The organism is Methylobacterium sp. Leaf361 (assembly GCF_001424445.1).
Classification (GTDB): Bacteria; Pseudomonadota; Alphaproteobacteria; order Rhizobiales; family Beijerinckiaceae; genus Methylobacterium.
The window spans coordinates 337,382-392,904 of the sequence record NZ_LMPY01000001.1 but is presented as its reverse complement, the minus strand read 5'-3'; the positions used below and the strand labels follow the sequence as shown (position 1 = coordinate 392,904).

The 55,523-nt window shown below is 71.8% G+C and carries 57 protein-coding genes (1 of these 57 cut by a window edge); 28 read left to right on the top strand and 29 right to left on the bottom strand.

Going from position 1 to position 55,523, the window contains the following annotated elements; all coding sequences use genetic code 11:
- The 3 genes from ASG32_RS01835 to pyk all read left to right on the top strand — a co-directional run.
- A protein-coding gene (locus ASG32_RS01835; protein WP_056521861.1) for a glycerate kinase crosses the window boundary here: on the top strand, positions 1–1,133 show its 3' portion. The gene continues 187 nt to the left of window position 1, outside the view; only the last 1,133 of its 1,320 coding nucleotides appear in the window; the start codon falls outside the window, past its left edge; it ends in the stop codon at positions 1,131–1,133.
- Positions 1,099–1,581, top strand: a complete 483-nt coding sequence (locus ASG32_RS01830; RefSeq protein ID WP_170868104.1) for a DUF1036 domain-containing protein — start codon at positions 1,099–1,101, stop codon at positions 1,579–1,581. The genes ASG32_RS01835 and ASG32_RS01830 overlap by 35 nt, the downstream gene beginning before the upstream one ends.
- Before the next feature lie 139 nt (positions 1,582–1,720).
- Positions 1,721–3,157, top strand: a complete 1,437-nt coding sequence (pyk, locus tag ASG32_RS01825; protein ID WP_056521857.1) for a pyruvate kinase — start codon at positions 1,721–1,723, stop codon at positions 3,155–3,157.
- Positions 3,158–3,193: 36 nt separating this feature from the next.
- On the opposite strand, the gene ASG32_RS01820 is transcribed toward pyk, so the two are convergent.
- The 6 genes from ASG32_RS01820 to ubiG all read right to left on the bottom strand — a co-directional run bounded on the left by ASG32_RS01820 (position 3,194) and on the right by ubiG (position 7,393).
- Entirely contained in the window at positions 3,194–4,210 is a 1,017-nt protein-coding gene (locus tag ASG32_RS01820; RefSeq protein ID WP_056521854.1) for an alpha/beta hydrolase, read from the bottom strand.
- Complete coding sequence (locus ASG32_RS01815) at positions 4,207–4,818, bottom strand: tetratricopeptide repeat protein (protein ID WP_056521851.1); 612 nt, start codon at positions 4,816–4,818, stop codon at positions 4,207–4,209. The genes ASG32_RS01820 and ASG32_RS01815 overlap by 4 nt, the downstream gene beginning before the upstream one ends.
- A gap of 138 nt (positions 4,819–4,956) precedes the next feature.
- Positions 4,957–5,082: a type B 50S ribosomal protein L36 gene (gene ykgO, locus ASG32_RS01810; protein WP_003601867.1), complete on the bottom strand. Its 126-nt coding sequence runs from the start codon at positions 5,080–5,082 to the stop codon at positions 4,957–4,959.
- A 176-nt stretch (positions 5,083–5,258) separates the two neighbouring features.
- Positions 5,259–5,879 (bottom strand): PAS domain-containing protein, encoded by a 621-nt coding sequence (locus ASG32_RS01805; protein ID WP_042675223.1) that lies wholly within the window; start codon positions 5,877–5,879, stop codon positions 5,259–5,261.
- 133 nt (positions 5,880–6,012) lie between these two features.
- Positions 6,013–6,585 carry a YbhB/YbcL family Raf kinase inhibitor-like protein gene (locus ASG32_RS01800; protein WP_056521848.1) on the bottom strand — a complete coding sequence of 191 codons (573 nt, stop codon included), beginning with the start codon at positions 6,583–6,585 and terminating at the stop codon, positions 6,013–6,015.
- Between the two features lie 46 nt (positions 6,586–6,631).
- Complete coding sequence (gene ubiG / locus ASG32_RS01795; RefSeq protein WP_056521843.1) at positions 6,632–7,393, bottom strand: bifunctional 2-polyprenyl-6-hydroxyphenol methylase/3-demethylubiquinol 3-O-methyltransferase UbiG; 762 nt, start codon at positions 7,391–7,393, stop codon at positions 6,632–6,634.
- Between the two features lie 226 nt (positions 7,394–7,619).
- Here ubiG and ASG32_RS01790 point away from each other — a divergent pair, with 226 nt between their 5' ends.
- The 5 genes from ASG32_RS01790 (at position 7,620) to ASG32_RS01770 (ending at position 14,991) form a co-directional block, all read left to right on the top strand.
- Positions 7,620–8,855 carry an aspartate kinase gene (locus ASG32_RS01790; RefSeq protein ID WP_056521840.1) on the top strand — a complete coding sequence of 412 codons (1,236 nt, stop codon included), beginning with the start codon at positions 7,620–7,622 and terminating at the stop codon, positions 8,853–8,855.
- A gap of 186 nt (positions 8,856–9,041) precedes the next feature.
- Positions 9,042–11,303, top strand: coding sequence for a phosphoenolpyruvate--protein phosphotransferase (gene ptsP, locus ASG32_RS01785; protein WP_020091506.1), 2,262 nt, complete (start codon positions 9,042–9,044; stop codon positions 11,301–11,303).
- A 221-nt stretch (positions 11,304–11,524) separates the two neighbouring features.
- Positions 11,525–12,610, top strand: a complete 1,086-nt coding sequence (gene prfA, locus ASG32_RS01780) for a peptide chain release factor 1 (RefSeq protein ID WP_056521837.1) — start codon at positions 11,525–11,527, stop codon at positions 12,608–12,610.
- Positions 12,611–12,618: 8 nt separating this feature from the next.
- Positions 12,619–13,518 (top strand): peptide chain release factor N(5)-glutamine methyltransferase, encoded by a 900-nt coding sequence (prmC, locus tag ASG32_RS01775; RefSeq protein WP_056521834.1) that lies wholly within the window; start codon positions 12,619–12,621, stop codon positions 13,516–13,518.
- A gap of 420 nt (positions 13,519–13,938) precedes the next feature.
- Positions 13,939–14,991: a DUF4167 domain-containing protein gene (locus tag ASG32_RS01770; RefSeq protein WP_056521831.1), complete on the top strand. Its 1,053-nt coding sequence runs from the start codon at positions 13,939–13,941 to the stop codon at positions 14,989–14,991.
- Positions 14,992–15,060: 69 nt separating this feature from the next.
- Here the strand turns inward: ASG32_RS01770 and ASG32_RS01765 are convergent, their stop codons facing one another.
- The 4 genes from ASG32_RS01765 to ASG32_RS01750 all read right to left on the bottom strand — a co-directional run bounded on the left by ASG32_RS01765 (position 15,061) and on the right by ASG32_RS01750 (position 18,236).
- Entirely contained in the window at positions 15,061–15,822 is a 762-nt protein-coding gene (locus ASG32_RS01765) for a hypothetical protein (protein WP_056521828.1), read from the bottom strand.
- A gap of 11 nt (positions 15,823–15,833) precedes the next feature.
- On the bottom strand, positions 15,834–16,559 hold the full coding sequence (locus ASG32_RS01760; protein ID WP_056521825.1) for an RlmE family RNA methyltransferase: 726 nt from the start codon (positions 16,557–16,559) through the stop codon (positions 15,834–15,836).
- 10 nt (positions 16,560–16,569) lie between these two features.
- Entirely contained in the window at positions 16,570–17,652 is a 1,083-nt protein-coding gene (locus tag ASG32_RS01755; RefSeq protein WP_020091512.1) for a Ppx/GppA phosphatase family protein, read from the bottom strand.
- A gap of 110 nt (positions 17,653–17,762) precedes the next feature.
- On the bottom strand, positions 17,763–18,236 hold the full coding sequence (locus ASG32_RS01750) for a response regulator (RefSeq protein ID WP_012317168.1): 474 nt from the start codon (positions 18,234–18,236) through the stop codon (positions 17,763–17,765).
- 314 nt (positions 18,237–18,550) lie between these two features.
- On the opposite strand from ASG32_RS01750, the gene ASG32_RS35560 reads away from it, so the two are divergent.
- From ASG32_RS35560 to ASG32_RS01705, 9 genes are all read left to right on the top strand, one after another.
- On the top strand, positions 18,551–19,342 hold the full coding sequence (locus ASG32_RS35560) for a cold shock domain-containing protein (protein ID WP_056521823.1): 792 nt from the start codon (positions 18,551–18,553) through the stop codon (positions 19,340–19,342).
- A gap of 96 nt (positions 19,343–19,438) precedes the next feature.
- Positions 19,439–19,705: a hypothetical protein gene (locus ASG32_RS01740; RefSeq protein WP_056521820.1), complete on the top strand. Its 267-nt coding sequence runs from the start codon at positions 19,439–19,441 to the stop codon at positions 19,703–19,705.
- A 161-nt stretch (positions 19,706–19,866) separates the two neighbouring features.
- Positions 19,867–20,178: a hypothetical protein gene (locus tag ASG32_RS01735; RefSeq protein WP_056521817.1), complete on the top strand. Its 312-nt coding sequence runs from the start codon at positions 19,867–19,869 to the stop codon at positions 20,176–20,178.
- Positions 20,179–20,204: 26 nt separating this feature from the next.
- Positions 20,205–21,698: a PepSY-associated TM helix domain-containing protein gene (locus ASG32_RS01730; protein ID WP_056521814.1), complete on the top strand. Its 1,494-nt coding sequence runs from the start codon at positions 20,205–20,207 to the stop codon at positions 21,696–21,698.
- Complete coding sequence (locus tag ASG32_RS01725; protein WP_020091518.1) at positions 21,695–22,042, top strand: DUF3325 domain-containing protein; 348 nt, start codon at positions 21,695–21,697, stop codon at positions 22,040–22,042. The genes ASG32_RS01730 and ASG32_RS01725 overlap by 4 nt, the downstream gene beginning before the upstream one ends.
- Before the next feature lie 273 nt (positions 22,043–22,315).
- Positions 22,316–23,839: an aldehyde dehydrogenase gene (gene adh, locus ASG32_RS01720; RefSeq protein ID WP_056521811.1), complete on the top strand. Its 1,524-nt coding sequence runs from the start codon at positions 22,316–22,318 to the stop codon at positions 23,837–23,839.
- A gap of 162 nt (positions 23,840–24,001) precedes the next feature.
- Positions 24,002–24,427, top strand: a complete 426-nt coding sequence (locus ASG32_RS01715) for a DUF779 domain-containing protein (protein ID WP_026604679.1) — start codon at positions 24,002–24,004, stop codon at positions 24,425–24,427.
- Positions 24,428–24,455: 28 nt separating this feature from the next.
- Complete coding sequence (locus ASG32_RS01710; RefSeq protein WP_056521806.1) at positions 24,456–24,869, top strand: carboxymuconolactone decarboxylase family protein; 414 nt, start codon at positions 24,456–24,458, stop codon at positions 24,867–24,869.
- Positions 24,866–25,306: a cupin domain-containing protein gene (locus tag ASG32_RS01705; RefSeq protein WP_056521803.1), complete on the top strand. Its 441-nt coding sequence runs from the start codon at positions 24,866–24,868 to the stop codon at positions 25,304–25,306. Before ASG32_RS01710 ends, ASG32_RS01705 begins: the two co-directional genes overlap by 4 nt.
- A gap of 4 nt (positions 25,307–25,310) precedes the next feature.
- Here the strand turns inward: ASG32_RS01705 and ASG32_RS01700 are convergent, their stop codons facing one another.
- From ASG32_RS01700 to gap, 7 genes are all read right to left on the bottom strand, one after another.
- Entirely contained in the window at positions 25,311–26,342 is a 1,032-nt protein-coding gene (locus tag ASG32_RS01700) for a tetratricopeptide repeat protein (RefSeq protein WP_020091524.1), read from the bottom strand.
- Between the two features lie 17 nt (positions 26,343–26,359).
- Positions 26,360–27,004, bottom strand: coding sequence for a thiamine phosphate synthase (locus ASG32_RS01695; RefSeq protein ID WP_056521801.1), 645 nt, complete (start codon positions 27,002–27,004; stop codon positions 26,360–26,362).
- A gap of 19 nt (positions 27,005–27,023) precedes the next feature.
- Positions 27,024–28,094 carry a class II fructose-bisphosphate aldolase gene (fba, locus tag ASG32_RS01690; protein ID WP_056521798.1) on the bottom strand — a complete coding sequence of 357 codons (1,071 nt, stop codon included), beginning with the start codon at positions 28,092–28,094 and terminating at the stop codon, positions 27,024–27,026.
- 63 nt (positions 28,095–28,157) lie between these two features.
- Entirely contained in the window at positions 28,158–28,382 is a 225-nt protein-coding gene (locus tag ASG32_RS01685; RefSeq protein ID WP_157861889.1) for a hypothetical protein, read from the bottom strand.
- A gap of 91 nt (positions 28,383–28,473) precedes the next feature.
- Complete coding sequence (locus tag ASG32_RS01680; protein WP_056521791.1) at positions 28,474–29,676, bottom strand: phosphoglycerate kinase; 1,203 nt, start codon at positions 29,674–29,676, stop codon at positions 28,474–28,476.
- 34 nt (positions 29,677–29,710) lie between these two features.
- Positions 29,711–30,205 (bottom strand): hypothetical protein, encoded by a 495-nt coding sequence (locus tag ASG32_RS01675; protein WP_026604681.1) that lies wholly within the window; start codon positions 30,203–30,205, stop codon positions 29,711–29,713.
- A gap of 89 nt (positions 30,206–30,294) precedes the next feature.
- The gene (gene gap / locus ASG32_RS01670; protein WP_012317185.1) at positions 30,295–31,299 is read right to left on the bottom strand and encodes a type I glyceraldehyde-3-phosphate dehydrogenase; all 1,005 of its coding nucleotides are present in this window, start codon (positions 31,297–31,299) and stop codon (positions 30,295–30,297) included.
- Positions 31,300–31,751: 452 nt separating this feature from the next.
- Between gap and ASG32_RS01665 the strand changes: the two genes are divergently transcribed.
- Both ASG32_RS01665 and ASG32_RS01660 read left to right on the top strand, forming a co-directional pair.
- Entirely contained in the window at positions 31,752–32,036 is a 285-nt protein-coding gene (locus ASG32_RS01665) for a DUF4164 family protein (RefSeq protein WP_056521788.1), read from the top strand.
- Positions 32,037–32,078: 42 nt separating this feature from the next.
- A complete protein-coding gene (locus ASG32_RS01660) occupies positions 32,079–32,450 on the top strand; it encodes a cell division protein ZapA (RefSeq protein WP_020091531.1) in 372 nt (123 codons plus the stop codon).
- Between the two features lie 72 nt (positions 32,451–32,522).
- On the opposite strand, the gene ASG32_RS01655 is transcribed toward ASG32_RS01660, so the two are convergent.
- Entirely contained in the window at positions 32,523–32,957 is a 435-nt protein-coding gene (locus ASG32_RS01655; RefSeq protein ID WP_056521784.1) for a helix-turn-helix domain-containing protein, read from the bottom strand.
- Positions 32,958–33,031: 74 nt separating this feature from the next.
- Between ASG32_RS01655 and ASG32_RS01650 the strand changes: the two genes are divergently transcribed.
- Entirely contained in the window at positions 33,032–33,916 is an 885-nt protein-coding gene (locus ASG32_RS01650; RefSeq protein WP_056521781.1) for an NmrA family NAD(P)-binding protein, read from the top strand.
- Between the two features lie 15 nt (positions 33,917–33,931).
- Here the strand turns inward: ASG32_RS01650 and ASG32_RS01645 are convergent, their stop codons facing one another.
- From ASG32_RS01645 to madL, 3 genes are all read right to left on the bottom strand, one after another.
- Positions 33,932–34,600: a GntR family transcriptional regulator gene (locus tag ASG32_RS01645; protein WP_020091534.1), complete on the bottom strand. Its 669-nt coding sequence runs from the start codon at positions 34,598–34,600 to the stop codon at positions 33,932–33,934.
- Between the two features lie 122 nt (positions 34,601–34,722).
- Positions 34,723–35,487, bottom strand: a complete 765-nt coding sequence (gene madM, locus ASG32_RS01640; RefSeq protein WP_056522271.1) for a malonate transporter subunit MadM — start codon at positions 35,485–35,487, stop codon at positions 34,723–34,725.
- A gap of 17 nt (positions 35,488–35,504) precedes the next feature.
- Positions 35,505–35,936, bottom strand: a complete 432-nt coding sequence (madL, locus tag ASG32_RS01635; protein ID WP_056521778.1) for a malonate transporter subunit MadL — start codon at positions 35,934–35,936, stop codon at positions 35,505–35,507.
- A 227-nt stretch (positions 35,937–36,163) separates the two neighbouring features.
- Between madL and mdcA the strand changes: the two genes are divergently transcribed.
- The 8 genes from mdcA to ASG32_RS01595 all read left to right on the top strand — a co-directional run bounded on the left by mdcA (position 36,164) and on the right by ASG32_RS01595 (position 44,077).
- Positions 36,164–37,810 carry a malonate decarboxylase subunit alpha gene (mdcA, locus tag ASG32_RS01630; RefSeq protein ID WP_056521775.1) on the top strand — a complete coding sequence of 549 codons (1,647 nt, stop codon included), beginning with the start codon at positions 36,164–36,166 and terminating at the stop codon, positions 37,808–37,810.
- A gap of 38 nt (positions 37,811–37,848) precedes the next feature.
- On the top strand, positions 37,849–38,157 hold the full coding sequence (gene mdcC / locus ASG32_RS01625) for a malonate decarboxylase acyl carrier protein (RefSeq protein ID WP_042671880.1): 309 nt from the start codon (positions 37,849–37,851) through the stop codon (positions 38,155–38,157).
- A 2-nt stretch (positions 38,158–38,159) separates the two neighbouring features.
- Entirely contained in the window at positions 38,160–39,089 is a 930-nt protein-coding gene (locus ASG32_RS01620; protein WP_056521772.1) for a biotin-independent malonate decarboxylase subunit beta, read from the top strand.
- The gene (gene mdcE, locus ASG32_RS01615) at positions 39,076–39,792 is read left to right on the top strand and encodes a biotin-independent malonate decarboxylase subunit gamma (protein WP_056521769.1); all 717 of its coding nucleotides are present in this window, start codon (positions 39,076–39,078) and stop codon (positions 39,790–39,792) included. Before ASG32_RS01620 ends, mdcE begins: the two co-directional genes overlap by 14 nt.
- Positions 39,785–40,444 (top strand): malonate decarboxylase holo-[acyl-carrier-protein] synthase, encoded by a 660-nt coding sequence (mdcG, locus tag ASG32_RS01610; protein ID WP_056522269.1) that lies wholly within the window; start codon positions 39,785–39,787, stop codon positions 40,442–40,444. The genes mdcE and mdcG overlap by 8 nt, the downstream gene beginning before the upstream one ends.
- The gene (locus ASG32_RS01605; RefSeq protein WP_056521765.1) at positions 40,441–41,367 is read left to right on the top strand and encodes an acyltransferase domain-containing protein; all 927 of its coding nucleotides are present in this window, start codon (positions 40,441–40,443) and stop codon (positions 41,365–41,367) included. The genes mdcG and ASG32_RS01605 overlap by 4 nt, the downstream gene beginning before the upstream one ends.
- A gap of 176 nt (positions 41,368–41,543) precedes the next feature.
- Positions 41,544–42,527, top strand: coding sequence for a GDP-mannose 4,6-dehydratase (gene gmd, locus ASG32_RS01600; RefSeq protein WP_056521760.1), 984 nt, complete (start codon positions 41,544–41,546; stop codon positions 42,525–42,527).
- Positions 42,528–42,595: 68 nt separating this feature from the next.
- Entirely contained in the window at positions 42,596–44,077 is a 1,482-nt protein-coding gene (locus ASG32_RS01595; RefSeq protein ID WP_056521757.1) for an aldehyde dehydrogenase, read from the top strand.
- Positions 44,078–44,115: 38 nt separating this feature from the next.
- Here the strand turns inward: ASG32_RS01595 and ASG32_RS01590 are convergent, their stop codons facing one another.
- From ASG32_RS01590 to ASG32_RS01555, 8 genes are all read right to left on the bottom strand, one after another.
- Entirely contained in the window at positions 44,116–45,345 is a 1,230-nt protein-coding gene (locus ASG32_RS01590) for an O-antigen ligase family protein (RefSeq protein WP_244491763.1), read from the bottom strand.
- A 115-nt stretch (positions 45,346–45,460) separates the two neighbouring features.
- The gene (locus tag ASG32_RS01585; protein WP_056521751.1) at positions 45,461–46,972 is read right to left on the bottom strand and encodes a lipopolysaccharide biosynthesis protein; all 1,512 of its coding nucleotides are present in this window, start codon (positions 46,970–46,972) and stop codon (positions 45,461–45,463) included.
- Positions 46,969–48,192, bottom strand: coding sequence for a glycosyltransferase family 4 protein (locus ASG32_RS01580; protein ID WP_056522266.1), 1,224 nt, complete (start codon positions 48,190–48,192; stop codon positions 46,969–46,971). The genes ASG32_RS01585 and ASG32_RS01580 overlap by 4 nt, the downstream gene beginning before the upstream one ends.
- A gap of 110 nt (positions 48,193–48,302) precedes the next feature.
- Positions 48,303–49,559: a glycosyltransferase family 4 protein gene (locus tag ASG32_RS01575; RefSeq protein WP_056521749.1), complete on the bottom strand. Its 1,257-nt coding sequence runs from the start codon at positions 49,557–49,559 to the stop codon at positions 48,303–48,305.
- The gene (locus ASG32_RS01570; protein ID WP_056521746.1) at positions 49,540–50,676 is read right to left on the bottom strand and encodes a glycosyltransferase family 1 protein; all 1,137 of its coding nucleotides are present in this window, start codon (positions 50,674–50,676) and stop codon (positions 49,540–49,542) included. Before ASG32_RS01570 ends, ASG32_RS01575 begins: the two co-directional genes overlap by 20 nt.
- A 44-nt stretch (positions 50,677–50,720) precedes the next feature.
- Positions 50,721–51,947, bottom strand: a complete 1,227-nt coding sequence (locus ASG32_RS01565; protein ID WP_199866065.1) for a glycosyltransferase — start codon at positions 51,945–51,947, stop codon at positions 50,721–50,723.
- The gene (locus ASG32_RS01560; protein WP_056521743.1) at positions 51,944–54,139 is read right to left on the bottom strand and encodes a polysaccharide biosynthesis tyrosine autokinase; all 2,196 of its coding nucleotides are present in this window, start codon (positions 54,137–54,139) and stop codon (positions 51,944–51,946) included. The genes ASG32_RS01565 and ASG32_RS01560 overlap by 4 nt, the downstream gene beginning before the upstream one ends.
- A gap of 11 nt (positions 54,140–54,150) precedes the next feature.
- Positions 54,151–55,320 carry a glycosyltransferase gene (locus tag ASG32_RS01555; RefSeq protein ID WP_056521740.1) on the bottom strand — a complete coding sequence of 390 codons (1,170 nt, stop codon included), beginning with the start codon at positions 55,318–55,320 and terminating at the stop codon, positions 54,151–54,153.
- Between the last annotated feature and the right edge of the window lie 203 nt (positions 55,321–55,523).

The following is a 55,523-nucleotide window of genomic DNA, read 5'->3' as shown; positions in this document are numbered from 1 at the left end:
CCGTGGCGAGCCGCTTCTACCGGCAGAAGCACGGGCTGGGTGACGACCGGATCGTCGGCCTCGCGGTGGCGCGGCACGGCTACGGGCAGGAAGCGCCGGGCATCCACATGGTCGAGGCGGGCCACCCGGTCCCCGACGAGGCCGGCATCTCGGCGACCCGCGAAGCGCTGCGGCTCGCCACCGAGGCCGGGCCCGACGACGAGGTCCTGGTGCTGCTCTCGGGCGGCGGCTCGGCCAACTGGATCGCCCCCGCCGGCGACCTGACGCTGATCGAGAAGCAGGCGATCACCCGGGCGATGCTCCGGTCCGGCGCGCCGATCGGCGAGATCAACACGGTGCGCAAGCACATCTCGCGGATCAAGGGCGGCCGCCTGGCCCTCGCGGCCCGCAATGCCCGGCGCGTCCTGACGCTGGCGATCTCCGACGTGCCCTTCGACGATCCGGCGGTCATCGCCTCCGGGCCGACCGTGCCCGATCCGTCGACCCTGGCCGATGCCCGGGCCATCTGCGAGAAGCGCGGCATCCCGCTGCCCGAGGAGGCGGTGCGCCTCCTGAACGACCCCAACAACGAGACGCCGAAGGCCGGCGATCCCGCCTTCGCCCGCGCCGAGTACCGCATCATCGCCCGGCCGATCGACGCCCTGAACGCCGCCGCCGAGGCGGCCCGCGCGGCCGGCTACGAGCCGATCCTGCTGGGCGCCGACCTGGAGGGCGAGGCCCGCGAGGTCGCGGCCGAGCACGCGGCCGCGGCCAAGCGCCACAAGGCGGCCGGCAAGCGCGTCGCGCTGATCTCCGGCGGCGAGCTCACCGTCACCATCCGCGGCGAGGGCCATGGCGGCCCGAACCAGGAATACGCCCTGGCGCTGGCGGTCGCGCTCGACGGCGCGCCCGGCATCTTCGGCATCAGCGCCGACACCGACGGGACCGACGGCGGGCGGGGCCTCGCCACCGACCCGGCGGGCGGCCTCGTCGACCCCACGACCCTCGAACGGGCCCGGGCCGCCGGCCTCGACCCGGCCGCGATGCTGGAGCAGAACGACTCCACCGCCTTCTTCGCGGCCCTCGGCGACCTCGTGAACCCCGGTCCGACCTGTACCAATGTCAACGACTGCCGCATCATCCTCGTCAATTAGCTCTCGCGTCTCGGCGGCTCAGCTCCTCCCGGCAGTCACGGTCCTCGGCCTCGCGCTCCTCGGCGCGAGCCCCGCCAAGGCGGACCTGCGCCTGTGCAACCAGACCGCCAGCAAGGTCGGGATCTCGCTGGGCTACCGCGATCCCCAGGGCTGGGTGACGGAGGGCTGGTGGGATCTCGCGCCGAAGGCCTGCGAGACGCTGCTCAAGGGCGCGCTGGCGGCGCGGTTCTACTACGTCTTCGCGGTCGACTACACGCGCGGCGGCGAGTGGAGCGGCCGTTCGCTGATGTGCACCCGCGATTCGGAGTTCACGATTCGCGGCATCGAGGATTGTCTCGCCCGTGGCTACGACCGCAACGGCTTCTTCGAAGTCGACACCGGCGAGCAGAAGAGCTGGACCATCCAGCTCACGGATCCGAACCGGCCGGACGCGCCGGCGAAACCGTAATGTGAAGGCGGCGGCCGAGACTGCGGTCTTGACGCTGTCCGGCCCGAGATGCTCACAGCCGATCTGCGCTCCCTGAGCCAGATCTTTCAACCGCCGGCGCTCGACGCCGCGCGGCAACGAGAACACGGAGGAAATACGCTTGAAACGGTCACGCCGCACGAAGATCGTCGCCACCCTCGGTCCGGCCTCCGATTCGCCGGAGATGATCGAGCGGCTGTTCCGCGCGGGCGTCGACGTATTCCGGCTCAACATGAGCCACCTTCCGCGCGAGAAGCTGCCCGAGAAGGTGGAGGCGATCCGCACCATCGAGCGCGAGGCCAAGCGGCCGATCGGCATCCTGGTCGACCTGCAGGGACCCAAGCTGCGGCTCGGCACCTTCGCGGAGGGCGCCGCGATGATCGAGGCCGGTGCCACCTTCGTGCTCGACGGCGACCCGACGCCCGGCGACGCCGCGCGCTGCCACCTGCCGCATCCGGAGATCCTCGAGGCGCTGGAGCCAGGCCACGCCATCCTGGTCGACGACGGCAAGCTGCGGCTGACCGTGCTCGAGACGGCGCACAACCGGGCCGTGACCCGCGTCGAGGTCGGCGGCCGGATCTCGAACCGGAAGGGCGTGTCCCTGCCGCACACCGTGATCCCGGTGCCGGCGATGACCGACAAGGACCGGGCCGACCTCGATGCCGGCCTGAACGCCGGCGCCGACTGGATCGCCGTCTCGTTCGTCCAGCGGCCCGAGGACGTGGCCGAGGTGAAGAAGGTCTGCGCCGGCCGCGCCCTGGTGATGGCCAAGATCGAGAAGCCGCAGGCGCTGGCGCGCCTCGACGAGATCATCGAGATCTCCGACGGGCTGATGGTCGCCCGCGGCGACCTCGGCGTGGAGATGCCCCTGGAGCAGGTGCCGGGCGTACAGAAGCGCATCACCCGCGGCGCCCGGCGCTACGGCAAGCCGGTGGTCGTCGCCACCCAGATGCTCGAATCGATGATCACCGCGCCGGTGCCGACCCGGGCCGAGGTCTCCGACGTCGCCACGGCGGTCTACGAAGGGGCGGACGCCGTGATGCTCTCCGCGGAGAGCGCCTCGGGCGCCCACCCGATCGGAGCCGTGGAGACCATGAACCGCATCGCCGAGCAGGTGGAGCGGGACGCGATCTACTGGTCGATCATCCGGGCGCAGAGCGCGACCCCCGACGAGACGGCCGCCGACGCCATCGCGGCGGCGGCGCACCAGATGGTCGACGCGCTGAGCCTCGACGCGATCATGGCCTGGACCAATTCCGGCTCGACGGCCCTGCGCCTGTCGCGCGAGCGCCCGAACGCCACCGTGATCGCGCTGACGCCGCGGCGCGAGACCGCCCGCCGCCTCGCCCTGGCCTGGGGCACGCACCCGATCGTCACCAAGGACGCGAGCGACGTGGACGACATGTCGTTCCGCGCCGCCAAGTTCGCCGTGCGCGAGAAGTTCGCCGCCGTGGGGGACCGGGTGATCGTCGTGGCCGGCCTGCCGTTCGGCACGCCGGGCGCCACCAACCTCGTGCGGCTGACCTTCATCACCCGCGAGCACGCCGAGAAGGCCTGACGGCACCGGGATACGAGAGCGGGACCGGCCGGCGCGTCAGTGCGCGACGGCCGGCTCCGGACCGGCCGCGCCCGTCGCGCCGGCCAGCCGGGCGACCTCCTCGGCGACCCGATCGGCGGCGACGTACTGGAGCATGTGGCCGATGCCCGGCAGCAGAACCAGCCGCGCGCCGGGGATCGCGCGGGCCAGCGGCACCGCCTGCGTGTCGGCGCGGACGATCGGGTCCGCCTCGCCGGAGATCACCAGGGTGGGCACGCGGATCGCGCCGTAGCGCGGGCTCTGCGCCGCGAGGGCGCGCGGCAGGCCGAGCAGGTCCTGGACGTTGGCGAGGAGCGTTCCGGGCCGCAGGACCAGGTCCGACCGCGCCAAGTCCGGGTAATCCGCCCGCGGCGGTTGCGGCTGGAAGACCCGGCGCGCCGCCTCGGGCAGGAAGTGTCGAGCGATGGGCGGCCCAACCGTCCGGCTGAGCAGCCACGCCACCGGCGGGGTCACGGCGAGCCGCCAGTACCAGGGCAGATCGGGCATCCGGTCCGGCATGGGCATCGCCACCGGCGCCGCGAGGGCGAGGGCCGAGACCCTGTCCGGGTGGCCCAGGGCCAGGGCCAGGGCGAGGGCGCCGGCCCAGGAATGGCCGAAGACGAGCGCCGGGCCGACACCCATCCGTTCCAGCGCCTCGGCGATCAGGGCGGCCTGCGCCGCGGGGGGCGCGGTGTCGCTGCCGCCGATCCGGTCGCTCCAGCCGAAGCCCGGCCGGTCGAACGCGATGACCCGGAAACCCCGCGCCGCGAGCCGGCGGCCGATCCCCTCCATCGGATCCGACGCGTTGGCCGAAGCGCCGTGCAGGAGCACGACGGGCGGCCCGTCGGCCGGTCCGTCCTGCAGGGTCGCGAGGAGGCCGCCGGTCACCGCCACGAACGGGCCGGCCGGCGGGTTGGCTGCGCCGACCCGCAGGGTGATGACCAGCGTCGCGAGCGCGCCGGCCGCGAGGACGAGCCCGGCGAGGGCGAGGGGCAGGGCCAGGAGGGTGAGGAGGACGGCGGTCACCCGGCTCACAGGTCGCGGCCGTCGACCTCCGGAGTGAGGCGGTTGATCGCCTCGCCGATCTTCTCCATCTGCGGGTAGAGCGACCGCGCCCGCCGGAAGGCGGCGAGCGCCCGCGCCTTGTCGTCGAGCGATTCGTAGATCCGGCCCATCGCGGCCCAGGCCTCGAAGTGGCGCGGCTCCAGCACCAGGGCCCGCTGCAGGTCCGCCAGGGCGTCGTCCTTGTCGGACAGGAGCCAGAACACCGTCGCGCGCCGGTTCCAGCCCTCCGACCAGTTCGGCTCGAGGGCGGTGACGCGGTCCATCAGCTCGGCCGCCAGGGGGAAGTCGTGTGCGGTGACCGCCTGACGGGCGCGGTCGGTGAGGAGGTCGGCGGTCGGGCTGCCCGACCCTGCCATGCGCCGCTCGATCAGCCGGGCGATGCCCTTGGCCTCGACCGGATCCTCGCTGGCGCGCAGGCGGGCGAACAGGTCGTCCAGGCTCGGCGGCTTGGGCGCCGGCTTCCCCTCGGGCGCGGCGCGGCCGGGACGCCCGGCCTCCGGGGCCGCCCGCGCCGCCGGGATGTCCAGGGCGAGGGCCGACAGGCAGACCAGGGCGGCGAGGAGGCGGGTCGGCGTCATGCGGCCAGACTGTGCGCCGGCCCGGGATCCGTCAACGTGCCGCGGTGCCGCGCGCATGCGGAAACGGCCGCGCCCCTTCGGGTACGGCCGTCCCAACGTCGATCGTCGTCCGACCCGGCCTGACCGGGCGGAGCGGCCTCAGCCCTGGCGGGCCTTGAAGCGCTTCTGGGTCTTGTTGATCACGTAGACCCGGCCCTTGCGGCGCACGAGCTGGTTGTCGCGGTGGCGGCCACGCAGGGACTTGAGGGAGTTGCGGATCTTCATGGGTCTCTCGAGCCCGGAGGGCCGTCCGTTGTGTAGGGTGTCGGGAACGTGGTCACGAGGCTGGACGCGGGGTCGCGTCCGGCGATCACGGCTCACGCATCGCGGGATGGCGCGGCCATATCAGGATTCGCCCCCGGAAGGCAAGGCGCGACAGGCATCGAGCGGAGGGGGGCGGCTCAGTGAACCCTGTCGAGATCCGGCACCGCCGGTGCCAGCACGAGCTGCCGGCCGATCTCGTGCAGCAGCACGTCGAGCAGCGGCTTCAGGCGCTCGAACCCCGGCTGGGGCAGGCCGTCCTCGGCGGCGTTGTAGAGGGCCAGGGCCATCTCGGCGACCCGGTCGATGCCGCCGGCCGCCACGTCGGTCGCGCAGAAGGCGGATTCGTCGAGGAAGCCGTCGCGGCCGCACTCGGTCACGTCGATGACGATCCCGTGGGCCTCGCTGACGCCGCCCTGCGCGTCGAGGATGAAGCGGCCGCGCGCGAGGATCCACCGGACCTCGCCCGGCTCCGGGACGGTCCGGTACTGCGCGATGTACAGGCCACCCTGCCGGCGGAGGTCATCGAGGGTCGACGCGATCCGACGCTGATCCTCCGGGTGGATGCGGTCCAGGAAGCTTCCGAAGGTCGTGCCGCTGCCGCTTCTCGTCCTGGGCAGGCCCAGCATCGTCGCGGCGACGGGGTCGCACCGCAGAACATCGTCGGCGATGTGCCAGGTCCAAGTCCCGACATCCGACACAGCGAGCGCGCGCGCCACACTGCTGCCGCCCCGCCGCTTCGTGCGCACGCCGACGCCCACAGGCTCGATCTCCAGCCATTTTCAGGCGGTCTGCCCAGACCGCTTCGTTGGTCGACACAATACTGAGATCACGAATGCGGCACAACGCGCGAGTTCTGCAGGGCTGAGCTGTATCGCACCGGTATCGGCCGGATCAGGGACGATGGTAAACGCCGGTCAATATCCCCTTCGCGAGGACCTGACCGCGCATAGCCTCGATCAGCGCGCCGCGGCCCGGCGCCTCGGCGAGGGCGAGGGGCCGCCGCAGCGCGTAGATCTGGAAAAGGTACGGGTGAGGCCCGTGGCCGGTGGGCGGGTCCGGCGGCAGCCACTCCGCGCGCAGGAAGCTGTTCCGGCCCACGGCCTCCACGGTGCCCGCGTGGCCGGGCCCCGGCAGCGCGCCCTCCGGCAGGCCGGCGGGCTCCGGCGGGACCGACCAGGCGATGAGATGGACCAGCGGCCGGGGCGTCGGGCTGCCCGCATCCTCCACGAGGAGGACGAGGGCGGCGGTGCCCGCCGGCAGCCCGCTCCAGGCGAGGGGCGGCGACACGCCCGCGCCGTCGGCCGTGAAGCGCGCGGGCAGATCCGCCCCGTCGGCGAAGGCCGGGCTCGACAGCGTCACGGTCTCGGGCACGTCGGGGAAGTCCGCGCGGGACGTCGTCTTCTCCAGGCCCGCCTTCAGCCCCGACAGCGCCTCGCCGAGCACACCGGGAATCTTCTCGAGCATCGCCGTCTCCTCCGCCGCGATGGCAACGGCGGAGGAGGCGACCCGTTCACGCCGACCGCTCGGCCGCGACCATGTAGTTCACCGCCTTGTCGCGGCTGGTGCGCCACCCGTCCGTCAGCGGGTTGTAGACGACGCCGACCGTGTCGGTGACGTCGAGGCCGCCGGCCCGGATCGCGCGGGCGAGCTCGTCCGGCGTCACGAACTTCTCCCAGTCGTGCGTGCCGCGCGGCAGCCAGCCGAGCACGTACTCGGCCCCGACGATGGCGAGCGCGAAGGAGCGCAGCGTGCGGTTGAGGGTGGCTCCGAACAGCATTCCGCCGGGCTTCACCGCCGCGCAGGCGGTCCGCACGAAGGCCGGCATGTCGGAGACGTGCTCGACGACCTCCATGATCAGCACCGCGTCGAAGCTCTCTCCGCCGGCGACCACCGCCTCGATGGTCTGCCCGCGGTAATCCACCGGAACCCCGGCCGACTCGGCGTGGGCCCGGGCCACCGCGACGTTCTGCTCGGCCGGGTCGAGGCCGGTCACCCGGGCGCCGAGCCGGGCCAGCGGCTCCGAGAGGACGCCGCCGCCGCAGCCGACATCGCAGATCGTCAGCCCGTCGAGGGGGAAGGGCGCCTTCGGGTCGCGGCCGAACCTGCGGCAGAGGGCGTCGCGGATGTAGGTGAGCCGCACCGGATTGAACCGGTGCAGGACGCGCATCGGGCCGGACTCGTCCCACCACGTGGCGGCGAGCGCGTCGAAGCGCGCGACCTCGCCGCGGTCGACGAACCCTTCCGTGATCCGGTCCGTGGCTGACCTGTCCATTCGTGTTCCGTCCTCATGCCGGCGGCCGGGATCCGCCGCGCGGTTACGTGCCTGCGTCGAGACCGCGCTCTAGCACGGCGATCGCCCGGAAGTCGCCGCGGCGCGCGGGCGCCATGCTTGGCCGGTTGTTGACACTCCTCCGGGCCGCTTGTACCCGCCGGGCACCGTCCGGACGGGGCTGCAGCGGCCCGTCCAATCGCCACCGGGAACCCGCGACCGAGAGACCATGCCCCGTCTGGTGATGAAATTCGGCGGCACCTCCGTCGCCAACGTCGACCGCATCCGCAACGTGGCGCGCCACGTCGCCCGCGAGGTGGCGGCCGGCTACGACGTCGCCGTGATCGTGTCCGCCATGTCGGGCAAGACCAACGAACTGGTCGACTGGGTCAAGGACGCGAACCCGATCTACGATCCGCGCGAGTACGACGCCGTCGTGGCGTCCGGCGAGCTCGTCACCGCCGGCCTCCTGGCGATCGCCCTGCAGAAGGACGGGCTCAAGGCCCGCTCCTGGCAGGGCTGGCAGATCCCGGTCGTGACGTCGGACGCGCACGGCTCGGCCCGCATCGCCGACATCGACCCGAAAAATCTCGAGGCGGGCTTCGCCAAGGGCGAGGTCGCGGTCATCGCCGGCTTCCAGGGTGTCCACGACGAGACCGGCCGCGTCACGACGCTCGGCCGCGGCGGCTCCGACACCTCCGCGGTGGCCGTGGCGGCCGCGATCGGGGCCGAGCGCTGCGACATCTACACGGATGTCGACGGCGTCTACACCACCGATCCGCGCATCGTCCCGAAGGCCCGTCGCATGGAGCGGGTCACCTTCGAGGAGATGCTGGAGATGGCCTCGCTGGGCGCCAAGGTGCTGCAGGTCCGCTCGGTGGAGCTCGCCATGGTCCACCGGGTGCCGACCACGGTCCGGTCCTCCTTCGATCCGCCGGACGCCGCGCGCCCGGGCACCCTCATCTGCGACGAGGACGACATCGTGGAACAGCAGATCATCACCGGGATCGCCTTCTCCCGGGACGAGGCGCAGATCACCCTGCGCAAGGTCAAGGACAGCCCGGGCGTCGCCGCCGCGATCTTCGGGCCGCTGGCGGATGCCAACATCAACGTGGACATGATCATCCAGACCGTGTCGGGCGACCAGTCGACCACCGACATGACCTTCACGGTGCCGTCCGCCGAGTACGAGCGGGCCCGGAAGATCCTCGACGAGGCCCGCGCGCAGATCGGCTACGCGCAGATCGAGGGCGCCACCGACGTGGTGAAGGTGTCGGCGATCGGCGTCGGGATGCGCAGCCACGCGGGCGTCGCCGCCAAGGCGTTCCGGGCGCTCGCCGAGAAGGGCATCAACATCCGCGCGATCACCACCTCGGAGATCAAGTTCTCCGTGCTGATCGACGCCGCCTATACGGAGCTTGCCGTGCGCACGCTTCACTCGCTATACGGCCTGGATCAGGCCTGAGCCTGGGACGCGGGTTCGAGCGGGGCGCGTGGTGTGAACTGAACAGTCACGGGCCGATCCGCCGATCCCAGGACGCCTCTGGGACCAGCGACCCGGTCCATCCGGCGCCGGCCTTCCCGGGTCTGGCGCCAAGGTTGCAGGGTGGTCGACGCCAAGGCCGCTCACCGACGCTGGAACGACGAACCGATGCCCGCTGCGCCCGGAGGCCCGCGCCTGCTGCTGCGCCGCCTCCGCGAAGCGATGGCGGAGCCGGTCAGCCCCCAGGCGCGCCTCGACCGCATCGTCGTCCTGATCGCCGCCAACGTGGTGGCCGAGGTCTGCTCGGTCTACGTGCTGCGCGACGACAACACCCTCGAGCTGTTCGCCACGGAAGGTCTGAACCGCGAGGCGGTGCACCAGACCCGCATGCGCACCGACGAGGGCCTCGTCGGCCTCATCGCGCGCACGGCGGAGCCGCTCTCCCTTTCGGACGCCCAGAACCACCCGGCCTTCTCGTACCGGCCTGAGACGGGCGAGGAGGCCTACCACGCCTTCCTGGGCGTGCCGCTGCTGCGCGCCGGCAACACGCTCGGCGTCCTGACGGTCCAGAACAAGACCTACCGCGTCTACTCCGAGGAGGAGATCGAGGCGCTCCAGACCACCGCCATGGTGCTGTCGGAGATGATCGCCTCGGGCGAGCTGGAGGGCTTGGCGCCGGACGCCGGCACCGCGGCCCGGCGCCCGGTCCTGGCCCGGGGCATCGCCCTCGCGGACGGGATCGGCCTCGGCTACGTGGTGCTGCACGAGCCCCGCGTCGTGGTGAAGACGCTGATCGCCGAGAACGTCGAGCGCGAGGTCGCGCGCCTGGACGCGGCGATCGAGGAGGTCCGCTCGGCGATCGACGCCCTGGTGGAGCGCGGCGACCGGATCGGCACCGCCGAATCGCGTGAGGTCCTCGAGACCGTCCGGATGTTCGCCCACGACAAGGGCTGGCTCCGCCGGATGCGCGAGGCCGTGGGCTCGGGCCTGACCGCGGAGGCCGCGGTCGAGCGGGTCCAGTCTGACAACCGCGCCCGCATGATGCGGCAGTCGGATCCCTACCTGCGCGAGCGGCTGCACGATCTCGACGACCTCGCCAACCGCGTCCTGCGCACGCTGATCGGCCCCGAGGCCGCCGGCGCCCTGGTGCTGCCCGAGAACGCCATCCTGGTGGCGCGCACCATGGGGCCGGCGGCGCTGCTCGACTACGAGGCCTCGACCCTGCGCGGCATCGTCCTGGAGGAGGGCGGTCCGACCAGCCACGTGGCCATCGTCGCCCGGGCGCTCGGCATCCCGGCGGTGGGCGAGGTCGAGAACGCCACCGCCCTGTGCGACGCGGGCGACGCCATCATCGTCGACGGCGTGGCCGGCGAGATCCACGTCCGGCCCGGGCCCGAGGTCGAGGCGGCCTACGCCGAGATGGTGCGCCTGCGGGCCCGCCGGCAGGAGCAGTACCGGGCGCTGCGCGACGTCCCGGCCCAGACCCGCGACGGCGTGCGCGTCGGCCTGCACCTCAACGCCGGCCTGCTGGTAGATTTCAGCCACCTGCAGGAGACGGGGGCCGAGGGCGTCGGCCTGTTCCGCACCGAGCTGCAGTTCATGGTGGCGCAGCGCATGCCGTCGGCGGCCGAGCAGGAGGAGCTGTACCGCAAGGTCTTCGCGGCCTCGGCCGGCAAGTCCGTCACGGTCCGCACCCTCGACATCGGCGGCGACAAGATCCTGCCCTACATGGCCAAGCTCGAGGAGGAGAACCCGGCGCTGGGCTGGCGCGCGATCCGCATCGGCCTCGACCGGCCGGCGCTGCTGCGCATGCAGCTGCGCGCCCTCCTGAAGGCCGCCGACGGCGACCCGCTCAAGATCATGTTCCCGATGGTCGCCACGGTGGACGAGTTCGTGCGCGCCCGCGGCATCGTCGAGCGCGAGAAGGCCTACCTCAAGCGCCACGGCTACCGGCTCCCGACCGATTGCCGCCTCGGCGCGATGATCGAGGTGCCGTCGCTCCTGTTCCAGATCGACGAGATCGCCAAGGAGGCCGACTTCCTCTCGGTCGGCTCGAACGACCTGATGCAGTTCCTGTTCGCGGTGGACCGCGAGAACCGGCGGGTCGCCGACCGGTTCGATCCGCTGAGCGTCGCGGCGCTCCGCGCATTCCGTCTGATCGCAGAGCGGGCAAACGCGGCCTCCTGCCCGGTGACGGTGTGCGGCGAGATCGGCGGCCGGCCCCTCGACGCCATGGCGCTGATCGGCCTCGGCTACCGACAGCTGTCGATGTCGCCGGCCGCCATCGGCCCGGTCAAGGCGATGGTGCTGAGCCTCGACGCGGCCGCGATCGCCGCGCTGATCGACGCCGAGATGGCGCGGATGCACGACGGCGATTCCCTGCGCCCGGCGCTGACGGCCTTCGCGCACGCGCACGGCATCCCTATCTAAGCGCGAACGCGACCCTTGCCGAACATTCGGCCGGGGTTGTACGGCAACGCCACGACGATTTCGGTCGACGCGCCGCGGCTTCCGCTCTCGGACGGACGAGGCGTGGATTTGGGGGACGTCCTGCCGGGTCCTACACCCTCCAAGCCACGCAGCTCCGTCCCGCAGGACGAGACGCGCGCCCGGCCCGGAACCGCACGCGCAGACCTGCAGAAACACGGGCGATGATCCCCTTTCCAACCGAGCGCCTCGACGCCATCCTGGCGCGGCACGACATCGTCACCGCGCAGCTCGCCTCCGGCGAGATCGATCCCGAGACGGTGGTCCAGCTCTCCCGCGAGCTGTCCGACCTCGACCCGGTCGTGGCGGCGATCCGCGCCTACCGCGCCGCCCTGGAGAATCTCGCGGGCGTCGAGGCCCTGATCGACGAGCCCGGCACGGATCCGGAGATGCGGGCCCTCGCCGCCGAGGAGAAGCCGGAGGCGCAGGAGGCGCTCGAGGCGGCCCACCGGGACCTCCAGCTGCTGCTCCTGCCCAAGGACGCCGCCGACGAGAAGAGCGCGATCCTGGAGGTCCGCGCCGGGACCGGCGGCGACGAGGCCGCGCTGTTCGCCGGCGACCTGTTCCGGATGTACGCGAAGTACGCCGAGTCGAAGGGCTGGCGGGTCGAGGTGATCTCCGAGAGCGAGGGCACGGTCGGCGGCTTCCGCGAGGTCGTGGCCGAGGTGAAGGGCCGGGGCGTGTTCGCCCGCCTCAAGTTCGAGAGCGGCGCCCACCGGGTCCAGCGCGTGCCCGACACCGAGACGCAGGGCCGGATCCACACCTCCGCCGCCACCGTCGCGGTGCTCCCGGAGGCCGAGGAGGTCGACATCCACGTCAACGACGCGGACCTGAAGATCGACACGATGCGGGCCCAGGGCGCGGGCGGCCAGCACGTCAACAAGACGGAATCGGCGATCCGGATCACGCACCTGCCGACCGGCATCGTGGTCTTCGTCCAGGAGGAGCGGTCGCAGCACAAGAACCGGGCCCGTGCCATGGCGCTCCTGCGGGCGCGGCTCTACGACGCCGAGCGCAGCGCCAAGGATTCGGCCCGGGCGGCCGACCGCAAGGCGCAGGTCGGCTCCGGCGACCGCAGCGAGCGGATCCGGACCTACAACTTCCCGCAGGGCCGCGTGACCGACCACCGGATCAACCTGACCCTCTACAAGCTCGAGGAGGTGATGGCCGGGACCGCCCTCGACGAGGTGGTGGACGCCCTCATCACCGAGCACCAGGCGGAATTGCTGGCCGCCGAGGGCATGGCCTGATCCGCGCCGTGACGCCGGACGTGATGCAGGACCTGACCCGCCGCGAGGCGCTGCGCGCGCTGACGGCGCGCCTGCACGCCGGTGGCGTCGCCGAGGCGGCGGGCGACGCCCGGTTCCTGCTTCTCGGCCTCCTCGGCCTGGAGACCCGCGACCTGCTGATCGAGGGAGATCGCCGCGTCGGCGCGGCGGGTGCGGCCGCCCTCGCGGCGGCGCTGGCCCGGCGGCTCGCCGGCGAGCCGGTCGCCCGCATCCTCGGCGCCTGGGAGTTCTGGGGCCTGCCGTTCCGGCTGGGCCCCGACACGCTCGTGCCGCGCCCGGACACGGAGATCCTGGTCGAGGTCGCGCTGGCGGCGCGGCCCGAGCGCGCCGCGCCGCTCCGCTGCCTGGACCTCGGGACCGGGACGGGCTGCATCCTGACGGCCCTCCTGTCCGAGCGGCCGCGGGCCACCGGCGTCGGGCTCGACCGCTCCGAGGGCGCCCTGCGCGTCGCCCGGGACAACGCCGTCTTGAACGCCGTCGACGACCGGGCGCGCTTCGTCGCCGGCGACTGGTGCGACGCCCTGCGCGGCCGCTTCGACCTCGTGGTCTCGAACCCGCCCTACATCGCCCGCGCCGTGATCGCGACCCTGGCGCGGGAGGTCCGCGGCCACGACCCGGAGGCCGCCCTCGACGGCGGCACCGACGGACTCGACGCCTACCGACGGATCCTGGACGGCGCGGGCGCGCGTCTCGCCCCGGGCGGCCTGCTCGTGCTCGAGATCGGCTACGATCAGGCGGCGGCCGTCACGGAGCTCGCGCGCGCCGCCGGCTATCGCGAGCGCGGGCTGACCCGCGATCTTGCCGGTCATGACCGAGTCCTGTGTTTCGACCGGCCGGAGGGTCTTTTATCCGGCCACAGGGATGCCTAAGTCTGGGTCGACCATCCCGGCACCGAAAAATTGCTTGTTGCATCAACCGGGGAACGCTAGAGTCGGCTTGAAGATCGCGAACCGTCCGTTAAGACGGACGGCTGTAAGGTCGGTGGTGACCATGGGTCGCCGATTGGTTCGCTGATCCCCCTAACTCGTCGAACCAGAACGCGCCGGTGCCAGCGCGGCGGGACGACACATTCGAACCTGACAATCGACTGAGGATCGGCGGCCTTCACCGGGCGCCCGGTTCGAGGGGTGGTCAGGCAGACGCGCGGACCGAAGAGCGGTCCCACGCGCGGCGCCGCCGGATGCGCTTGGCCGGTTCGCGCCACGAGATCCGCTCGGGCGCCTCCGTAGACAGTCGTTTGCGTGAACGAGGGTCATAACAGACCGATGAGACCAAACCAGAATCGACGGATGCGCGGCCGGAACCGGCCGAAGGGTCCGAATCCGCTGACGCGCTCCTACGAATCCAACGGTCCCGACGTCAAAATCCGCGGCACCGCGCAGCACATCGCCGACAAGTACGCGCAGCTCGCGCGGGATGCCCTTGCCGCCGGTGATCCGGTCGCCGCCGAAAACTACTTTCAGCACGGCGAGCACTACTTCCGTATTGTCTCCGGTGCGCAGGACCAGAATCGACCGGCTAACACCGGTGGCTACGCCAGTCGTCCCTTCGACGACGACATGGACGAGGGCGACGACGACGCCCAGGGCAATGGCGGGTCGCAGAACGGTCACGCCTATAACGGCTACGACGACAACGATCCCGGCCAGCAGCCGCAGCCCTACGAGAGCCGTCCGGACGGGAATCAGGACGGCCGCCAGGGCCGCGACCGGTTCCAGAACCGCGATCAGCGCCGGTTCGACAACAACGGCCGTCAGGACTACCGGCGCCAGGACCAGCCGCGTCAGGATTATCAGCGCCAGGACTACCAGCGGCAGGATTATCGCCAAGAGAACCGGCAGGATCGTCAGGACCGCCAGGATTACGGCCGTCCGGACTACCGCCAGGAGCGGCACGAGGGCCGGCCGGATCGCCAGGACCGTCCGGACAATCGGCAGGATGGCCGCCAGGACGCGCGTCCTGACAACCGTCAGGACAATCGCGGCGACCAGGGCCGCTACGAGAACGGGCGCGGCGATGCCCCGCGCGCCGAGGCCCGGCAGGAGGCCCGTCCCGAGGCTCGCCCGGAGCGGGCCCCCCGCGCCGAGGCCGCGCCGCGCCGCGAGCGCCGCCGCGAGACCGCGCCCGCCGCGGAGGCCGAGGAGCCCACGGGCCTGCCGGCCTTCCTGATGGCGCCCGCGCGCCCCGCGCCCGCGGTCGAGCCGTCGAGCGCTCCCGAGCCCGAGGCGGCGGCCGACGAGGCTCCGGCCGCCAAGCCCCGCCGCCGTCGGCGCCCGCGCTTCGAGAGCGCCGCGGACGAGGGCGGCGCGACCACGCCGGCGGCGGACGTGCCGACCGAGTGATCCGACATCGCGGATGACGTCGAAGCGAGGCCGTCCCGGGAAACCGGGGCGGCCTTCTTCTTTCGCGGCTCAGCGAGGCGACCGTCGCGCGGCCTTCCAGTCCGGGTAGGCGTGCATGCGGTGGATCAGGCGGCGACGCCGGCCGATCTCGCCGAACGGCGCGATCTCCCAGTCCCAGGCTTCCGGCGCGGGCGGCAGCGCGATCCCGAACAGCAGGTCGGCGCTGTCGACGGTCCGGCCCGCCCGGTCCTCCTCGCGCTGCACCGTGTCGGTGATCAGGCAGACGCGCTCGACGCGCCCGGCGAGCGCGTCGAGCGCCGCCAGGTGGGTCTCGACGAGGTGCGCGCCGAGTCGCGGGGGGGCCTCGCGGCCCCGGGTCTCGTGGGCCTCGATCGGGAGGAGCGGGATCTGCGACAGCAGATTCGCCGAGACGATCAGGTCGGCCTCCGTGCAGAGATCGGCCCAGGCCCCCGCGAGACCGGCGCTGATCTCCGCGGTCGCCAGCGCGACGTTCGGGACGCGGCGGGCGGCGAGGCGCGCCGGCCAGGGATGGACGGCGTCCACGAGGCTGACCCGGTCGAACCGGCGGGCGAGGGCGTCGAGCGGCACGTCGTCGAGCAGGCCCGAGCCCAGCACCACCGCGTGCCGGCGCTGCCGGGTCGCTTCGGCCGCCGCCGCGATCACGGACCGGGCCCGTGCGAGGTGCGGCGCCCAGGCCGCCCGGCAGCGGCGCGAGCGGGCGTGGAGCAGGCCGCTCTGGCGGACATAGCCGAGCCGGCGCAGGGGCAGCGGCGCCGGGTTGAGGACGGACAGGGCCCAGGCGAGGAGCATCGCCGGGCGGCTCAGCCCTCGTCGGCGGACGCCGCCCGGCCCGGCGCGCCCCGGTAGCCGGTCGCCAGGACGTAGAGCTCGCTCGAATCGGCCCGGCTCGCGGCCGGCTTGACGTGCCGGACCGTGGCGAAGTCGCGCTTCAGGTCCGTGAGCAGCGCGCCCTCGGTGCCGCCCTGGAGCACCTTGGCGAGGTAGGCGCCCCCGGGGCCCAGGATCTCGCGGGCGAACTCCGCCGCCGTCTCGGCGAGGCCGATGATCCGCAGGTGGTCGGTCTTCTTGTGACCGGTGGCGTTGGCGGCCATGTCGGACATGACGAGGTCGGCGGGGCCGCCGAGCATGCCGGTCAGCCGGTCAGGCGCCTCGGGGTCGAGGAAGTCCAGGGTGATGAACTCGACCCCGGCCATCGGCTCGATCTCCAGGAGATCGATGCCCACGACGCGGCCCGTCGGCCCGACCACCCGCGCGGCCACCTGCGACCAGCCCCCCGGCGCGGCGCCGAGGTCCACGATCTTCTGGCCGCGCCGCAGGAGCTTGTAGCGCTCGTCGATCTCCAGGAGCTTGTAGGCCGCCCGCGACCGGTAGCCCTCGCGCTTGGCGCGGGCCACGTAGGGATCGTTGAGCTGGCGCTCGAGCCAGCGCTTCTGGGACAGGGTTCGTCCGCGGCCGGTCTTCACCCGCTGCTTCAGTTCGCCCCGGACACCGCCGCCGGAACTCGCGCCGCCGCGCCGGTCGCTCATCGCGCCGCCCTCATCGGACCGCCTTCCGGTTCCAGACCCCGTCCTCCCGCATCATGTTCATCAGCAATCCTTCGCGCAGGCCGCGGTCGGCGATGCGCAGGCGCTCCGAGGGGAACGCCCTACGGATCGCCTCGAGGATCGCGCAGCCCGCGAGCACGAGATCGGCGCGGTCGCGGCCGATGCAGGGGTTGTCGGCGCGCTGCTCCAAGCGCGTGTCGAGAAGGTCGTCGATCGCGGTCGAGACCGCGTCGTCGCTCATCCACAGCCCGTCGACCCGCCGACGCTCGTAGCGGGCGAGGCGCAGATGCATCGCCGCGATGGTCGTCACGGTGCCGGACGTGCCGAGCAGGTGGAAATGCGGCGCCGTCGCCGCGGGCGCGGCGCGGAGCGCGAAGGCCGAGAGCTTCTCGGCCACCTCCTCGACCATGCCCTCGAACATGCGCCGGGTGACCTCGGCGCCGCCGTGGCGCTCGGCGAGCGTGACCACGCCGACCGGCAGCGAATCCCAGGCCCGGATCCGCAGCGTCGGGTCGGTCGACGGGTTGGCGGCCGCCCCGTCCAGCCACGCGATCTCGGTCGAGCCGCCGCCGATGTCGAAGATGATGACCGATTCGGCCAGCGGGTCCGCGAGCGCCGCGCAGCCGGTGACCGCGAGATACGCCTCCGTCTGCCGGTCGACGATCTCGAGGTCGAGGCCGACGCCGCGGCGGACGCGCTCCACGAAGGCGGCGCCGTTCACCGCGAGGCGGCAGGCCTCCGTGGCGATGATCTTGGCCCGCTGCACCCCGCGGGCCTGCATCTTGGCCCGGCAGATCCGCAGGGCCTCCACGGTCCGCTCGATCGCCGCCTCGCTCAGGCGGTCGGACGTGCCGAGGCCCTCGCCGAGGCGCACGATCCGCGAGAACGCGTCGATCACGCGGAAGCCGCTGAAGGTCGGCTCCGCGACCAGCAGGCGGCAATTGTTGGTGCCGAGGTCGAGCGCCGCGTAGGCGGCGCGGCGACGCTCGCGGCCCGGCACGGGGGCTTGCGTCTGGAGCGGCACCGCGCCGGTCTGGATTCGGGACGGCGCGGCCGCGGCGGTCTCGTCCCTCATCGGCGCGGCCGTCGATCCTTCGGGTCGGCCCTGAGCAGCGCGCTCGGACTCTGTCGAACTGCGACCCTACAGGCTCGGCGGGGAACTGCAACGCCCCATCGCGGTCGCGCTCAGGCGACGGCCTTCATCGCGCTGGCCCGGCGCGGGATCGGGCGCAGGAGGCTCTTCACCTGCGAGTAGGGGCGGGGCCGGTTGATCACCTCGTCCAGCCGCGACCACAGGGTCTTGGGCGAGAACGGCTTGGCGATGATCTCGTTGACGCCGAGCGCCACCGCCCGGTCGACCACGTTCCGGCGGGGCTGGGCCAGCATCAGGATGATCGGGATCGTGGGGCAGGGGGAGGTGGTCGGGGTCCGCGCGAGCCGGATGAACTCCTCGCCCGACAGGATCGACAGGTCCCAGTCGATGATGCTGATGTCGGGCTTGCTCTCGGCGAGCACGCCCAGCGCCTCGGCCCCGTCCGGCGCCTCCAGCACTCGCTTGATGCCCACGCGCATCAGCATGTCGCGCACGATTCGGCGGATGTAGAGACTCTCGTCGACCACAAGAGCGGAGAGATCGGGGAAAGTCGGTGTCGCGATCATGGCCGGCCGGTTCTGCGGGGCGCGGGGCCGAGTCTAGCCGGACAGCCTTTGCGTTTCGCTAACGCCTTCCCTCGAATGAGAAAGGGCCGGCGCGGGAGCGGGGGCGGACTCCGTTGTTTGCCGCAAGAAAGTAACGAAACGGGCGCCTCTGAGCCAAGAAGGTCCTTGCGGTCAAGGCCCGATTGCGTCAGGACTGGGGCGTTATTCTTGGTTACCGCGACCTGGGGTAATGATAGTGCGGGGCGTGGGCTGTCTGGGATGGCGCGCACGCGGTATTCGAGACAAGGGCGGCGGACGGTTTTTGCGAGCTTTCTATGGGACGTGGTCGTGATTTCAGAGGGCCGCAGAAGCGCGGCTTCGACGAGAGTGGCGAGCCGAGATGGCCTGATCAGGCTCCCCCCAGCGGCGGATACGGCGGCGGCGGTTTCGGCGGGGGCGGCGGTGGTTTCGGCGGGGGCGGTTTCGATCGCGGCCCGTCGCGTGGCGCGGCTCCCGTCGCGTCCGGACCGGAGCGCGATGCGACGGTCAAGTGGTTCAACAAGGAGAAGGGCTTCGGCTTCGTCGAACTCGGCGACGGTTCGGGCGATGCCTTCCTCCACATCCGCGCTGTCGAGGCGGCCGGCCACGACGATCTGATGCCGGGCACCCGGCTGACGGTCACGACGGCCCAGGGTCAGAAAGGCCCGCAGGTCACGAGCGTCACCAGCGTCGACACCTCCACGGCCGAGGCGCCCGCGCCCCGGCGTGAGTTCCGTCCGCGCACCGGCGGCTTCGGCGCCGGGGCCGGCGGCGGCTACGGCGACCGCGATCGCGGTGGTTACGGCGGCGGCGGCGGCTACGGCGGCGGCGGTGGTGGCGGTGGTGGCGGCGGTGGCCGTTTCGCCAGCGGCCCGTCGGTCGAGATGAGCGGCACCGTGAAGTGGTACGATCCCGCCAAGGGCTTCGGCTTCGTCTCGGTCAACGACGGCGGCAAGGACGTGTTCGTGCACCGCTCCGCGCTGTCCCGCGCCGGTCTCGATTCGCTCGCCGAGGGCCAGCAGGTCACGCTCGGCGTGGTCGAGGGCCAGAAGGGTCGTGAGGCCCAGAGCATCAACGTCGAGGATTGAGGATCTCGCGGCGGTCTCTTTGCCGCCGCGTTCCGCGAAGATCATGAGGCGGCGGCTCCGAGCGGGGCCGCCGCCTTTCTCGTTCGGGGACGATCGATGCGCCGCCTTGTGCTGTCCACGGCCCTGGTGCTGCTCGCGGGAACTGCGCGAGCAGAGGACTTCACGGGCTTCTACGCGGGGATCAACGCCGGCTACGGCTGGGGACACGCGCGCGACGGCCGCGCGGTCGGCCCGGCGTCCGGATCGGCCGCGGCGTTCAGCAAACCCGATCCCGGGGCCGATCTGCCGCCGAGCGCGCGGAATGCGGCCGTGGCGATCCGCAGGCCGAGCCGCGACGGCGCGTCGGGAACCGCCGGCCCGTAGCGCGGGGCAGCGAGCGTCGGATCCGACCTCGGGACGCGCCGCTTTCCGGCGTCCTAAACGCCTCTTTTCACACTGGAATCGTTCCGGAACATAGGCGTTGCGCGGCGGCCCGGACCGCTGGTACGTCGCGCCATGGGCTCACGGGAACGAGGGATGGCGCCATGAGCGCCCGCGCCATGCCGACGCTGGCAAACCGCGCGGCGGTCGCCGGCCGGGTACTGCTCGCGATCCTCGGCGGCTACGCGGTCGCCGCCCTGTCGAGCGCGCTGCTGGCCCTGGTTCTTCCCTTCCCGCGGGCCGAGGCGGTCTCGGCCGGGACGCTGGCGAGCTTCGCCATCATGGCGGCGGCGGCGATCTGGGTGTTCGCGGCCCGCACGCTCGGCCGGGCGGCCGTCGTCCTGGGCCTGACGGCGCTCCTGCTGACCGGTGCCCTGTGGCTCGCCGGCGCCTTCGCGCACGGGGCGGCCGCGTGAGCCCGGCGCGGAGTGTCCGCCAGGCGATGGCGTGGCTGCACACGTGGTCCGGCCTCGTGGTCGGCTGGGTGCTGTTCGCGATCTTCGTCACCGGCACCGCCAGCTATTACCGCACCGACATCTCGCACTGGATGCGGCCCGAACTGTCCGCGACCGCGCCGGATCCCGCTGCAGCGGCGACGCGGGCCGGGGCGTTCCTGCGCCGGACCATGCCGGACGCGGCCGGATGGTCGGTCAAGCTGCCGAATGCCGAGACCCCGGCCGTCGAGGTCTACTGGTGGCCGCGTCCGGGTGGCCCGTTCCACCACGCGCTCCTCGATCCCGCCACGGGCGAGCCCGCGCGCATCCGCGACACGCGCGGCGGCGACTTCCTCTACCGATTCCACTTCGAACTGAGCCTGCCGCCGATCTGGGGTCGCTGGATCGTCTCGGCCTGCGCCATGGTCCTGCTGATCGCGCTGATCTCCGGGATCGTGACGCACCGGCGCATCTTCGCCGACTTCTTCACCTTCCGGCGCGACCGCTCGGCGCAGCGGGCCTGGCTCGACGCCCACAACGTGGTCGGCGTCCTGGCGCTGCCGTTCCACCTGATGATCGTCTACACGGGCCTCGTCACCCTGTCGGCGATGCTGATGCCCTGGGGCATGAAGGCCGTCTACGGCGACGACATGCTGCGCTACTACGCCGAGGCCGGACTGGCGATCCCGGGAGCGGCCCCGGTCGGGCGCCCCGGCACGCCGCTGCCGCTCGGCGAGATCGTCGCCCGCGCGACGGCCGCCGGGGGCGAGGTGCCCGAGGTGGTGCTGGTCACGCGGCCGGGCGACGCCGGCGCCACCGTGACAGCGTATTTCGAGGAGCCGCACGGGCTCGCGCACCTGCACCCGCAGATCGCCTACGCGGCCGATACCGGTTCGGAGATCGCCCGGGTCGGCGAAGCCGGCGCGGCGACCCGGACCGGGGCCGTGATGGTGGGGCTGCACGAGGCGCACTTCGCCGCCGCCCCACTGCGCCTCCTGTTCTTCCTCTGCGGCGTGATGGGTGCCGCCACGGTCGCCAGCGGCCTCGTGCTCTGGACCGTGGCCCGGGCGCCGAAGGGCGCGGATCCCGAGGGTTTCGGCCTGCGTCTCGTGCGGTTCCTCAACCTCGGCACCATCGCGGGTCTGCCGGTGGGCCTCGCCGCGTATTTCCTGGCGAACCGGCTGCTGCCCGACGGGCTCGGGGCCCGGGCGGACTGGGAGGTGCGCGCCTTCTTCGCCGCCTGGCTCGTGGCCGCCCTCGCGGCGTCCCTGTACCCGCGACGGCGCGCGTGGTCGCTCGCCCTGGCGGTGCCGGCCTGCGCCTTCCTGGCGATCCCGCTGGTGGACGTGATCCTCGTCGGCCAGCAGCGCTTCCTCGCCTTCGACGCCGCCATGGCGGCCGTCGGCCTCGCGCTCGGCCTCGCGGCCCGGCTGGCCACGCGGCGGGGCGTGGCCGCGGCCCGTCCGGCCAAGGTAACTCTGTCCCGGACGGTCGAAGCATGACAGCCGCCGCGCTGATCCTCAGCCTGCTCCTGAGCTTCTCGGGCTTCGCAGCCCTGGCCCTCAGCCTCGACCGGCACCATCGGGCCGCCTACCGCGTCGGCGTGCCGAAGGCGCGGGTCGGCAGCCTGCGGATGGCGGGCTGGTGCGGGCTCGGCCTCTCGTTCGCGGCGGCCGTCGCGGCGGGGGGCTGGAATTTCGGCCCGGTGCAGTGGGTCGGATCGCTGACGGGCTCCGCCCTCGCCGTGGTGGCGATCGTCGCGTACCGGCCCACGTGGCTGCGGAACGCGGCCCTGGCGGCGCTCCCGCTCGCGGCGGCGTCCGTTCCGCTGGCCCTGCTCGGCTGAGGAACGGCGCGCCGATCCGGCACATCATCGATTCGGCCGGCCGGACGGTGCCGGAGACGAGGCTCTTTTGCCCGCTCGCGGTGATGCCGGGAAGCGCGTAGGATCGGCGCACTCGCGCACTGGCCAAAAGTCCACCTTGATTCGGCAGGCCAAAAGCCATTGGCTGCGAACAGAGCGGAAGCGGATGCGGCCCCCAGGATCGGTCGCCCCAGCGCCAGCTTAAGCCCAAGAGCCGCGGTTCGCGAGGCCGGGGCCCACGGAGGGAACACAGCGATGAACAAGCCGGAATTCCTCGGCGACTCGAAGGTCAAGTCGCCCTTCTCGGCCCGCTACGACAACTTCATCGGCGGCCGGTGGGTCGCCCCCGCGGCCGGTCGCTACTTCGAGAACACCTCGCCGATCACCGGCAAGGTGGTGTGCGAGGTCGCCCGCTCCGACGCCCAGGACGTCGAGAAGGCTCTCGACGCCGCCCACGCCGCCCGGGAGGCCTGGGGCCAGACGGCGCCGGCCGAGCGCGCCCGCATCCTCCTCAAGATGGCCGACCGGATGGAGGAGAACCTCGATCTGCTCGCCCTGGCGGAGACCTGGGACAACGGCAAGCCGATCCGCGAGACGACCCACGCGGACATCCCGCTGGCGATCGACCACTTCCGCTACTTCGCCGGCTGCGTGCGGGCGCAGGAAGGCTCGATCTCCGAGATCGACCACGACACGGTCGCCTACCACTTCCACGAGCCGCTGGGCGTCGTCGGCCAGATCATCCCGTGGAACTTCCCGATCCTGATGGCGGTGTGGAAGCTCGCCCCGGCGCTCGCCGCCGGCAACTGCGTGGTCCTGAAGCCCGCCGAGCAGACCCCCGCCTCGGTGCTGGTGCTGGCCGAGATCGTCGGCGACCTGCTGCCCCCGGGCGTGCTGAACATCGTCAACGGCTTCGGCCTCGAGGCCGGCAAGCCGCTGGCCTCCTCGCCGCGGATCGCCAAGATCGCCTTCACGGGTGAGACGACCACCGGCCGCCTCATCATGCAGTACGCCTCGCAGAACCTGATCCCGGTGACGCTGGAGCTCGGCGGCAAGTCGCCGAACATCTTCTTCGCCGACGTGGCGAACGAGGACGACGACTTCCTCGACAAGGCGCTCGAAGGCTTCACGATGTTCGCCCTCAACCAGGGCGAGGTCTGCACCTGCCCGAGCCGGGCGCTGGTGCACGAGTCGATCTACGACCGGTTCATGGAGCGCGCGGTGAAGCGCGTCGAGGCGATCACCCAGGGCTCGCCGCTGGATCCGGCCACGATGATCGGCGCCCAGGCCTCGGGCGAGCAGATGGAGAAGATCCTCTCCTACATCGACATCGGCCGGCAGGAGGGCGCGCAGCTGCTCACGGGCGGCGAGCGGAACGTCAAGGACGGCGAGTTCGCCGAGGGCTTCTACGTGAAGCCGACCGTGTTCCGCGGCCACAACAAGATGCGCATCTTCCAGGAGGAGATCTTCGGTCCGGTCCTGTCGGTCACGACCTTCAAGGACGATGCCGAGGCGCTCTCCATCGCCAACGACACGCTCTACGGCCTCGGCGCCGGCGTCTGGACCCGCGACGGGACCCGCGCCTACCGCTTCGGCCGGGCGATCCAGGCCGGCCGCGTCTGGACGAACTGCTACCACGCCTACCCGGCCCACGCGGCCTTCGGCGGCTACAAGCAGTCCGGCATCGGCCGCGAGACCCACAAGATGATGCTCGATCACTACCAGCAGACCAAGAACATGCTGGTCAGCTACTCGGCCAAGAAGCTCGGGTTCTTCTGAGTTTCTTCCCGGGTCAACCCCCGAGACAACTTCAGCCCCGGCCGCAAGGCCGGGGCTTTTTCGATCCCGGACCCGGCGACCATGCACTCCGCGCTCCGGAGGGCGCAGCAGTGGAAACCGGCCGGCACGCACGCATATTCAGGCATCGACCGGGAGGATCGCATGAGTTCGGAGCAGAGTGTGGACGCCAATGTCGCCGAGCAGGCCGGCGCCGACGGGACGCCGCTGCGGGTCACCGCAACCCCGGCGGCCCTCGCGCTGATCGACGAGCTGCGGGGCGAGTACGGTCCGGTCATGTTCCACCAGTCGGGTGGCTGCTGCGACGGCTCGTCTCCCATGTGCTATCCCGTCGGCGATTTCCTGGTGAGCGACGGCGACGTCCATCTCGGCACCGTCGGCGGCGCGGACTTCTACATCAGCCGGTCGCAGTTCGAGGTCTGGAAGCACACGCATCTGATCCTCGACGTGGTGCCGGGCCGCGGTGGCATGTTCTCGCTGGAGAACGGTCGGGAGAAGCGCTTCCACATCCGCTCGCGCCTGTTCTCCGAGGCGGAGAACCGGGCGCTCGAGGAGGCGTGCAGGCTCTGACGGCGCGAGCTTCGAGGAAGGGACTGCGATGGCGACCGTGAAACTCTGGTCCGATTCCGAGGCCGAGGCCGACCCGCGCGTCCGCGCGGTCTTCGCTGACATCCGGGCGACCCGCGGATCCGACTTCGTCAACAATTTCTGGCGGGGCCTCGCCAACGATCCGGCACTGCTGGAACGGACCTGGTCGACGCTCAAGACCGTCATGGGCCCGGGTACCCTCGATCCCCTGACGAAGGAACTGGTCTACATCGCGGTCTCGATCGCGAATGGCTGCCCCTATTGCATCCATTCCCACACCGCGGCGGCGCGGGCCAAGGGCTTGACGGAGGCCCAGCACGGCGAGTTCCTGGCGGTCGTCGGGATGGCCAACCAGACGAACGCACTGGTCAACGGCATGCAGATCCCCGTCGATCCCGCCTTCAGAGTGGAGGAAGGTCCATGAGTTCCGCGTCCGGCACGGAGAAGCAGGGGTTCCGGGTGGTGCACGAAAGTGCGCCGTTCCGCGGCAAGCAGGGGCACATCTACCGACCGGCCGTCTCGGCCGAGTCCGTGAATTCGAAGGCGCTGCACATGCAACTCCTGGAGATCCCGCCCGGGGAGCGGGCCCACGCTCACAAGCACGAATCCCACGAGACGGCGATCTACGTGCTGTCGGGCGTGTCCGGCTGCTTCTGGGGCGAGCGGCTGGAGAACCACGCGATCGCGGGCGCCGGCGAGTTCGTCTACATCGCCGCCGACGTGCCGCACCTGCCCTACAACCGCAGCCAGACGGAGCCCGTCACCGCGGTGATCGCCCGGACGGACCCGAACGAGCAGGAGAGCGTCGTCCTGCTGCCGCACCTCGAGGCCGGCGTCGACTGGTCGAAGGCCGAGGTCTAGCGGCTCAGCGCTGCTCGATCCGCTCGTTGGCGAGACGCTCCGCCCGGGTGCGCTCGTCGGCCGAGAGACCGGAGAGGGTCTGATCCAGCCACGCGTCGGACAGGCCCTGTCCGGCCGCCGCGAGGTTCCAGGCGGCCGCCTCCACGGGATTCTTGGCGACACCGCGACCCACGGCGTAGAGCCGCGCGACGCGGTTCTGCGCGATGGCGTTGCCGCGCGAGGCCGCGTGCAGGAAGTACCTCGCGGCCGCCCGCTCGTCCTTGGTGACGCCGGTGCCGTTGAACAGCAGGATCGCGTACTCGACCTCGCTGGCGAGATCGCCGTTGTCGGCGCCGCGCCGGAACAGCTCCGCGGCCTTCGACGGGTCCTTTGGCACGCCGCGGCCCTGCAGGTAGAGCACGCCCAAATCGTGCTGGGCCGGGCCGATCTCGGCGTCGGCCGCCTTGCGGAACTGCGCCGCCGCCGCCGCCTCGTCGGCGGTGGCGCCGGTGCCGATCAGGATCAGTCCGAGATTGTAGGCCGCGGTCGGCGAACCTTGGGCCGTCGCCTGCTCGAGCCAGCGCCGCCCGCCCTTCGGGTCCTTCGGCATGCCGCGGCCGTCGAGGGCCATCAACCCGAGGGACGCCATGGCGGAGGCGTCGTTCTGAGCCGCGGCCAGGCGGTACCAGTCGGCCGCCTTCACCGGGTCCTGCTTCACGCCGAGGCCCTGATTGTACAGTTCCCCGAGCAGCGTCATGGCGGCGGCGTCCTTGGGATTCGCCTCGATCCGCTTCGTCGCCTCGCGGAAGGCGGTGACGTACTGGCCCTTCTGGTAGGCGCCGTAGGCGAAATCCGGCGGCTGGCTGCCCGGCGGCGGCACGGCGCCCCGCGCGTAGTTCGGCGTGTAGGGGCTCGGCAGCTCCGGCATCGACGCCTTGCCGGTCTGCGCCGCGGGTCCGAGCGAGCCGGGCGCCGCGGTCCGGGCCGGATCGGCCGGCCCCGAGGCCGCCCAGGCCGGCGCCGCCAGCAGCGCGGCCCCGGCGAGAGCAGCCGCCAAGCGAACGTCGCGGCCCCTCACGCCTCGATCTCCCGGACGGCGCGCTGGGCCCGCTCGACCGCGCCAGAATCCTGCAGCCACAGGCCGCTCTCCAGGCCGACGAATTCCGCGCCCGTCGCGGCGAGCGGCGCGATCTCGTCGGCGGCGGCGGCCACCGCGATGCAGGGCGTCTCGAAGATCTCGGCCCACCACGCGGCGCGCGCCCGCACGGTCTCCGCCTCGGGCGCGACGCCGTCCGGGTACAGGCCGCCGAACATCAGGTAGTCGATCCCGGCCTCGCCGGCCTCCATCGCGCCGTGCTTGGTCTCCAGGCCGCCGGCGCCGAGAATGCGCCCCTCTCGGAGCCGGCCGCGCAGGTCCTTCAGGTCGCGCGGCTTGTCGACGTGGATGCCGTCGGCCCCGCCGCGGATCGCCACCGTGGCGAGGTCGCCGGCGAAGCCCGGGCAGGCGACGACCAGGGCCGCGCCGCGCTCCTGCACGGTCGGGGCGACCGACTTGACGCGGGCCGTCAGCCCGCGCTCGTCGGTGGTCGCGAGCCTCAGGATCACGGCGGCGACATCGCCGGCTTCGCAGGCGGCCTTCAGGGCCGCCACGAAATCCGCGAGGCCCTCCGCGTCGAGACCGTGCGGTCCGAGCAGGGCGAGACGGGCGCTGTTGCTCATCGCGGCCGACAACCAGCGCCTACTGCGGGCCGATCTTCGGGTCGAGGGCGCCGCTGGCGTAGCGCTTGGCCATCTCGGCGACGGAGATCGGGCGGATCTTCGAGCCCTTGCCGGCGGTGTTGAACTCCTCGAAGCGCTGCTTGCAGAGCTTCGTCATCGCCTCCATGGCGGGCTTCAGGTACTTGCGCGGGTCGAACTCGGACGGGTTCTCGGTGAGCACCTTCCGGATCTGGCCGGTCATCGCCATGCGGTTGTCGGTGTCGATGTTGATCTTGCGCACGCCGTGCTTGATGCCGCGCTGGATCTCCTCGACCGGGACGCCCCAGGTCGGCTTCATCTGGCCGCCGTACTGGTTGATGATGTCCTGCAGGTCCTGCGGCACCGACGAGGAGCCGTGCATGACGAGGTGGGTCGTCGGCAACCGGCGGTGGATCTCCTCGATCACGTTCATCGCCAGCACCTCGCCGTCGGGCTTGCGGGTGAACTTGTAGGCGCCGTGGCTCGTGCCCATGGCCACCGCCAGCGCGTCCACCTTGGTGGCCTCGACGAACTTCACCGCCTCTTCCGGGTCGGTCAGGAGCTGGTCGTGGCTCAGCGTGCCCTCGGCGCCGTGGCCGTCCTCGGCCTCGCCCTGGCCGCTCTCCAGCGAGCCGAGCACGCCCAGCTCGCCCTCGACCGAGACGCCGGCCCAGTGGGCCATCTTGGTGACGTTGCGGGTGATCTCGACGTTGTAGTTGTAGTCGGCCGGGGTCTTGCCGTCGGCCTTCAGCGAGCCGTCCATCATCACCGAGGTGAAGCCGTACTGAATGGCGGTGGCGCAGGTGGCTTCGTTGTTGCCGTGGTCCAGATGCATGCAGACGGGGATGTGCGGGTAGATCTCGACGAGGCCGTCGATCAGCTTCGCGAGCACGACGTCGTTGGCGTAGGCGCGGGCGCCGCGACTCGCCTGGAGGATCACCGGCGAGTCGGTGGCGTCGGCGGCCGCCATGATGGCGAGCCCCTGCTCCATGTTGTTCAGGTTGAAGGCGGGCACGCCGTACTCGTACTCAGCGGCGTGATCGAGGAGCTGCCGGAGGGTGATGCGTGCCATCGTGCGTGTCTTCCCGTTTCCCGTTTCGTCGTCCGCCCGATCGCCGGAGTTGCCGTCAGGCCCTCAGCTGAGCTGTATCGTGTCGCTCTGCCGAGTGCCTTGCTTTCGGTCAATCTCCGACGCGGCCCAGGGCATTCTTTCGGCGGATGATCGGCACCCGGACCGGTTCTCCAGGGCAACGACGGCCTCCGCGATCGCGCTGACACGCGCGTCGAAGCCGCCCGCCATAGCCGGCATCGCTACGCGCGCCCGGATGCCCTTCAGGATCTCGAAGGTCGCGTTCGCCACGTCGTCACCGATCGACTCGGCCCCCCAGCCGATGGAGGCCGGTACCGTAGATAGGGCTCGGTCGAAGGGGGAGGAGAGCAAGGCGGCCGTCTCAGCCCTTCGCCCGCAGCGCCTCGACGCCCGGGAGGGCCTTGCCTTCCAGCCACTCGAGGAAAGCGCCGCCGGCGGTCGAGACGTAGGTGAAGTCCTGCGCCACGCCGGCGTGGTTGAGTGCGGCCACCGTGTCGCCGCCGCCCGCCACCGAGACGAGCTGGCCGGCCTTGGTCTGGGACGCCGCGTGCTTGGCGGCGGCCACGGTCGCGGCGTCGAACGGGGCGAGCTCGAAGGCGCCCAGCGGGCCGTTCCACACCAGAGTCTTTGCCCCGTCGATGGCGGCGTTGATTTCGGCGACCGAGCGCGGACCGGCGTCGAGGATCATGCTCGCGTCCGGCACGGCATCGACCGGCACGGTCTCGTGCGGGGCCTGCGCCTTGAATTCGGTCGCGGCGACGGCATCGACCGGCAGGATGATCCGGCAGCCGGCCTTCTCGGCCGCTGCCAGGATGTGCGTGGCGGTCTCTGCGAGATCCTTCTCGCAGAGGGACTTGCCCACCGCCTTGCCCTGCGCGTGCAGGAAGGTGTTGGCCATGCCGCCGCCGATCACCAGCATGTCGACCTTGGCGACGAGGTTCTCGAGGAGGTCGATCTTTGAGGAGACCTTGGCGCCGCCGACCAGCGCGATCACCGGGCGCTGGGGCGATTCCAGGCCCTTGGTCAGCGCGTCGAGTTCGGCCTGCATCTCGCGGCCCGCGTAGGCCGGCAGCCGGTGCGCCAGACCCTCGGTGGAGGCGTGCGCGCGGTGAGCCGCCGAGAAGGCCTCGTTGACGTAGACGTCGCCGTTCGCCGCCAGGGCGTCCGCGAAGGCCGCGTCGTTCTTCTCCTCGCCCGCGTGGTAGCGGGTGTTCTCGAGCAGGAGGACATCGCCGTCCTTCAGGGCCGCCACCGCCTGCGCGGCCGCGTCGCCGACGCAGTCCGCCGCGAACGCGACGCTGCGCCCCAGGGCCGCGCCGAGGGCGGGGACCACCGGCTCCAGCGAATCCTTCGGCTCGCGCTTGCCCTTCGGGCGGCCGAAATGGGCGAGCAGGATCACCTTGGCGCCCTGCTCGGCGACCTCGCGGATCGTCGGCGCGACGCGCTCGATGCGGGTCGCGTCGGTCACCCGCCCGTTCTCCATGGGCACGTTCAGGTCGACGCGCATGAGGACCCGCTTGCCCTTGAGGGAGCCGGCATCGTCGAGGGTGCGGAAGGCGCTCATGCGGTCTTGTGCGGTCCTGTTCGGGGCGGGGCGGTTACTGCGCGGTGGTGCCGATGGTGGCCCGCTGCGGCAGCAGGCGGTCGAGGTTGAGCCGCTGGACGGCGACCATCAGGACCACGGTCAGGATGGCGGTGATCACGGCGGTGAGGACGAGGGCGCCGGTTCCGGGCAGGCGCCGGGTGCGCTCGGCGAGGCCGCGCATCTCCGTGCGGAGCGCCGCGAGGTCGGACTGGCGCGCGGACTCGTTCATCCGGTTCGCGGCGTTCTCGACCTTGTCCTCGACGCGGGACAGCAGCGCCTCGGAGCGGGCGTACTTGTCCTCAATGCGCGAGCACTTGTCCTCGATGCGCGCGAGTTGATCGAAGAGCTGGTTGGCCGGGAGCGCGTGGGACGGGAGCGCGGAGGCGGCGGGTGCGGCGGTCGCCACGGGAGGTGGTGCGGTCTGGGTGGTGGGCGGCGGCGGAGCCGGCCTGGGGGCGGGCGGCACGGCAGCCGGCCCGCTCGACGTGCCCTGCGAAGCGTCGGTCATCCCTGGAGAGTCCCTGGTTCGAAGAAAGGCCGTCCGAAGAGAGGTGCGGCCGCCGGCCTCAAGGGAGGCGGCGACCGCTGAAGTCCGGCTCAGATGAGCTTGGCCATCGCCACGGCCGTGTCGGCCATGCGGTTCGAGAAGCCCCACTCGTTGTCGTACCAAGTCAGGATGCGCACCAGCACGCCGTCCATGACCTTGGTCTGGTCCAGGTGGAAGGTCGACGAGTGCGGATCGTGATTGAAGTCGATCGAGACGTTCGGCCGGTCGGTGACGCCGAGGACGCCCTTGAGCGGGCCGGAGGCGGCCGCCTTGATGGCGTCGTTGATCTCCTGAACCGTGGTGGCGCGCTTGGCCGTGAACACGAGGTCGACCGCCGAGACGTTCGGGGTCGGCACGCGGATCGCGGTGCCGTCGAGCTTGCCCTTGAGCTCCGGGAGCACGAGGCCGACGGCCTTGGCCGCGCCGGTCGAGGTCGGGATCATCGAGAGCGCCGCGGCGCGGGCCCGGTACAGATCCTTGTGCATCTGGTCCAACGAGGGCTGGTCGTTGGTGTAGGAGTGGATCGTGGTCATGAAGCCGCGCTCGATGCCGACGGCCTCGTCCAGCACCTTCGCCACCGGGGCGAGGCAGTTCGTGGTGCAGGAGGCGTTCGAGACGACGTGGTGCTCGCCCGTGAGCTTGTCGTGGTTGACGCCGTAGACTACCGTCAGGTCGGCGCCGTCGGCCGGGGCCGAGACGAGAACGCGCTTGGCGCCGGCGTCGAGATGGGCCTTCGCCTTGTCCTTCGAGGTGAAGATGCCGGTGCATTCCAGGGCGATGTCGACGCCGAGGTCGCGGTGCGGCAGCTCGGCCGGGTTGCGCACGGCCGTGACCTTGATGCGCTTGCCGTTGACCACGAGGAACTCGCCGTCGACCGCGACCTCGCCGGGGAAGCGGCCGTGCACGGAATCGTAGCGGAGCAGGTGGGCGTTGGTCTCCACCGGGCCGAGATCGTTGATCGCCACGACCTCGATGTCGCTGCGGCCGGCTTCCGCGATCGCGCGCAGGACGTTGCGGCCGATGCGCCCGAACCCGTTGATGGCAACCTTCGTCACGGCGTGACTCCTTCCTGATGCGGCTCGCCGCGCGCCGGACCTCAGGGGGGCGGTCCGCGGAGCGGTCTCGGCGGCCCGCCATACCGTCCGGGCCGGGCCGGGCGGGATCTGGGCGGGCGGGTTTGAACCTGCGATGAACCGGACCGGGAGAGGCCGGGCTTCCACGCCCGTGACCGTCAATTTGGACGGTGCTGGCTGAGGCCTCGGAACTGTCGCGGACCGGCCCTCCGGCATGTCTCGCGCGGTCCCTCTCGGGATCGCGCGGCTGTCTAGCATGGAGCCTCGACCTGTCAAACGCGTGGCTGTGACAAAGACCTTCGATCCACCGACCAATAAACAGGGATCGCGACGATCCATTCGGTCAGCGACCGGATCGGGGATCGAACGCGTTTTCGCGCTGGAATTTCGCCTGCATTCGACGGAAAGCTTCGCGTCGGGGTAGACGAAGAACCATGGCCGACGAGACCGAGACCCGTTCCATCGACAACGCCCTCAACCGGCTCGAAGCGGCGATCAACCGCCTCGACGCCGTCGTCCAGCATCGCCTCGAGACGGACGCGCAGCCCGCCGACCGGGACGCGGAACTCGCCCTGATGGACGAGGACCGGGCCCGGCTCGCGGCCGCCCTGGACGCGGCGAGCGCCCGCCTCGCCACGGTCTCGGCGACGACCGGGGAGGTCGGCCACCGGCTCGACCGGGCCATCGAGACCGTTCAGGATGTGCTCGGACGCGCCTGACACCACCGCCCAAGCCTGTCGGAGCGACCACCGGAGCGATCCTTGCCGCAGATCAACGTGACCATCGACGGCCGCAGCTACCGCATGGCCTGCGGCGAGGGTGAGGAGGCGCATCTCACCGGTCTCGCCGCCCTCCTCGACGGGCGCATCGGCGAGATGCGCAAGAGCTTCGGCGAGATCGGCGACATGCGCCTGCAGGTCATGGCGGCGCTGACCATCGCCGACGAACTCGCGGAACTGCGGTCGCGGATCGCGTCGCTGGAGAGCAGCGTGGCGGAGCTGCGCGCCGCCGCCGAGACCGCGGAGCGCGGGCGGGTCGACGATGCCGAGCGGGCGGCGTTCGGGATCGGCCGGGCGGCCGAGCATATCGGGCGGCTCGCCGACGCCCTCGGCGGATCGGCGCCGCGGGCCTGACCCTCTTCGCGCGGGCGGACAGCGCGAGGCCGGACGTCCTCATGAAGCCGTGGCAGGCCGCGCGCGACGCTCCTAGAAGGGCTCCGCGTCGAACCGGGTCCGCGCCGCCCGGATCGCGCCGTGACGTTCCTCCGCCCATTGCACGAGGCGCGCCAGCGGCTCGAGCAAGGCGGCCCCGAGATCCGTGAGCCGGTACTCGACGCTGGGCGGCTTCGTCGGGAACACCGTCCGCGCGACGAAACCGTCCCGCTCCAGGTCCCGGAGCGTCTGCGTCAGCATCCGCTTCGAGATGTCGGGCAGCGTCCGGAGGAGGGCGCTGAACCGGTGCGGCCCGTCGGCCAGGGCGATCAGGAGCAGCATCGACCACTTGTCGCCGACCCGATCCAGCACGTCCCGCACCGGGCACGCCGCCGGATCGAGAGCGCCGGCCTGCCAGGCCGCGTACTTGGCCGCCAGCTCGGCGCGGGCGAGCGGCACCGCGGTTTCCTCCGAGTAACCTGGTCCCAAAATCCTGCCTCCTTCACCGCGCTGGCGGTCTCATCTAGTGACCATGCTCCGATATTGAACCATGAGGAGCGATCATGAGCCCGACCAGTCAGCCGACTTACTTCGTGACCGGCGCCACGGGCCAACTCGGCCGCCGAGTCGTCGCGGCGCTCCTGCAGCGCGTACCGGCCGGCGCGTTGATGGCCGGCGCGCGCGACACCGAGGGCGAGGCTGCACGGAGCCTGCGAAGCCTCGGCGTCGCGGTCCGACGGGCCGACTACGCGGACCCGACGAGCCTGGACGCGGCGCTCGAGGGCATCCAGCGGCTCCTGCTGATCTCGTCCAGCGAGATCGGCCGGCGCGTGGCGCAGCATCGCAACGTCATCGACAGCGCCAAGCGGGTCGGTGTCGGCCTGATCGCCTACACGAGCGTCCTGCACGCCGACACGTCGGCACTCGCCCTGGCCGAGGAGCATCGCCGGACCGAGCGGCTGCTCGAAGCCTCCGGCGTGCCGTTCGTCCTGCTGCGCAACGGCTGGTACACGGAGAACTACGCCGCCGGTATCGCGCCGGCGCTCGCCCACGGCGCAGTCCTCGGCTGCGCGGGCGACGGGCGCATCGCCTCGGCGGCGCGGGCCGATTACGCCGCGGCGGCGGCCTCGGTCCTCACCGCCGACGGGCAGGGTGGCCGCATCTACGAGCTGGCGGGCGACGAGGCCTACACGCTGACCGAGTTCGCCGCGGCGATCGCTGCGGCCGCCGGCAAGCCGGTCGCGTACCGCGATCTGCCGCAGGCCGAGTACGAGGCGGCGCTGGTCGCCGCCGGGTTGCCGGCGGATCTCGCAGCGCTGCTCGCCGACTCGGACTCGGCCGCGGCCCGCGGCGCCCTCAACGACGACACGCGTCAGCTGAGCGTGCTGATCGGCAGGCCGACGACGCCCTACCGGTCCACGGTGCGCGACGCCGTCGCGCGGCTCTGAATCCGCGTTGGCCCGTCACTCCGTCTCGGCAATGTAGCGCCCCAGCGCCGCCGCGGCCCGGAGCATGTGGGCGCGCATGCGACGGGCGGCCGTCTCGCCGTCCCCCTCGGCGATGGCCGACAGGATCTCGCCGTGCTCCTCCCGCGAGCGACGGATCCGGTCGGCGTGGCGGAGCTGCGTGCGCCGGAACGCGGCCAGCCGCTCGCGGATCGCGAGCGCCTGCTCGGCCATGAAGCCGTTGTGCGTCGCCGTGTAGAGTGCCTCGTGGAAGGCGCGGTTGAATCGGTCGTAGGCGTCGACGTCGCCCGCCTCGACCGCCTTAGCGGATTCCTCGTGGAGCTCCATCAGCTCCCCGCGCTCGAGGGGTGTCATCCGGTAGGTGGCTAGCCGGGCGCACATCGCCTCGATCTCGGCGGTCGTCTCGAACATGTCGGCGATCCGCTGCGGCGTCAGGCGCGCCACCACCACGCCCCGCCGGGGCCGGATCTCCACGAGGCCCGAGGCCGCGAGCTGGCGCAGCGCCTCACGGACGGGTGTGCGCGATGCGCCGTAGCGATCGGCGAGGTTCTGCTCGTCGAGGGCCGTACCGGCCGCGATCGTCCCCGACGCGATGGCGTCGGTGAGCGCGTCGCGGATCCGGTCCGAGAGCAGCCCGCTGTCGATCTTCTGGAAGTCGCCGTGCATCCGCCGTTCCTCGAGCGTCCCGTGAGCGGCGCCTGCCCGTCCTCGGGAAGACGATGCGGGACCATACCCTAATCCGCGCGTGCGGATCCGCTTTTCGGCCGGGAAGCCGGTGAGCCGACGCGTCAGCCGACCAGGGCCCGCACCGTCAGGAACAGGATCGAGGGTCCGACGAGGCAGCCGATGCCGGTGTGGAACGTCGCCGTCAGTGCGCCGTAGGGGACGAGTTTCGGATCCGTCGCCGCGAGGCCCCCGGCGACTCCGCTGACCGTACCCATCAGGCCGCCATACGCCATGGCCGAGCGCGGGTTGTCGAGGCCGATCAGCCGGGCGACCAGGGGCGTTCCGACCATCACCATCACCGCCTTGGTCACTCCGGTGGCGATGGACAGCGCCATCACGGTGGAATCCGCGCCGATCGCCGCGCCGGTGACGGGCCCGACGATGTAGGTGATCGCCCCGGCGCCGATCGTCGTGATCGAGACCGCGTCGTGATAGCCGAAAGCCACGGCGGTCAGGGTGCCGACGATGAACGGCAAGATAGTGCCCAGCGCCAGCGCCAGGACACCCAGTAAGCCCGCGCGCCGCGCCTCGATCACGTCGACCTCGAAGGCGGTGGCGACGATGGCGAAGTCGCGCAGCATCGCCCCGCCCATGAGGCCGATCCCGGCGAGCGCCGGGATGTCGGCGAGGCCCTTCTTCCCGCCCGTGTAGAGCCCGCCGACATAGGCGAGCACCAGACCGAGCACGATCGCGATCGCGGAGCCGTGGACCCGGCCGTTGGTCAGGTGCTTGGCGGAGAAGTTCGAGACCAGGATCAGCGCACCGACCACCGCGAAGGCGGCCACGAGGCTCTGCTCGACGAAGACGTCCTCGATGCCGTGCCAGATGTCGTGTCCCATGGCGATCACCCCTTCCTGGCGACGGGTTCGGCGTCGCCGCCGATCACGGATCCGCCGTGCTCGACGGGGCCGCTGCCGGGATCGCGCCGGCCGATCCGGCTCAGCAGGGCGACCGCGCCGAAGCACAGGACCAGGGAGCCGGTCGCGGCGATCAGCACGATCGGGCCGCCGCTCACGGCGGCGACGACGTTCTGCTGGGCCGCCATGGCGACCACGATCGGGATGTACATCCCCGCCCAGAACTCGACGCCGAACTGAACGCCCTTCGTCAGGCGGCCCCGGCGGGACAGCCACAGGCGCGCGGCGATGAGCAGGATCATGGCGATGCCGACGCCGCCGACATTGGCCTTCACGCCGAGGGCCAGGCCGAGGAGATCGCCGAGATACACGCCGACCAGCGTGCAGGCGGCGAGCAGGGCGACACCGAGAACGATCATCGGCGTTGCCCCTTCCAGGAAGCGGCTCTTCTGGCCGCATTCGACGGCCGTATGGACGCGTGCGACATGGCGCGTTGCCCTCCCGGATCGGCCTCGGAGGCCGTTGGTGAAAGTATGCAAGATATTGACAGGCGCGCAATCACGTATACGAAACTGTGATATCGAAGGGTTTGAGAATACCAGAGCGCCCGCTATATGACGTTCGGTACACCGGTGGGAGCACGCGGATGGGCGAGTGGCGCGGTGAGAGGCAGGCGCGCGACGCGCGGATCGCGGCGGGGCGCGCCCATGCGGACGGTAAGGTCGTGCCGGCCGGAGCCGTGGTCGACCTCCTGGAGGCCATCCTGCGGCCCGGCGACCGCGTCTGCCTCGAGGGCGACAACCAGAAGCAGGCCGACTGCCTCGCCCGCGGCCTGAGCGCCTGCGATCCCGAGAAGATCCACGACCTGCACATGGTCCAGTCGGGGATCGTGCTGCCCGAGCACCTCGACGTGTTCGAGACCGGGATCGCGAAGCGGCTCGACTACTCGTATTCGGGTCCGCAGGGCGCCCGCATCGCCAAGATGCTCTACGGCGGCCAGATCGAGCTCGGGGCGGTGCACACCTACCTAGAGCTGTTCGCCCGCTACTTCGTCGACCTCACGCCCAACGTGGCGCTGATCGCCGGCGTCTCGGTCGACCGGAATGGCAACCTGTATACGGGGCCGAATACCGAGGACACGCCGACCGTCGTGGAGGCGACCGCCTTCAAGAACGGCGTCGTGGTCGCGCAGGTCAACGAGATCGTCGACGTAGTCCCGCGGGTCGACATCCCGGGCGACCGGATCGACTTCGTAGTCGAGGCCGACAAGCCCTTCTACGTGGAGCCGCTCTTCACCCGCGACCCGGCGGCGATGACCGAGACGCAGATCCTGATCGCCATGATGGCGATCAAAGGGATCTACGCCGAGTACGGCATCAAGCGGCTCAACCACGGCATCGGGTTCGGCACGGCGGCGATCGAGCTGCTGCTGCCGACTTACGGCGAGAAGCTCGGCCTCAAGGGCAAGATCGCCACGCACTGGGCGCTGAATCCGCACCCGACCCTGATCCCGGCGATCGAGTCCGGATGGGTCAAGCAGGTCCACTGCTTCGGCTCCGAGGTCGGGATGGACCGCTACATCCGCGAGCGTCCGGACGTCTTCTTCACCGGCGCCGACGGGAGCCTGCGCTCGAACCGGGCCTTCTGCCAGACCGCCGGCCTCTACGCCTGCGACATGTTCATCGGCGCGACCCTGCAGATCGACCTGATGGGCCATTCCTCGACCATCACCCAGTCGCGGGTGGCGGGCTTCGGCGGGGCGCCCAACATGGGGTCGGACCCGCACGGACGACGCCACCCCTCCGACGCCTGGATGAAGGCCGGCCGCGAGGGCCAGATCGTCGGCGATCCGGCACTGATGCGCGGGCGCAAGCTCGTCGTGCAGCTGGTCGAGACCTTCGGCGACAAGCTGGTGCCGACCTTCGTGGAGAAGCTCGACGCCCTCGAACTGGCCAAAAAGATCGGCCTCGAGCTGGCGCCGGTCATGATCTACGCGGACGACGTCACTCACATCGTCACCGAGGAAGGCATCGCCAACCTCCTGCTATGCCGCGACGCCGACGAGCGCGAGCAGGCGATCCGGGGCGTGGCCGGCTACACCGAGGTTGGACGCGGTCGAGACCGGGCGAAGGTCGAGGAGCTGCGCGCCCGGGGCGTCATCCGACGCCCGGAGGATCTGGGCATCGAGCCGCTCGACGCCGACCGCGCACTGCTCGCCGCGAAGTCGATCAAGGATCTCGTGCACTGGTCCGGCGGGCTCTACGAGCCGCCCGCCCGCTTCCGGAACTGGTAGCGTCGCGCGATGACGTATCCGCACCCGAGGAGCCGGCGATGGAATCCCTGACCTTCCGCCACACCACCAGGAAGCCGCTGGCCGGCTCGGCGCCGAGCGCGATCACCGGCGTCGTCGCCTCCGGCAACCTGGAGATCCTGCTGGAGCGGGTGCTGCCGCCGGATGCCTGCGAGGTGGCCATCGAGACCCCGATCGCCGGCTACGGCGACGTCTGGGAGGCGGTGGTGGCCGATTTCGTTGCCCGGGCGCAGCCGGGCGGCCTCCGCATCAGCATCAACGACGGCGGCGCCCGCCCCGACACCGTGTCGCTGCGCCTGCTCCAGGGCGCGCGGCTGATGGAGGCCTGACCATGGCTGCCGACCGCGCCGCGCGCTTCGATCCGGACGCCCTGAGCTGGTACGAGGCCACCGCCCGCCAGCGCGTGCTGGCGCTCACCGATCCGGGAAGCTTCCGCGAGTTCCTGCCGCCGACCGAGCGGCGGATGAGCCCGCACCTGCCGCTCTTCGACCTGCCCCGCGCCTTCGACGACGGCATCGTGGTCGGGAGCGCGCGCCTCGACGGCGACCCGGTCCTGGTCGCCGCCCAGGAGGGCCGCTTCATGGGCGGCGCCTTCGGCGAGGTGCACGGCGGCAAGCTGGTCGGCCTGCTCCGCGCGGCCCTGGAGCTGAAGCCGAAGGCGGTCCTTATCTTGTTCGACACCGGCGGCGTCCGCCTTCAGGAGGCCAATGCCGGCGAGACGGCCATCGCCGAGACCATGCGGGCCATCGTCGACGTCCGCGCGGCCGGCATCCCGGTCGTCGGGCTGATCGGCGGGCGGGCCGGCTGCTACGGCGGCGGCGGCCTCATCGCCGGCACCTGCTCGCGGCTCGCCGTGTCGGAGAGCGGGCGCATCTCGGTCTCCGGCCCCGAGGTGATCGAGACCAACAAAGGCGCCGAGGAGTTCGATTCCCGCGACCGCGCTCTGGTCTGGCGGACCATGGGTGGCAAGCACCGTCGCCTGATCGGGGGCGCCGACGCCTTCTGCGCCGACACGGTCGCGGCCTTCCGCGCGGCCGCCCGCGACCTCGTCGGCCGAGCGCCGGCCTTCGATCTGGCGACCCTGGACGCCGAGCAGGCGCGCCTGGAGGCCCGGATCGAGCGGTTCGGCGATTGCCGCGACGCCACCGAGGTCTGGGCGCGCCTCGGCGTGAACGATCCCGACGCGGTGCCGGCGATGGACACGCCCGCCTTCGACGAGACCGTGACCCGGAGCCCGGAGGCAGACCATGACGCTCGCTGAGATCCTCGCCTCCCTGTTCCCGCGGGGACACGCGGTGGCGGTGCGCGACGGCCTCGTGACCGGCACCGGCCCCTTCGCGGACGGTCGGATGCACGTCGTGGGCGTCGACGGCGACACGCCCCTGGGCGTCGACGGGGCGCTGGTCCTGTCGCGCGCCGTGCTCGACGCCGTCCGGGCCGGCGACCGCGCGCCGATCCTCGTGGCGGTGGATTCCGACAGCCAGCGCATGAGCCGCCGCGACGAGTTGCTGGGTCTCAACGAGTGCCTCGCGCATCTCGCCAAGGCGCTGCTCCTGGCCGACCGGTCGGGCCATCCCACGATCGGGCTGATCTACGGCCACTCGGCCGCCGGCGCCTTCATCGCCACGGCGCTCGCGACGCGGGTTCTCGCGGCCCTACCCGGGGCGAACCCGAGCGTGATGGACCTGCCGTCCGTCGCCCGGGTGACCAAGCTGCCGCTCGACACGCTGAAGGACATGGCGAAGTCGACGCCCGTATTCGCGCCCGGCCTCGACAACATGGTGGCGACCGGCGCCGTCCACGTGGTTCTAAACCCGGACCTGTGCCTGGAGGGCCAGATCCGCGCGGTGATCGATACCCTGCCGGCGGAGGATATCCGCGACCGGCTGGGTGCCGAGCGGGGCGGTCGCCCGGTCGCCCGCACCGTCGCGGCGGCCGTGGCCGACCAAGCCCGTCTTGGCTGAGCCGTTCCGACGCCACGACCTCGTCCGGGTCGATCCGGCGGCCTTGGCGGCTTGGCGCGCGGACCGGCCCGACCTCGGCGCCGTCCCCCATCTCGACGGCTGGGCCGCTGCGGGCCGGCCGCTGATCGTCCGCCGCCGCGTCCCCGGAGAGACCGGCGACGCGGTGCCGCTCGGCCTGCCGCTGCCGCCCGCGGACGGCAAGCGGCGGATCGGGCTATCGCTGCCGGCTTCGGCGCTGGCGCCCGCACCGGTGGTGACCCTCGCCGAGGCCGTCGCCCGCGCGCCGGCGGCCTGGGGCCCGACCCTCGACGCCCTGACGGCGCTCGGCCGACGGCACGGCCTCGTGCCGCGCCCCTTCGGCAGCCTCCTCTGGCAGGCGGTCACGGGCCTGACCTACCTGAGCGCCACCTCCGACCTCGACCTGCTCTGGCCGTGCCCACCACCGGTGCCGGTCGACCTTCTCGACGGCATCGCCGCCGTGGCGGAGACGGCGCCGATGGGCATCGACGGCGAGATCCAGTTGCCGGACGGCGCCGACCTGCACTGGAGCGAGCTGCGCGACGCGCCGGAGGACGGCTCGGTGCTCGCCAAGAGCCTGGACCAGCTGCTTCTGCGGCCGGTCGCGGGACTGCGCGGCCCGGGCGCGGCATGACCCTCGCGATCCTCCTCTCCGGCCAGGGTGGTCAGCACCCGGCGATTTTCGACCTGACGGCCGATCATCCGGCGGCCCAGGACGTGTTCGCAGCCGCCAGACCGCTCCTCGGCGGCGCCGACCCGCGCGACTTGGCCCAGGCCGGCGGCGACAACCTGCACGCGAATCGGACCGGCCAGATCCTGTGCTGCGTCGCCGCCCTGGCCGCATGGCGGGCGCTGGCGGAGGCGGCGCCGGACCGGTCGATCGTCGCCGGCTACAGCATCGGCGATCTCGCGGCCTGGGGCGTCGCCGGGCGCCTCGACCTCGCCGACGTGCTCGCCCTGGCGGCACGGCGGGCGGAGGTTATGGACGCCGCATCCGGCGCGGGGTTTGGCCTGGCGGGGATCCGCGGCCTGAGCCTCGACGCGCTCGCGGATCTCGCGGCGCGCCACGGCTGTCACCTCGCCATCCGCAACGCGGCCGACAGCGGCGTCGTCGGCGGTCCGCGCGCAGCGCTGGAGGTGCTGTGCCGGGAGGCGACCGGCGCGGGCGCGCAGCGCGCCGTGGTCCTACCCGTTCACACGCCGTCGCACACGCCCCTGCTCGACGCCGCGACGGCCGCCTTTCGCGACGCGCTCGTGGCGGTGCCGCCGCGCCGCCCGCCGCCCGGAGCGCCCCGGCTGGTCAGCGGGCTGGACGGGAGCACGGTGTTTCGGGATGCCGAGGGTCGCGGGAAGCTGGCGCTCCAGATCTCGCGCACGATCGACTGGGCCGCCTGCCTGGAGGCGTGCCGCGAGTACGGCGCGGACCGCGTGCTCGAACTCGGGCCGGGCCACGCCCTCGCCACCATGGCCCGGACCGCGCTCCCGGCGGCGCGCGTCCACGCCGTCGAGGAATTCCGGACGCTCGACGGCGTGGCGGACTGGCTCGCGCGACCTTAGCCGCGCCGCACTGGGGCCGCACGACCATTGCAGATGGCTGTCGAGTTGCGACGCTAGTCTGGCGATCTGCCGCTCCGGCTCCGCTTGCTTGGCGCAATACTGATGTCGACACATCGCCTTGACGCGCGGCCCGTTGCGGTCGTAGCAGCCGGGCATCTTCGGGACGGGACGGGTTCATGACGGCCAAGCGAGCGCTGATCACGGGTGTGACGGGCCAGGACGGCGCGTATCTGGCGCAGCTGCTCCTGCAGAAGGGCTACGCCGTCACCGGCATCGTGCGGCGCTCCAGCCACGCCGGCGTCTTCGACCATCGGTTGAAGTGGCTCGGCATCACCGACGACGTCGAGCTGGTCGACGGAAACCTGCTCGACCAATCCGCCCTTCTGCGCATCGTCCAGGCCACGAAGCCCGACGAGATCTACAACCTCGCCGCCCAGTCGTTCGTGACCTCGTCCTGGCAGCAGCCGCTGCTCACCGGGCAGGTGACCGGCCTCGGCGCGGTGCACATGCTGGAATGCCTGCGCTCGGCGGCGCCCCAGGCGCGCTACTACCAAGCCTCAACCTCGGAGATGTTCGGCCTGATCCAGGAGGCCAAGCAGAGCGAGTCGACGCCGTTCTACCCGCGCTCGCCCTACGGCGTCGCTAAGCTCTACGCGCACTGGATGACCATCAACTACCGCGAGAGCTTCGGGCTGCACGCGTCGAACGGGATCCTGTTCAACCACGAGAGCCCGCTGCGCGGCGTCGAGTTCGTCACCCGCAAGGTCACCGACGCGGTGGCGCGGATCAAGCTCGGCCGGCAGAAGGAGCTGCGGTTGGGCAACATCGACGCCAAGCGCGACTGGGGCCACGCCCGGGACTACGTGAAGGCGATGTGGCTGATGCTTCAGCAGGACCGCCCGGGTGATTACGTGATCGCGACCGGCCGGACCACGACGGTGCGGGACATGTGCGAGATCGCGTTCAAGCATGTCGGCCTGAAGGTGGACGACCACCTGATCGTCGACCCGGCGCTGTTCCGGCCGGCGGAGGTCGAGGTGCTGCTGGGCAACCCAGCCAAGGCCAAGGCGACGTTCGGCTGGGAGGCCGAGACCAGCCTCGAGGCGCTGATCACCGAGATGGTCGACGCCGACATCAAGCGCCTCAGCGCCAACGCCTGAGCCGTCGGGCTCGCCGCGAGCGGGCTCCGGATCCATATGGCGCGCATCCCCGGACGGAGAGGCGTGCCGTGAAGACCTACCAGCTCTACATCGACGGCCAATCCGTCGATCCGGTCGAGGGCTCGTGGTTCGAGTCCATCGACCCCTATCGCGGCGAGCCCTGGGCGCGGATCCCGCGCGCCGGGCGCGCCGACGTCGACCGGGCGGTGGCCGCCGCCAAGCGCGCCATGTGGGACGGCCCCTGGGCCACCATGACGGCCTCGGCCCGCGGCAAGGTCCTGCGCCGGATCGGCGATCTCGTCGAGCGCGAGGCCGAGGCGCTGGCCGAGATCGAGGTCCGCGACAACGGCAAGCTCTTCGCCGAGATGTACGGCCAGACCCGCTACCAGCCGGAATGGTGGGGGTACTACGGGGGCCTCGCCGACAAGGTCGAGGGCGCCCAGGTGCCGATCGACAAGCCCGAGACCTTCGCGTTCACCCGGCACGAGCCGGTGGGCGTGGTCGGAGCGCTGACGGCGTGGAACTCGCCGCTCCTGTTCGTCGCCTGGAAATGCGCCCCCGCGCTCGCGGCGGGCTGCGCGGTCGTGGTGAAGCCGTCCGAGTTCGCCTCCGCGAGCACGCTGGAATTCGCCCGCCTGACCAAGGAGGCCGGGCTGCCCGACGGCATGTTCAACGTCGTCACCGGCTTCGGCGGTGAGGCCGGTTCCGCCATCGTCGAACATCCGGACGTCGCCAAGATCACCTTCACGGGCTCCGACGTCACCGGGGCGAAGGTTTACGAAGCCGCTGCGCGGCAGATCAAGCGCGTCTCCCTCGAACTCGGCGGGAAGTCGCCCAACATCGTCTTCGCCGACGCCGACCTGAAGGCCGCGGCCGCGGGGGCGATCTCGGGCATCTTCGCGGCCACCGGGCAGACCTGCATCGCCGGCTCGCGCCTGCTGGTGCAGAACAGCATCCGCCAGGAATTCACCGAGCGCCTAGTCGAACTCGCCCGCACCGCCAAGCTCGGCGACCCGATGCAGGCCGACACCAATATCGGGCCGATCACGACGCCGCCCCAGTACACGAAGGTTCTCGACTACATCGCGCTCGCCAAGAGCGAGGGCGCGCGCTGCGTCTTCGGCGGCAATCCCGCCTCCGGTCCCGGCGTGCTCGGCGGCCAGTTCGTCGAGCCGACGATCTTCACGGGCGTCACCAACGACATGCGCATCGCCCAGGAGGAGGTGTTCGGCCCGGTGCTGTCGATCATCGGCTTCGAGGACGAGGCCGAGGCGCTGAGGGTCGGCAACGACGTGATCTACGGGCTCGCGGCGGGTGTCTGGACCCAGGATATCGGCCGCGCGATGCGCATGTCGAAGGGGCTGCGAGCCGGTACCGTCTGGGTGAACACCTACCGGGCGGTGAGCTACATGATGCCGTTCGGCGGCATGAAGCGCTCGGGCATCGGCCGCGAGAGCGGCATCGAGTCGATCCGTGAGTACCTGGAGACCAAGAGCGTGTGGATCTCCACGAGCCGCGACGCGCCGGAGAACCCCTTCGTCATGCGCTGAGCCCGCGGGCCGCGCCGCAATCCGTGGCGGCGCGGTCCCTAAACCGGGGCCGATTGGGCGCGGTCCGGTGGCAGCGCGAGGGATGCCAGGACGAAGCCCATGAAGAAGAGGAAGTACTGGTTGACCGACAGTTCCTCGAACATGAGCGACGGGATCAGGAACACCGCGCTGTAGGTCAGGAACGGCCCGAAGGCCGCGGGTGCGAGCAGGATCCGCCCGAGGCCGGCGACGAGCAGCAGCGCCGCGGCGATGCCGCTCTGGAGTGCCAGCGACACGAAGCCGTTGTGTGGTGTCACGAGCCCGGTCAGGGCCTGCAGCTCCTCCCGGCGGGCGACCTCGCCGACGCCGAACGGGTACTCGAGGACCAACTGGAGCGCGGTCACGCCGGACAGGAACCGCTCGTCGAAATTGCCCGTGACGTTGTGGTCCTCGGCGAAGCGCCGCTCGATCGCCTGGGACAGCGTCCCCGGCAGCGGGATCTCCCCCGTCACCGCCCAGGCCACGAGCAGGACGCCCAGGACGCCGAGCGCGGCCAGCACCGCGGGCGCCTTGAGGTTCCGCCGCATCAGCAGGCCGAGGAACAGGATCGGCATGAACAGGCCGGCGCGGTTGTTGGTGAATGGGAAGCTCGCCAGGAGGGCCGCGAAGTAGGCGAGATAGACGATCTTCAGGCGATAGCGCAGGCTGAGCAGCAGGGCCGCGGCCCCGGCCAGTGCGAAGACGTGGCCGGTCTCGTTGCCCGAGGCCCAGAGGCCGCCCTGCTTGTCCTGCACGAACAGCTTCAGCTCCTCGTCGAGCCCGTCCGTGGGAACGGCGAGTCCGAACCGGTCGAGCGGCATGCCGGAGGCGGCGAGCAGCAGGACCGCGAGGGAGGCGAGCATTCCGGCGAGCAGGCCGACGCAGAATGCGTCCTCGACGCGCCGGTCGCGGAACATCACCAGCAGGATGAACGCCTGGACCACGTAGAGCAGCAGGACGAGGGTCAGGTAGACGTCGCCCGCCTGCTTATGCGCCTTCAGCACCAACGAGGCCGCGATCAGCGCCAGGATGCCGGCGAGGGGCGCGGCCTGCCGCAGTGCCTCCGCCACGACGGCGCGGCGCAGGCCCAACCAGGGAATGAGCAGGAACGGCAGCAGGTCGGACAGGCGCTGGAACGGCAGCCCGAAGGTCGAGGTCAGGACGTTGAAGTTCAGGGCGGCGCCGAGCAGGAACACGGCGAAGCGGTCCGCGAGGAGGGACGCGGCCGGCGCGCGCGTCTCGATCGGCAACGCCTGTCCCGCCATCACCCTGCACCGTCCCCGCGCATCGGCCGCCGATGAACCCTCCGCCGGCCGCGGCCTCTAGCGGGCAGTGTCGCCCACAAAGGTTGGCGGAGGGTGCAGATCAGGCGGGGCGTCTCAGGAACAGGCCGACGGCCGTGCGGAGCGTGCCGCGCATGAAGATCCAGGCGAGGCCCAGATAGGCCGCGATCCCGATTCCGACCGCCGCGAACAGGCCGACCCGGTCCCCGAGGGCGGCGTGGATCGGCCCCTGGACAACCAGCACCAGCCCGGCCATCGCGCCGGCGCAGAGCGTGATCGGCGCGAGGAGCCGCACGAGCCGCCCGTTCGTGACCGGGACGACGCGCCCGACGCTGGCGACGATCGCGGGCGTGAACAGGTAGGCCCGCACCACGTGCCCGGCGACCAGGGCGGCGAGGCCGAAGGGCGCGGTGACGAGGGCCGCCGCGGCGCCGAGGCCGAACTGCGCGCCGGCGAGCCGCAGGGCCGTGCCGTTGCGGCCCAGGGCCGTGAAGATCATCCACAGCATCGAGGTGGCGACGAATTCCGGGGCGAGGAGCGCGAGCGTCCGCAGCACCGGCGCCGCGTCGTGCCACTGGTCGCCGAACAGGAACGGGATGAGGGTCGGGGCGACGGCCGCCATGCCGAAGAAGGCGGGCACGGCGAGGAACGCGGAGGCCTCGGTGAATCCGTGGAAGGCCGCGGCCAGCTCGCCCGGACGGTCCTGGAGGCGCGCGTAGGTGGTCAGCCCGACCGTGGTCAGCGGGATGACCGCGACCTGGCTCACGAGGTCGATGCAGCGCCACGCGAGGCGCAGGTAGCCGACATCGGTGGCGGACAGGAAGTAGGCCGCGATGACCTCCTGGCTCCGGATCGAGGCGACGAGCAGCAGATAGGTGCAGAACAGCCGCGAGCCGAACGCGATCTGCTCGCGCACGGAGGCGAGGTGCAGCCGCAGCGGCGGAATCCAGCGGGCCGCCGCCCAGGTCAGGAGCGTGGTCGCGGTCGCGGCGACGAGCCGCTGCACCACCAGGCTCCAGACGCCGTAGCCGTCGAGGGCCAGCACGAGGGCCGCGGCGCCGCCGAGCACGTTGGCGCCGAGCGCCCGCAGGGCGAGCTTGCGGAAGCCGAAGCTCCGCTGGAGCCGCGCTTCGTGGATCGCACCCGCTGCGGTGATGACGAAACAGGCGGAGAGCGCGCACAGGACCGGCCGCAGCGCCGGCAGGTCGAAGATCCAGGCGATCGGGCCGGCCAGGGCCACGAGGCCCACGGCGCACAGGACACCCGTGGCGAGCATCACCCAGAAGGCGGTGGCGGCGAAGTCCTCGTCGAGGTCGGCGCGCTGGACCACCGCGTCGGGCAGGCCGCAGCGGGCGACGATCTGCAGGATGTCGATGAAGACCGCGGCGATCGCCACCATCCCGAACTCGGCGGGCCCGATGAGGCGGGCGAGTACGAGGAACACCCCGAAGCTGAGGACCACGTTGCCGACCGAGGCCACCGCCACCCAACGCGCGGCGTCGAACGAGCGCCGCGTCACCGCGGCGCCGGAGGCGAGCCCCGGCTCCTCCTCGGCGGCGGCCGCCTCCGACAGGACCGGCGCGGCGGCGCTCACGGGCGGCTCGCCCGACGCTCGGCAACGAGTTCGGCGTAGAGATCGAGGTACTTCTCGGCGACGCGCTCCGAGGTCGATTCGCGGATGACGTGCTGGAAGGCGCGCTCGTCCGGCAGGTCACCGCGGCCGCGGGCGATCACGGTCCGCAGCCGTGCGGCGAGGTCGGCGTCGTCGCCCGGCGTGAACAGCCAGTCGGCGTTGTCCTCGCCGATCAGCTCGGGGATGCCGCCCGAGCCCGCCCCGATCACCGGAACGCCCATCGTGTAGGCCTCGTAGATCGTCCGCGGCGACGGCTCGGCCCAGAACGACGGGACGATGAGCACGTCGATCGCGCTGAGAAACTCGGCGGGTTTCGCCCAGCCGACGAAGTCGATGGGCAGGCCCTCGGCCTGCGCCTTGAACCGCTCGATCGAGTCGTCCATCGCGTGGCCGGCGACGAGGCAGCGCCAATCGCCGGGACCGATCCGCCGGAAGGCGTCGATCATCGTGCCGACCCCCTTCTCGGTGTTGATCCGGCCGAGATAGCCGAAGGTCATCGGCTGGCCGGTCCGGTCGATCCGGCGCCTGGCCTCCGGGTCGCCCTCTGGGACGGTGCAGGAATAGAAGATCACCCGGCGCCGCTCGGGCGCGAGATGCGCGAACAACCCGTGGTCGACATGGGTCTTGAGGATCTCGGTCCCGACGCTGACGACCGCGTCCACCGACCGGTTCGTGATCTGCTTGGCGGCGTTGACCACCTTGCAGCCCAGGTGCCAGCGGTCGCACGGCTTGCCGTCCCTGAACATCGCGGCGTTGCCGCAGATCAGGTCGTACTCGCAGACCGTGTGGACGATCGGGATCCCGCGCTTGGCCGCCTCGCGCCAGACGAGGGTCGAGACGTCGAGCAGCGAGTGCGTGTTGACGATGTCGGGGCGGAAATCGTCGAGGACGCGGCCGAACTCGGCCGCGACGGCGAAATTCCACTGCTGCTTGAGTTTGGCCCAGGCTCGGCCGAACCGGCTCGCCTGGGGCCAGTCCTCCAGCCAGAAATCGTTGTGGTGGGCCATGCGGTAGACGGTGACGCCGCCGCGCACGCTCTTGGGCTCGGGCTCCCGGGCGATGCAGGCCGCCGCCACCGTGTGGCCGGCCGCGACGAGTTCCTCGGCGAGGTGCTCCACCGAGCGCTCGGCGCCGCCCACGATGTAGGGCGGGTAGAGGGCGCTGAGATGCAGGATCCGCAGGGGGCCGGTCACCGCGCGCGCGGCCGCCTGATCCCTCGGGCGGTCCCGGTCCTGGGCGCGGGGTTCCTCCGAGAGGACCCGGGCGTAGCTCGACGACAGGGTGGGGGTCATCATGAACGGCACTCGCTGAGGTGCGGGCGCTCCGCGCGGGCGGAAGGCTCGGGAAGCGGTTCGATGGAGGCCGCGTCGCGGGTCGCGGCGTAGAGATCGAGATAGGCGGTCGCCACAGCGACCGGATCGGTGCCAGCGCGGATGCGTGCGGCGCGGGCGAGCCCCTCGGCGAGACGGGCCGGCTCCGCGATGATCCGGGCCATCGCGGCGGCGAGCGCCGGCGCGTCGCCGGGCGGGACCAGCCAGGGGCCGGACCCGACCTGCTCGCCGATGCCGCCGGTCGCGGTGCCGATCACCGGGACGCCGCGCCCGTAGGCCTCTGCCACCGTCCGGCCGAAGGGCTCGGGCCAGATCGGCGGGACCACGAGGCAGTCGAGATCGTCCAGGAAGGCGTCGCGCTCGGCGTAGCCCGGGAAGGTCACGGGCAGGCCCTCGGCCAGGGCTCGGTAGCGGTCCAGTCCGTCCACGGCGCGACCCGCAACAGCGAGGCGCCAGCCCGCCTCCGGCAAGCGCCGGCAGGCGTCGAGGAGGACATCGAGTCCCTTCGCACCCTCGATCCGGCCCAGATAGCCGAACCGGACCGGCGCGCCGGGCGCCCGCTTCGCCCGCGTCACCGGCGAGCCGGGCGGGATCGGGTTCCAGATCACCCGGCGCAGCGCCGGCGGCACGTGGGTGAAGAGGCCGGCCGCGAGGTGGCGGTCGAGGATGTCCGAGCCCACGGCGGCGACGGCCGTCACGGCGCGCTGGCAGCGCCGGTGCGGCGCGGCGTAGAGGCGGCACTTGAGATGCTGCTGGGCGCAGGGACGCCCGTGGCGCACCATCGCGCCGTTGGTGCAGAGGCTGGTGAAGTCGTGCAGCGTGTGCACGACCGGCACCCGGAGCCGCCGGAGCATCGGCCAGAGCGCCGGCGGTAGCTCGGAGATGGAATGCGTGTTCACGAGGTCGGGGGCGAAGTCCCGGACCGCCCGCGTCATCCGGTCGACGGCGTGGCGGTTCCACTGCGCCGCGACCTTGTAGCGGAGGCGCTCGACCCGCCCGCGCTGCGGCCAATCGAGGATGTGGAACGGCGTCCCGTAGCCGATCCGGTAAACCGTGACGCCGTCCTGCAGAACCGGTCCGCCCTCGGTCCGCGCCGCGCAGGCAACGGCGACGCTGTGGCCGAGATCCGCCTGGGTCCGGGCGAGCGTCTCGACCATCAGTTCGGCGCCGCCGACCTGCTCGGGTGCGTAGAGGGAGCTAAGGTGCAGGATGCGCATGCGGCACCTCCCGGGCGGACCGCACCGCCGCGCCGTCTTGCAGCGCGTCGAGCAGCAGCGTCTCGTAGCGGCGCGCGGTCTCGGCCCAGTCGTAGCGCCGGACATTGTCGCGGCCGCGGGCGATTAGCGCGTCCCTGAGCCCGGGCTCGTCCAGCAGGCGGCGCAGGCACTCGGTCAGCGCCGCCGCGTCGGCGGGATCGAAGGTGAGGGCGCCGCCTCCCGCGATCTCGGGCGTCGCGGAGCGGTCCGAGCAGATCACCGGACAGTCGAGGGCCTGCGCCTCCAGAACGGGCAGGCAGAATCCCTCGGCGAAGGACGGGACGCACAGGCACAGCGCGCCGCGATAGAGGGCCGCCAGCCTGTCGTCGCCGATGCCCGACAGGCGGGTCAGGGGGACCGGCGCGTCGCCGAGTGCGGCGGCGACGGCCTCGTCGGAATCCTCGCCGACGTGGACGATCCCGATCCCCGGCCTCCCGAGCGCGACCACGGCGCGCGCGAGGGTCGCGAAGTTCTTGTTGTAGAGGGCGTTGCCGACGGCCAGCACGTACGGCCCTGCCGGGACTTCGGCGACGGAACAAGCCACTGATGGGTCCAGCATGGCCGCGGACGGCACGGTGCGCGTCCGGCCGAGGAGCTGCGGATAATGGTACTCCAGATCGCGCCGTGTCGCCTCCGAGACGGCGATTACCCGGGCGCTGTTGCCGAGGACCAGGCGGAAGATCGGGTCGGTGGTCAGGGCCTCGCGGGAGCGGATGCGCTCGGGCAGGGTGCGGAAATAGAGGTCGTGCACCACGCTGACGCGGGCGCGGCCGCCGAAGGCCGCCCCGTACGGGTCGATGTTCAGCACCACGTCGACGGCGCGGGCGCGGCACAGCCGCGGGACGGCGAGGCACTGGCGCAGGACGTCGAGCAGCATGATCCGCGGCCGCGGCACCGTCACGACCTCGACGCGGTCGCGGATCGACGCCGGCAGCTGGTCGCGGCGCCACGGGGAGCGGAGCACCACTGCGAAGGTGCCGCGCGCGACCAGGCCGGCGATCACCCGGAAGGCGACGAGCGCGACGCCCGACGGCCGACCGGCATGCTGGCTCGGCATGTTGACGAGGACGCGCGGCATGGCGGGTCTGACGGCTCCGAACGGGAGGGGGGATCGCCGGCCCGTCAGGCCCGGCCGGCGACCTGGAGGATGATGTCGGCGAGATCGCGCTGCATGCGCTCCGCGCCGTAGCGGGACAGCGCCCGCTCGCGCGCAAGCGCGGCGCGCGCCCTGAAGGCGCCGGGATCGGCGAACAGCGCCGACAGGGCCGCCGCGAGGCGATCCGACCGACGCGGCGGCACCAGCGTCCCGGCCGCGCCGCCGTCGAGGATCTCAGTGGACGCGCCGGCGTCGGTGGCGATCACCGGCACGCCGACCAGCATCGCCTCGACCAGGGTGCGGCCGAACGGTTCGGGATCGACCGAGGGGTGCACGACCACGTCGACCGCCTGCATCAGCCGGGGGACGTCGTCGCGCTGTCCGAGGAACAGCACCCGGTCCGAGAGGCCGCGCCGCGCCGCGAGGTCGCGCAGGTGCGCCGCGTAGGCATCCTCGCCGAAGAGCGGCGCCCCGACCACGACGCAGCGGAGGCCGGACAGGGTCGCCAGCGCCTCGATCAGAACGTCCTGCCCCTTCCAGGGCGCGAGGCGGCTGAAGACGCCGATGAGGGGGCCGTCCGGCAGGCCGAGTTCCGCGCGCAGAACGGCGGCGGAGCAGGGTGCCGGATCGACGTCGAGGCCGTTCGGCACGACGCGGATCAGCGACCGGCGCCCGCCGGCCTGGACGAAGGCCCGCGCGGCGGCCTCGGAGGGAACGATCACCCGGGCGGCGCAGAGATTGGCGAGCCGGATCTGCAGGATGCGCTGCGCCCGGCCGAAATGCGCCTCGTCGAGGATGTCGTGGAGGTGCCAGATCAGGGGGCGCCCGGCGGCGCGCGCGGCCAGAGACGCGAGCAGGAAGGCCTTCTGCGAGTTGGCGTAGACCACGTCGCAGGACCGGGCCGATCGGGCGATCTCCAGCGCCAGGAAACCGAGCTGTCCCAGGACCGGTAGCGCGCTCAGCGGTGACACGTCCCGCCGGAGGCCTGCCAGGGCGGACCGGCGGCGCGCGAGACGGATCTCCAGACCCGCGTCGCGGAGGGCCGCGGTCAGCGCGCCGTCCTCGAACAGGAAGGCGCTGGAGCCCGCCCAAGGCCGGACGGCGTCGCAGAGCACCAGCTCGGCACCGGACATCGTTCCGGTATGGCTCACGAACAGGACTCGCGGCCGCGCGGCGACAACGGACCGCGCGGCCTGCGCCCGGTCTAGGAGGCCGCGCTTCGCGAGCGCGTTGGCGGGGAGCACTTCGGTCATCGCGCGCTCGCGGCCGTGCGGGGATCGGGCAGCGGCATCACGTCGTAGGTCGACTGGATGCCCGGGCGGACCATCGTCATGGCGATCCCGAGGACGTGTCCGCCGGCGCGGCGCAGGTTCGCCACGGTCTCGACCGTATCGGAGAGCTGCGAGCGGCCGTAGCGGGCGCAGCAGAGCACGCCGTCGACGTGGCGGGCCAGCATCGCCGCATCCATCAGGAGGCTGGTCGGCGGGGTGTCCAGGAGGACGAGGTCGTAGCGGCGGCTCCACTTGAGGAAGTCGGCCATCCGGTCGCCCATCAGGAGCTCGGTCGAGTCGGCCGTCGGCGTTCCCGCGGGGATGACGTCGAAGCGTCCGGCCTGGACCACCACGTCGGCCGGGTCGATCTCGCCGCGGAGCACGCCGCCGAGGCCGGGGCCGCGGCCGAGTCCTAGGGAGGCCTCGAAGTTCGGGCGCCGCAGATCGCACTCGACCACCAGCACCCGGCGGCCGCTCGCGGCGCCGATGCCGGCCAGCGCGAAGGCCGTGAACGACTTGCCCTCCCTCGGCTTCGCCGAAGTCACCAGGATGACGCGGGACTTGCCGGCGCCCGCCAGCACGAGATGGGCGTGCAGGTTGCGCAGGACGTTCTGCATCACCGGGTCGACCCGCGCCCGCGCCAGGGCCTCCGCGAGGTCGAGCTCGCGCTGCCGCTCGGAGAAGCGGCCGACGAGGCCAGCAGGCTCCAGGCTCGGCAGCTGCGCGAAGACCGGGGCGCCGGTGCCGGCCATGAGCTGCGCCGAGGTGCGCACGCGCCGGTCGGTGTAGTCGCGCAGCAGCGCGGCGGCGGCCGCGAGCACGCCCGCCAGCACGATGCCGCCCGCCAGGAACGGCACGGCCTTGGGCGAGAACGGCTCCTGCGGCAGCTCGGCGAGGCTGACGAGCCGCGTGCTGCCGGTGAGGATGCGCCGCTCGGTCTCCAGCTCGCCCGCCCGCTTGACCAAGTCGGCGTAGCGGGTGCGCTTGATCTCGGCGTTGCGCACCATGCCCTCGATCGAGGCCTCGTCGTCCATGGCGGCGGCGGCGTCGGTCTTCGCCGTCTCGAGCTGGGCGCGTAGCGACTTGGCCAGGGTGTTCGAAGCCTCGTAGGACTTGCGCAGGCCCTTGGCGACGTTGCCGATCTCCTGCTCGATCCGCGCGCGCAGGCTCGCCTGCTCGGTCTCGAGCGCCCGGATCGCCGGGTGGTTCGCGCCCAGCAGGGTGCTCTGGTTGGCGAGCTGCGCGCTGACGCCGCTGAGCTGCTGCTTCAGCGAGACGATGGTCGGGCTTGCCAGGACGGCCGGGGCGCTGTCGGCGCCGCGGGCACCCTTGGCCTCGATCTCGGAGAGCCGCGCGGCCGCGTCCGCCTTGGCGGTCTCGGCCGCGGCGAGCTGCTGGCTGATGCTGGTGAGCCGCTCCGCGCTGATCGGGGCGAGCGAGCCCTTCAGCAGGCCCTTGCGGCGCCGGAAGGTCTGGATGCGGGTCTCGTCGGCCCGGATCGAGGCGTCCAGCTGGCTGATCTCTGTGTGCAGCCAGTCGGCCGCCGCCTTGCGGCTCGAGGCCTGCGCCTCGCGCTGGTCGTCCAAGAAGGCGTTGATCAGGCCGTTGGCCATCGTCTGCGCCGTCTCGGGCAGCGGCGACTTGTAGCCGATGGTGATGATGCGCGAGCGGCCGGAGCTCAGGACCGTGTAGCGCTTCTGCAGGTACTCGACGAGCGCGTTGCGGTCGGTCGTGAGCTTCGTGCAGGCGGCGTCCTTCTTCTCGCTGATCCGGTCGGGATGCCCGCCCGAGGCCGCGTATCGGCACTCGGCCAGCACCGCGGCGACGAGGTTGTCGTCGATCGCGAGGCGCAGGAGCCGCGGCGAGCGGATCACCAGGATCTGGCTCTCAATGTCGGCCGGGTCGCCGATCTTCTGGATCCAGGCCATCGAGGCGTTGTTGGCGCCCGGTTCCGCCTCGGCCACGATGACCGAGCCGCTCGCCACGTATTGCCGCTGGATCATCAGCAGGGCGGTCACGGCGAGGCCGAGGACGGTGGCGAACACCGCCGCGAACAGGTAGCGGCGCTGCCAGATCCGGGCGAGGGCCGCGGCCAGCGGACCGCCGCGCGCCGGCTCCTGGGCGAGGGCGCGAACCGGCGTCCGGTCGGCCAGATCGACAGTCAGGAAGGACATGCGGCGCGTCCTCAGCCGACGGCTTCGAGGCGCGGTAGGATCCGCGGGCGCGTCTCGCAGGCGGCCCGGTGCATCGCCATCTGGTCGTCGACGAAGGTCGAGAACCGGCTGCGGAACAGCTCGGCCGAGAACATCTCGGCCTGCGCCCAGCAGGCCTCGCGGGTGAAGTGGCTCTCCTGCAGCAGGAAGCGCTGGACGCACTCGGCGATGGCCACGGGCTCGGGCGTGTCGAAGAACCTCCCGGTGCGCTGCGGGCCGCGGGTCTGGACCGTCTCGCGGGCGCCGCCGCGACCGAGCGCGAGGACCGGCGTGCCCTCCGAAGTGGCCTCGACCACGATGATCCCGAAATCCTCCTCGGCCGCGAAGATGAAGGCGCGGGCCGTGGCCATTAGGTGGCGCAGCTCCGCGTCGGGCACGAAGCCGGAGAACGACACGTTCGGCCCCGCGATCTCGCGCAGCCGCGCGGCATCGGGCCCGGTGCCCGCCACCACGAGTTCGAGGTCGGGGAGCAGCGCGAACGCGCGGATCACCGCCTCGACGTTCTTGTACGGCACGAGCCGGCTGGCCACGAGGAAGTGGTTGCCGCGCGGCCCGTCATACCGCTGGCTCGGCAGCGTGATCGGCGGGTGAATGACCTCGGCGGTGCGGCCGTAGACCTTGTGGATGCGGCGGGCGACGAAGGCGGAGTTGGCCACGATCGCGTTGGGACCGGCCGCCGTGCGAAAATCCCAGACGCGCATCCGGTGCAGGATCAGCCGGGCGAGCACGCTCTTCATGCCCGCGTCGCAGCCGCTCTCCCGCAGGTAGGTGTGCTGCATGTCCCAGGCGTAGCGCATGGGCGAGTGGATGTAGGAGACGTGGAGCTGGTCGGGCCCGGTGAGGACGCCCTTCGCCACCGCGTAGCTGCTCGAGATGACGAGATCGTAGGCCGAAAGGTCGAACTGCTCGATCGCGAGCGGCATCAGCGGCAGGTAGTTGCGGTGCCGCGTCCGCGCGAAGGGCATGCGCTGGATGAAGCTCGTATGCGCCTGGGTGTAGCCCAGCCGCGCCCGGTCCGCTTCGGGCAGGAAGTCGAAGAGCGCGAAGACATCCGCGTCCGGGTAGATCCGCAGCAGCTGCTCGAGGACACGCTCGGCGCCACCGACGATGTACAACCAGTCGTGAACGATCGCGACACGCATCAAATCTTCCTCGTCGGTGCGCCGGACGCTGGACCATGCATTCCGTCCCGCCGGTCCCGCCGGTGACAGCGGGCCAAGGCACACACGAGAGGGTAATAGCAGCGTGATCTGTAAAAAAGGGGTCACCGCCGCAGCAACAGTCGAAAATAGGGCCTGTTGAGACGCGAGACGCGGCGTATAAACTTAATCTTTGCCAATAATTA

Bases quoted from the DNA above. Each gene is read 5' to 3' on its own strand.
- ASG32_RS01830 (WP_170868104.1), top strand. From the start codon at position 1,099: ATGTCAACGACTGCCGCATCATCCTCGTCAATTAGCTCTCGCGTCTCG.
- ASG32_RS01815 (WP_056521851.1), bottom strand. From the start codon at position 4,818: ATGACGCCGACCCGCCTCCTCGCCGCCCTGGTCTGCCTGTCGGCCCTC.
- ykgO (WP_003601867.1), bottom strand. From the start codon at position 5,082: ATGAAGATCCGCAACTCCCTCAAGTCCCTGCGTGGCCGCCACCGCGAC.
- ASG32_RS01800 (WP_056521848.1), bottom strand. From the start codon at position 6,585: ATGCTCGAGAAGATTCCCGGTGTGCTCGGCGAGGCGCTGTCGGGGCTG.
- ubiG (WP_056521843.1), bottom strand. From the start codon at position 7,393: ATGGACAGGTCAGCCACGGACCGGATCACGGAAGGGTTCGTCGACCGC.
- ASG32_RS01790 (WP_056521840.1), top strand. From the start codon at position 7,620: ATGCCCCGTCTGGTGATGAAATTCGGCGGCACCTCCGTCGCCAACGTC.
- ptsP (WP_020091506.1), top strand. From the start codon at position 9,042: ATGCCCGCTGCGCCCGGAGGCCCGCGCCTGCTGCTGCGCCGCCTCCGC.
- prfA (WP_056521837.1), top strand. From the start codon at position 11,525: ATGATCCCCTTTCCAACCGAGCGCCTCGACGCCATCCTGGCGCGGCAC.
- ASG32_RS01770 (WP_056521831.1), top strand. From the start codon at position 13,939: ATGCGCGGCCGGAACCGGCCGAAGGGTCCGAATCCGCTGACGCGCTCC.
- ASG32_RS01765 (WP_056521828.1), bottom strand. From the start codon at position 15,822: ATGCTCCTCGCCTGGGCCCTGTCCGTCCTCAACCCGGCGCCGCTGCCC.
- ASG32_RS01760 (WP_056521825.1), bottom strand. From the start codon at position 16,559: ATGAGCGACCGGCGCGGCGGCGCGAGTTCCGGCGGCGGTGTCCGGGGC.
- ASG32_RS01755 (WP_020091512.1), bottom strand. From the start codon at position 17,652: ATGAGGGACGAGACCGCCGCGGCCGCGCCGTCCCGAATCCAGACCGGC.
- ASG32_RS01750 (WP_012317168.1), bottom strand. From the start codon at position 18,236: ATGATCGCGACACCGACTTTCCCCGATCTCTCCGCTCTTGTGGTCGAC.
- ASG32_RS35560 (WP_056521823.1), top strand. From the start codon at position 18,551: ATGGGACGTGGTCGTGATTTCAGAGGGCCGCAGAAGCGCGGCTTCGAC.
- ASG32_RS01740 (WP_056521820.1), top strand. From the start codon at position 19,439: ATGCGCCGCCTTGTGCTGTCCACGGCCCTGGTGCTGCTCGCGGGAACT.
- ASG32_RS01735 (WP_056521817.1), top strand. From the start codon at position 19,867: ATGAGCGCCCGCGCCATGCCGACGCTGGCAAACCGCGCGGCGGTCGCC.
- ASG32_RS01730 (WP_056521814.1), top strand. From the start codon at position 20,205: ATGGCGTGGCTGCACACGTGGTCCGGCCTCGTGGTCGGCTGGGTGCTG.
- ASG32_RS01725 (WP_020091518.1), top strand. From the start codon at position 21,695: ATGACAGCCGCCGCGCTGATCCTCAGCCTGCTCCTGAGCTTCTCGGGC.
- adh (WP_056521811.1), top strand. From the start codon at position 22,316: ATGAACAAGCCGGAATTCCTCGGCGACTCGAAGGTCAAGTCGCCCTTC.
- ASG32_RS01715 (WP_026604679.1), top strand. From the start codon at position 24,002: ATGAGTTCGGAGCAGAGTGTGGACGCCAATGTCGCCGAGCAGGCCGGC.
- ASG32_RS01710 (WP_056521806.1), top strand. From the start codon at position 24,456: ATGGCGACCGTGAAACTCTGGTCCGATTCCGAGGCCGAGGCCGACCCG.
- ASG32_RS01705 (WP_056521803.1), top strand. From the start codon at position 24,866: ATGAGTTCCGCGTCCGGCACGGAGAAGCAGGGGTTCCGGGTGGTGCAC.
- ASG32_RS01695 (WP_056521801.1), bottom strand. From the start codon at position 27,004: ATGAGCAACAGCGCCCGTCTCGCCCTGCTCGGACCGCACGGTCTCGAC.
- fba (WP_056521798.1), bottom strand. From the start codon at position 28,094: ATGGCACGCATCACCCTCCGGCAGCTCCTCGATCACGCCGCTGAGTAC.
- ASG32_RS01680 (WP_056521791.1), bottom strand. From the start codon at position 29,676: ATGAGCGCCTTCCGCACCCTCGACGATGCCGGCTCCCTCAAGGGCAAG.
- ASG32_RS01675 (WP_026604681.1), bottom strand. From the start codon at position 30,205: ATGACCGACGCTTCGCAGGGCACGTCGAGCGGGCCGGCTGCCGTGCCG.
- ASG32_RS01665 (WP_056521788.1), top strand. From the start codon at position 31,752: ATGGCCGACGAGACCGAGACCCGTTCCATCGACAACGCCCTCAACCGG.
- ASG32_RS01650 (WP_056521781.1), top strand. From the start codon at position 33,032: ATGAGCCCGACCAGTCAGCCGACTTACTTCGTGACCGGCGCCACGGGC.
- ASG32_RS01645 (WP_020091534.1), bottom strand. From the start codon at position 34,600: ATGCACGGCGACTTCCAGAAGATCGACAGCGGGCTGCTCTCGGACCGG.
- madL (WP_056521778.1), bottom strand. From the start codon at position 35,936: ATGATCGTTCTCGGTGTCGCCCTGCTCGCCGCCTGCACGCTGGTCGGC.
- mdcA (WP_056521775.1), top strand. From the start codon at position 36,164: ATGGGCGAGTGGCGCGGTGAGAGGCAGGCGCGCGACGCGCGGATCGCG.
- mdcC (WP_042671880.1), top strand. From the start codon at position 37,849: ATGGAATCCCTGACCTTCCGCCACACCACCAGGAAGCCGCTGGCCGGC.
- ASG32_RS01620 (WP_056521772.1), top strand. From the start codon at position 38,160: ATGGCTGCCGACCGCGCCGCGCGCTTCGATCCGGACGCCCTGAGCTGG.
- mdcE (WP_056521769.1), top strand. From the start codon at position 39,076: ATGACGCTCGCTGAGATCCTCGCCTCCCTGTTCCCGCGGGGACACGCG.
- ASG32_RS01605 (WP_056521765.1), top strand. From the start codon at position 40,441: ATGACCCTCGCGATCCTCCTCTCCGGCCAGGGTGGTCAGCACCCGGCG.
- gmd (WP_056521760.1), top strand. From the start codon at position 41,544: ATGACGGCCAAGCGAGCGCTGATCACGGGTGTGACGGGCCAGGACGGC.
- ASG32_RS01575 (WP_056521749.1), bottom strand. From the start codon at position 49,559: ATGCGCATCCTGCACCTTAGCTCCCTCTACGCACCCGAGCAGGTCGGC.
- ASG32_RS01570 (WP_056521746.1), bottom strand. From the start codon at position 50,676: ATGCCGCGCGTCCTCGTCAACATGCCGAGCCAGCATGCCGGTCGGCCG.
- ASG32_RS01565 (WP_199866065.1), bottom strand. From the start codon at position 51,947: ATGACCGAAGTGCTCCCCGCCAACGCGCTCGCGAAGCGCGGCCTCCTA.
- ASG32_RS01560 (WP_056521743.1), bottom strand. From the start codon at position 54,139: ATGTCCTTCCTGACTGTCGATCTGGCCGACCGGACGCCGGTTCGCGCC.
- ASG32_RS01555 (WP_056521740.1), bottom strand. From the start codon at position 55,320: ATGCGTGTCGCGATCGTTCACGACTGGTTGTACATCGTCGGTGGCGCC.